This window comes from Providencia rustigianii, assembly GCF_900637755.1.
GTDB lineage: Bacteria > Pseudomonadota > Gammaproteobacteria > Enterobacterales > Enterobacteriaceae > Providencia > Providencia rustigianii.
Window position 1 is genome coordinate 1,441,788 of the sequence record NZ_LR134396.1, and the last position, 56,175, is coordinate 1,497,962.

Consider the following 56,175-nt stretch of genomic DNA (forward strand, 5'->3'; position numbering starts at 1 on the left):
TCAGGCGCATTGCCATATCAACCCCTTTACGCACCAGCGGCTCACCACTTTTACTAATGATGCGATTTAACGAGGTTGATAACTTGGCTTCATTGTGGGTAGAAACCAATTTACCGGTAAATAATAGCCCCCAAGTTGCAGCATTCACAAACATAGAGCTGCTTTGACCAACGTGGGATTGCCAGTTACCCGTACTGATTTTATCGCGAATTAAGGCATCACGCGTGGCTTTGTCAGGGATACGTAATAACGCTTCGGCGAGGCACATCAGCGCCACACCTTCTTGAGATGACAGTGAGAACTCTTGTAATAACCCTTGAACTAAGCCAGAACGCCCAATTCCATTTTTTTGATTGCGTAATTTCTCAGCGATAGAATAAGCCAGCTTATGAGCTGCTTCTGCTTGCTCTGGCGGTAATTCCGCTTGTTGCAATAACATCGGTACCGCTTGAGTTTCAGGGGTGCGATAGGCAGAAGTAATTGCCGAGCGTTTCACTGACTGAGGCAAAATATGCTCTGCGAACTCAAGGAATGGCTGAAAACTGGATTCACTTTGCGAAATTTCATCAGCAGATTGGCTATCTTTTGTATCCAAAACTGTTGATAATTCAGGTATAATTTGGTTGTTATCGAGTTGCTCTAAATAATTATAAATAGCTTGTTTAATAAGCCAATGCGATGTGCGATCAAGACGTTGAGCGGCTGCTTTAATGCGGTCGCGAGTTTCTTCATCAAGTCTCACACCCATAGTTGTTGTGCTACTCATCTTAATTCCTTCCGTTTCACTGATGTTAAATATCAATAGTTACACACCATTATGATGATGTTGCAACTTTGTGCAACATTGTTGGCGTGCTATGTGAAAAATATGTGAAACAACGCTTGTTTTTATGATGGATTAATAGCGAAGAGGAATGGGAGTATATTAATTTCTTTATATATCATTAGGATGTATTTAATCTTTAATGTGTTGGAAGTTAATCAGTTAATTGAATATTTAACTTAAAAGTTTAACATTTGTGATGTGGCTTCTATTTATTGAATAAAAAATAGTTAATTTCTTGTTAAATTTAACTGAGTCTGTCTAGCATGATGTGGCAAGGTTATTTAGTTATTGCAACGCAAACAATCACAATATTACAGGGTGCGCACCACAATTAATTGAATTTGTGCAACTAAGTGCAGCACCTAAGACCAGAAAGTTATCAGAGAAAATTATAAAGATAACTAAAAATTAAGACGTACTATGGAGACGACGGATGACTGTAAGCACTCCGATGATCATTATGTTCATCGTATACATTACCGGCATGTTATTAATTGGCTACTTAGCCTATCGTTCAACGAAAAACTTTGATGATTATATCTTAGGGGGGCGAAGTTTAGGCAGTGTAGTTACCGCATTATCTGCGGGCGCTTCTGACATGAGTGGTTGGCTTTTAATGGGCTTACCGGGCGCAATTTTTCTTTTAGGGATCTCAGAAAGTTGGATTGCGATTGGTTTGTGCTTAGGCGCATATCTTAATTGGTTGATTGTTGCCGGTCGTTTACGGGTACAAACAGAAAAAAATAATAATGCGCTAACATTACCGGATTATTTCACGAGCCGTTTTGAAGATAACAGTAAGATTCTACGCATTATTTCTGCGGTGGTTATTTTAGTTTTCTTCACCATTTATTGTGCTTCAGGTGTGGTCGCTGGCGGATTATTATTTGAAAGCACCTTTAACATTAGCTATGAAAAAGCACTGTGGCTGGGGGCATTAGCCACGATCGCGTATACTTTCCTCGGTGGCTTTCTTGCCGTCAGTTGGACGGATACAGTGCAGGCTTCATTGATGATTTTTGCTCTGATTTTAACTCCCGTTGTCGTGATTCTGTCTATGGGGGGGCTTGATACCTCGATTGCAGTGATTAAAGCTAAAAATCCTGAATATCTCGATATGTTTAAAGGGATGAATTTTGTTGCCATCCTTTCTTTACTTGGATGGGGATTAGGTTATTTTGGGCAGCCACATATTTTAGCTCGCTTTATGGCCGCTGATTCTCACCGTACGATCCGTTCAGCAAGACGTATTAGCATGACATGGATGGCGCTGTGTCTATGTGGAACGATTGCAGTAGGCTTTTTTGGTATCGCTTATTTTGAAAACAACCCTCAGCTCGCGGGTTCTGTTATGAAAAATAACGAGCGAATTTTCATGGAATTAGCGGGTCTTTTATTTAACCCATGGATTGCTGGAATTTTACTTTCTGCGATTTTAGCTGCCGTCATGAGTACGTTGAGTTGTCAGCTACTAGTTTGTGCAAGTGCTTTGACTGAGGACTTATATAAACCATTCTTCCGTAAGTCCGCTAGCCAAAAAGAGTTAGTATGGGTTGGTCGCGGGATGGTGTTATTAGTGGCTGCTGTCGCCATCTATATTGCACAAGATCCAAATAATAAAGTATTAAGTTTGGTGAGTAATGCGTGGGCCGGATTCGGAGCCGCATTTGGTCCTGTCGTTTTAATGTCGGTAACATGGAAGCGAATGACTCGCTGGGGTGCGCTGGCCGGAATGATCGTCGGTGCGGTAACCGTTTTAGTGTGGATGAAATATAAATGGTTTGATTTGTATGAAATTATTCCTGGCTTCATCCTTGCAACAATTGCTATTACGGTCGTAAGCTTGATAACGAAAGCACCGAGTGCAGCCGCACAAGCGCGTTTTGAAGAAGCGGAAGCTGAGTATAAACAGAAGTAATTGACGAAAGTCACAATCTAAAATAAAGAAGGCTGGAAGGACATATTCCCTCCAGCCTTTTTCTTTACATAGTAAGTACAGTATGCGTTATTGAATTTTACGACGCTTTACAATTTGGTATCCAATAAATAGAAGGATAAACCATAGTGGAGTCGCGATTAAAGCTTGTCGAGTGTCATGCTGGAATGCCAGTAAAATCACCATAAACGCAAAAAAGACTAAACTGACCCATGACATCACGATACCTAATGGCATTTTATAATGGGATGATTCATGCTTTTCTGGGCGGTTTTTTCTAAAATTCAAATAGCTAATGAGGATCATGCTCCAGATAAACATAAATAGGATGGCGGATACTGTTGTGACTAAGGTAAACGCATGCATGATATCGGGAATGAAGTAGATAAGTACAATACCGAAACTGAGGCAAATACAGGTAAATATTAACCCTGTTGCAGGCACCGCTTTTTTCGATAATTGACTAAATTGTTTTGGAGCATCCCCTTCTTTAGATAACCCAAATAGCATGCGGCTGGTGGAGAATACGCCACTATTTGCAGATGAAGCAGCAGAAGTTAAAACCACAAAGTTCACAATACTCGCCGCTGCTGGGAGACTGATCAGGACGAACATTTCAACAAAGGGACTCTTATCCGCCAGAATGGTTCTCCATGGTGTCACTGCCATAATGACGATTAATGATAAAACATAGAAGGCGATAATGCGGATTGGAATCGCATTGATTGCTTTTGGTAAGGATTTTTCAGGATCGCGGGTTTCGGCGGCAGCAGTTCCGACCAATTCAATGCCCACGAATGCAAATATGGCAATTTGGAACCCAGCAAAAAAGCCACTAATCCCCATTGGAAACATCCCACCATCATTCCAAATATTACTTAATGACGCAGTATGCCCTGTGGGGGACTGGAAATTCATGGCAATCAATGTACCGCCAACGGCAATTAATGCCACAATAGCGATGATTTTTATCATGGCAAACCAAAACTCTAGTTCACCAAACAATCTGACTGAAACAAGATTCAGTGTCAGCAGGGTGATGACACAGATAAAGGATGTCACCCATTCTGGAAAATTGGGAACCCAGAAACTGACGTACGCGGTTATCGCGATAATATCTGCTATTCCAGTAATTACCCAGCAGAACCAGTAAGTCCAGCCAACAAAAAATCCAGCCCAAGGTCCAATCAAATCGGCCGAGAAATCGCTGAAAGATTTATAGTCAAGGTTGGATAGGAGTAGCTCACCCATTGCTCGCATGACGAAAAACAGCACAAAGCCGATAATCATATAGACAAAGATAATTGACGGCCCTGCTAGGGAAATGGTTTTACCCGAGCCCATAAAAAGGCCTGTTCCGATGGCTCCACCAATCGCAATTAATTGGATATGACGATTACTGAGACTACGTTTTAATTGGTTTCGGTCAGTAGAGGGCCGAGAGGTGTTTGTAGGTGCATTTTCTTCCATACTGTTATTTATCCGATAGTGATTATGATGTTAGCCAATGCTATTTTTTTAAGTTTTTGGCGGTGTTTGCGTGAAATATTGTGACATAAATCTCAATTGGAGTAAGAAAAAATTCACTGACAATCGGGAGTATGATTGTTAATAAAGCGATTGTTCTCTTAAATTTAACATTGATAACTAAAAATTAACCTAAAGAATAAAAATAGCAGAATATTATTGACTGTACCAAATGTGAGGCGTTAAATAATTCTATTCGGGCTGTTAGCTCAGTTGGCAGAGTAGGCGACTCTTAATCGCTCGGTCTGGGGTTCGAACCCCCAACAGCCCACCAAGTTTTTCAATGAATTACGTGTTAGCTGCGTTACTTATGCATGCCAGTTGGGACGTATTTGGGACGCAGCCATTGAAAATGGCATCGATTTGCTTAGTATGTTCGGCGAGGTGATCCGGTGCTAAGTGAGCATATCGCAGAACCATCTCAATACTTTCCCATCCTCCCATTTCTTGAAGAACTGACAGTGAAGTGGTCAACAAAAATTGGTCACAGTCTTAGAGTTTTCCCAATATAATCGCCTAGCTTATCTATTCTCCATAGACTAATGCCGTTTCCTATTTACTGATATACATCGGTTTGACTCACTGGGAATTGAAACCAATCAGGTACACCCTGAAGTCTTGCATATTCACTCATCGTGTATGGACGAACTCCCATAGTCAGCAACTAGGCGGGTGCTTTTATCTTTAGCGTAGTGAGCGACACAGGTTGGCGTGTGAGACACTGATTATGGGTAAATCATAATATGCATCATTCATAGACAGCACGAAACCGAGCATCAATAACTAGTCTATTTTCTCCAAAAATCCACCAAATAAGATAGTGAACTTTCAGTAGCAACGGATAACAAAAAGCATCTGTGACTTTATTTCATGAATACTCAATAAAAGATGCTGAAAATATTGAAAATGACATGATATTCAATATGTTGATATAAATTACTGCACCTCGATAACACTGGATAAAAAAATATATTGACTGTATATTTAACCAGTAGTTTGATGGCAGTTTCAACTAATGAATAGGAAGGTAATTTATGAATTTTTATAATGAAAAAGACTCATATGTAACAGGATCAAAATTTAATTATATTAATACTGATAGTGACCGTACAGTTCGTGATATAGGGCATGGCAATCAAGTGATTATAACAGGTGAGCGTGCTAAAGTTCATTATATGCTCAATGAAGATCCTTATTTCACTGATGAGATGGGACAAAACGGCGGTGGTGCAAACTATATTGCTACGGGGAACGGGAGTCACATTCAGTCATTAAAGGGAACTGTCGCTTATGCATCAGGGGATGAATCAAAAGTTGACTCCATAGGAGTGGGAACTCAAACAACTTCATTCTATCCTGATAATTCAGTGTCTATTTGTTCAGGAAAAAAATCTCGGGCGACGGCGGCTGGAAATAATTCCATTGCAGTAACCACGGGGAAATATTCTACTGCTTCTTGTAGCGTTAACTCTGGAAGTAACGGTGAAAACAGCCGAGTTGCGAGTGTTGGTGATGAATCCAGTGTAGGTAGTCATGATAAACTAGTTCCATCGTCGATTACTGAAACAATATCTGCAGTATTGATGGGGCATAGATCACAAGCAAATGGTGCATTTAAGGACCTCTATGTTTCAGGGAATGAGTCCAGTGTTAATCTGTCTTATATTCATGAGGATGAATCATTCCCTGGAGATATTTTTATTTCTGGAAAATCAGTATCAATTGCGACTATCAGGAACATCTATAATACTAATAAAAAACTTCAATCAACATTGGCAGTCGTTAGTAAGCATCCACTAGAAACCTTTGATGCAGGGAAAAATTCAGTATTAGTCGCAGGTTGGCATGACGGTATTCGCCAACGATACAACGTCTATTATGAAGGTACTGACTTTGAGGCAGGGAAGGTTTACAAGACAGATGAGCAGGGTAAATTAGTTTATCTGAGTGATATGGAAAAGTAATCTATAACAGTAACAGCGATAAATCAGACTAAATAGTGCAGCCTCGCAATAGCGGGGCTTTTTAATGGATATAATTCCGCCATATAAGTGGGCGATTCTATCTTACTGAGGGTATTCTACGAGCTAATCCTGCCAATAATGACTCAGTTGGTGAGCTGGTTTTCAGTAACGGTGACTGCATTAAGCGGTATTAAAACGGGTGATACTGTTCAGATAGTTTTGGCTGGAAGCGAATGTTTGGTGTATTTCGTGTCAAGGTTGCTGCTGATACAAGCGTGACACTAGAAAATGTGGATTTAAAGCTGATGTGGAAATTCCGGTTACCAGCAAAGAAAAGCCGGAGGTTGTGACATTTACTTTCAATCACATGCCAATGAATAAGCTTGAAGAATTACGAGATGATTCGATTGATGATTTCTTTAAAGTGATTATTGCTGATTGGGCTATTGAAGAGCCTTATAACGAAGAAAATCTGAAATTGTTATTTGATAACTACCCGTCAGATGCTGGCGCAATACCCAACGCACAAACATGATAGATCAGGTTTATTTAAACTGATTATATGTATTCAGTCTGAATCTGAATGTAAATTGGAGTTTATATGAGCAGAGTTTCATTATCTAAAAAGTCCCCGAATGCATATAGTAAATTAATTGAGATTAGCAACCATCTTGATGAGCAAGCGGTATCTGTAGGCCTAGAAGAGGGATTTATTCATTTGTTGAAGTTGAGAGTATCTCAAATTAATGGATGTGCTTTCTGCGTGAGACTTCACACTCAAGATGCACAAAAATGCCAAATCAGTATTGATAAAATAGCATTGGTTCCAGTATGGAAGGAGGCTGATTACTTTACAGAGAAAGAAAAAGTAGCGTTCTTGTTAGTGGAGTCGGTAAACATGGTCCATGATGGCCATATATCTAATGATATTTACGAAAACGCTGCAAAATATTGGAGTGAGGATCAGCTAGCACTCATTGAATGGATATCTATCACGATAGGCGCTTTTAATCGTATTGCGATTGCAAGTCGTTATAGTGTAAAGCCATAACAATATAGATACTCCATTATATAAATTCTTCAAGGCTGCGCATTGCGTGGCTTTTTTGTATACGCCGCCACAGAATTTTAATCATCCACTGACTTGATTCATAGGAACCATACACGGCTTTAACTGTCGTCACGGTGACTAATTTTGAGGGATATGCTCCCCTTTATCGTGATTTTATTGGTGCTAATCCGATGTTTATGAGCATACAGCCCCTGACATTATTCTCACAAAAACCTATACAAAAGCCGAGTGCGAAGAGTTATTGGAAAACAACTTAGCAATCGTTGCTAAATTGATTAGCGCTATAAATTGACCACATAGTTGTGACTCAATTTTATTATCTCAATCTAGCCCGTCCTTGGGCTGGATGGCTATTTTTATAGTTTTAGCTAGTTTAAGAAAGAGTTAGATAGCTAGCTTTTTTACGGAGACTTTTGTTGCATAGCCGACTAAGTATAAGGCTTGCTCCAAAGCTTCAATTTTAGAAGCATGATGAATATCGAGCAGCCTCTCAATTTGCTGAGCATTGATATTAAGCTTACGGGCTAAATCTGCACGGCGAGTTTGTGTTTCTAAAATCGCATTATGTAGAGCAATTTTTAAGCAGGAAAGAATCGGTAAATGAACGATAAAAGCATTAGAAGCGGTATTTGCAGGGAGAGGGATAGGGGCTCGTAAAGAAATAAGCTCAGCAATTGCTGCTGTAAGAGTTTCTTCTGCTTCTAATTCAACATCTTCTTGTAAATAAGTTACACCTTGCACATCAGGAAAATCACAAAAATTAATTTCATATACCCCTTCGTCCTCAATAAATTCTACCACTGCTGAATAATCAAACATTTTCCTCTCCCATCGTTAATCTTATTTAAGAGCCATAGTATAAAACATTGTCAATTAATCAAAGATACAAGTGTTAATGAGATGAAAATGGTGCGTCATTATCCTCGGACTGTGCTTTTTTTCTTTTTTTACTAGGTAATTTTGATTAAAAAACAGCGTTTCATAACGAAACGTATCGTCTAGAAAGTATGACAATTGTGAGCCAACTCTCAGTTTTGGCAATAAATTTTATCTGTAGATACAAATAATCAGAGGTTGTTTTTTGTGCTTTTTTGGCATCGTATAATTTTTTAAATGATTCAACTGATAATATGTCTGTATCATAATTACTATAAGTAAATACACTTAATTTTGTATTTTCCATGAAGTGATTTGTTAAAATAAAAGTATATAGTAACATCGAGTTATCATTTAGCTTTGTTACTATTCGTTAAGTAAAGAGATATGCAGGGAATGGTTGGCTAGGTTAAATTACTTACCAACATAAGTGATATTACAAGTTTTTGCTCATGTGTTTACACATATACATGGTAAATAAAAAATTTAGAGTGATTTTTAAACAGTCACCTTCTTCAGTGATTTAAAATCATCTTGAATATGATGTTTATTAATAAGCCATCATGCATAACTAATGCTGTGGCTTGAGTTTTTTGTTTTTAGAATAAAAACGAAAAATGTTTATTACATACCTGAAAAGTTAATTTATATAAAATATATTTGTCATACAAAAATAATAAAGTCGGTGATTAATATAGCAGATAGAGGTAAAAATCTATATTTACAGATATCTAACATTCACTCTATTCGGATAGAGTAAAAGATAAACTTAATTAATTTTTTTAATGTTATTTTTACTGGTTATTATTGGTACAGTTAAATTTATTTAATCAAACGTAATATGTGAATATTAATATGTATGACAAATTTAAGATGTATATTGCTAAGGAAATGATTGAATAATTTTGAATGATAGTGATTAATTTGATTAAAGGTATTGAAAAATAATGTTTAATCTTTCTACCTAACTTACCGATATTGATTGGGTTTTATAAATGTCACTTTTATAGGGTAATAAAAAAGATTGATTTAGATCAATATTATGATTCCTGTGATGTGCTTGGGGTTTATTGCTTATAAATTCCCTATTTTAGAGTAATGGTTTGATTAAAATTCTGCTATTTGACTTAGGTTAAATTGAAATGTTGCAAATATTTCAGATAAGTAGGATTAAGATATAGTCGTAATAAAGAATTGTTAATATATAGATGGATAATTATGCCGATAGGATAAAAAGAAACATAAGTGTCTTGAATAGTTAATTTAGTGGTGCATAATAATTAACGGTTAAAAATGAAATCGGTATATTCTGACTTTTACTGAATCTGCTAATTTTTTGACCACTCGTTATTGTTTGTAGGTATTCAGGAAATATATTTAATTTAGGTTTGAATCTTTGTGTTTATATACTCCAAACTGGGTATTTCAACGGATCTCATGGGATAGTAACGGACTACGCTATCCAGATTTAATTATTCTTAATATTTAAAACATTGGCTAACACAATAGGCTCAAATTGATATTTGTTCTTTCTGCACATAGATGTTAATAATTATTCGAAAGGTATAAAAAAATGAGCTCTACCACTGATTTTCTGAAGCATATATACGATATTAATCTTTCATATTTGCTGTTAGCTCAAAAGCTTATCTCCCAGGAAAAAGCCACTGCGATGTTTCGACTCGGTATCTCTGATTCGATGGCAAACACTTTAGCAGAACTCTCTTTACCTCAATTGGTTAAATTAGCGGAAACAAACCAGTTAATCTGTCAATTTAGATTTGATAGCAGCGATACGATTGAAAAATTAACCCGCGATTCTCGAGTTGATGAACTTCAACAAATTCATACAGGTATCCTTCTTTCGACTCGATTATTGCAAACGCACAATGAGTCCGATTCAGATATAGCGAGAAAAAGATGAGTAGCGTAGCTGAAAAAAGTATCGTCAAGGAAGCTAATGATATTCGTTTAGCCATGGAATTGATTTCCCTCGGCGCCCGTCTTCAAATGTTAGAAAGCGAAACACAAATCAGCCGTGGACGTTTAGTCCGTTTATACAAAGAGTTACGAGGTTGCCCGCCACCAAAAGGGATGCTGCCTTTTTCTACCGATTGGTTCATGACATGGGAACAAAATATTCATTCATCCATGTTTTATAACGCCTACCAATTTCTACTCCAGTCCGGTCAATGTGAAGGGGTAGATGCGATTTTGAAAGCGTATAAACTTTACTTAGAACAATGCATTCCTGAAGAGGGAAAAGAGCCAATTTTAGCACTCACTCGAGCTTGGACTCTGGTTAGATTTGTTGAAAGTGGCATGTTGCAGCGGTCTGGATGTAACTGCTGTAGTGGTTCATTTATCACTTACGTTCATATCCCTGAAAATAGTTTTACGTGCAGCTTGTGCCAACCGCCATCAAGAGCAATAAAAAAACGTAAACTTTCCGAGCATCTCGCCGATATTACGGAGTATCGACAGGATGGCATTACGAAAGCGGTAATGTAATTGGATTGATTTGGTAAACAGGCAAGTAGATTGCCTGTCCTTCCTCATATTCCCTTTGACTGCCATCTGTTAACCAACGGAGTGAAAGGGAATACTGTGTTAATACTCATCGGATATATCATTGTTACAGCTGCAGTTATTGGCGGCTATGTCATGGTCGGTGGTCATCTTGGCGCGCTGTACCAACCAGCTGAATTCGTCATTATTCTAGGGGCTGGGCTCGGCGCATTTGTAGTTGGTAACAGCGGTAAATCCATCGTTGCATTGTGCAAAGTATTACCAAGACTTTTCCGACGTTCAGCCTACAACAAAGCCATGTCCATGGATTTAATGGCTTTGCTATTTCAATTACTGAATAAATCCCGCCAACAAGGGCTGCTTGCCTTAGAAAAAGATATTGAAAATCCACAGGAAAGTGAAATTTTCACGCAATATCCTCGCATACTCAAAGATCCAACAGCCATGATGTTTATTGTGGATTATCTACGCCTTATGGTGACCAGTAACCTGCAAAGTCACGAAATTGAAGCGCTGATGGATGAGGAATTGGAAACCTTTCGTCAAGAAAATGAAGTTCCAGCCACTGGCTTGAATATGGTGGGTGAATCGATGCCTGCATTTGGGATTGTTGCTGCGGTATTAGGTGTTGTCAATGCACTCGGTGCAGCAGATCGTCCTGCGGGTGAATTGGGAGCGTTGATTGCTCATGCAATGGTAGGAACATTTCTTGGCATTTTAGTCGCATACGGATTTATTTTACCGTTAGCGAGTTTGGTTCGTCAGCGCAGCACTGAGCAGCTCAAGCTAATGGAATGTATCAAGGTCACTTTTTTGTCCTCTTTGCAAGGTTATGCCCCGCAAATTGCAGTCGAGTTTGGTCGTAAGGTGCTGTTTAGCGTAGATAGGCCTTCCTTTATCGAACTGGAAGACAAAGTTCGTGAAGTGAAAGTGGGTAACCGAACAACTGAAACTAGTGAGGAATAATTGACCATGGCTGGCAATCATCCTCAAATTATTCGTGTCAAAAAACGTGGTGGTCATCAGCAAGGTAGCCATGGAGGTGCATGGAAAATTGCTTATGCAGATTTTATGACTGCAATGATGGCCTTCTTTCTAGTGATGTGGTTGATTTCTATTTCCAGCCCACAAGAGTTAACTAAGATTGCTGAATATTTTCGTACTCCATTAAGTGTTGCGATTAATCCTGGTTCAAAAAGTGGGGACGCGACAAATCCCATACCTGGTGGCGGTAAAGATCCGATATTTCGTGATGGTGATGTGATGCCTGAGCCAAATAATATCATCTCAGGGGATGCTAATTATCGTTTTGAAAAACTAAAAGAAAACCTTGAGCAAGCCATATTACAAGACCCCCGTTTGAATGAATTAAAGCCTCATTTACTTATCGACATGATCAACGATGGTCTACGTATCCAAATCGTTGATAGTGCCAATAGACCGATGTTCAAAGTGGGTTCCGCGATAGTCGAGCCTTATATGCGCGATATTTTACGTGCCATTGCGCCATTACTGAACGACGTACCAAATCGTATTAGCATTTCGGGACACACGGACGATTTACCTTATGCCAGCGAAGCCTATTACAGCAACTGGGAACTGTCATCAGACCGTGCGAACGCTTCTCGCCGTGAACTGATCATGGGTGGCATGGAAGAGCAAAAGATTTTACGTGTTGTTGGGATGGCGTCATCTATCCACTTGGACAAAGAAAATGGCTTAGCGCCAATAAACCGGCGGATCAGCATCATCGTATTAAATGAAGATGAAACTAATCAAATTTTGCATGAATACGATGGAGCAACACCGATTCATGATGTGCTTAAAAAGCCACAACAAGATGTGCCGATTCAGGCAACTAACGAAGTCGTAACCGTTAAAGTGGGAAAATAAATTCACAAATTAACAATGACTTATATCGATAATTAATCAAAATATTCACTGCTAGAGTTTTTAGCAGTGAGCATTAAGTGAAACTTAAGCGAAATTGGATAAAAAGCATGGATATTACCGAGTTTTATCAAACATTTTTCGATGAAGCTGATGAACTGCTCAGGGATATGGAACAGCATTTACTTGAGCTTGATCCTGTCGACCCAGATAGCGAGCAACTCAATGCCATATTCCGTAGTGCCCACTCGATTAAGGGGGGGGCGGCAACTTTTGGTTTCACGCACCTACAAAATACAACTCACACCTTAGAAAATTTACTCGATAAGGCTCGGCATGATGAGCTAACACTAACACCGGATATTATTGATGTTTTCTTAGATGCTAAGGATGTAATGGCATCACAGTTGGATGCCTATAAAAATGATTCATTACCTGATGATGAAACTTTCCAACATATCTGCGATGTACTAAAAAGTGTGGAGCACGGTGTTGGAGAAGTGAATTTTGATGAGGAGTCTATTGCAGCAATGGAAACGGTTACTGATACCGTTTCAGAATCTGCAATTCAAACCAATACTGCGCTTACGAATGATGAATTTTCTCACTATTTTATCATTACATTGAATTCACTGAAATCAACCGAAGTTGATGTTTTAGCAGATGAATTAGGTCTATTTGGTCGTTTATTCGGTACAGAAAAAAGTGAATCTAGCCTAAAAGCATGGCTGGGGACCAACACGGATATCGATGACATTTGCGGTGTATTGTGTTTCGTCGTGGATGAATCCCAGATTGAGCACTGTGCAACAAATTATGAAGCGTGCCAAGGCTTTATCCTAGGTGGTGGCGAACCAAATAAAGTTGTAGATGTAGAAGCGACTCTTGATGAACTTGCTGCAACGGTAGAAGAATTAGCTGCAATGGTTGAAAAACCGGTAGGGCAGATTGAAGCCACTAAAGTGATTGCTCCGGTGGTAACGCCTGCATCTGCTGTATCGTCCTCTTCTTCAGCAAAAAAAGCTGCCGCTGCGAAGCCAAAAGGCGATTCGAGCAGTATCCGTGTTGCTGTTGAGAAGGTTGACCAACTAATTAATTTAGTGGGTGAACTTGTCATTATTCAATCGATGTTGACCCAACATAGCCAGCAAGTTGATCAAAACGAATATTCAGATTTACTCAGTTCCATCGTGCAACTAGAACGAAATTCTCGCGCGCTACAAGAATCCGTTATGTCCATTCGCATGATGCCGATGGATTATGTGTTTAGCCGTTTCCCTAGAATGGTTCGTGATATTGCCTCAAAACTGGGCAAGAAAATAGAGCTTAAGGTGGAAGGTAGCTCGACAGAGTTAGATAAGAGCTTGATTGAACGTATCGTTGATCCATTGAACCACCTTGTACGTAACAGCCTCGACCATGGAATTGAAAAACCAGAAGTTCGTCTTGCTAATGGTAAATCTGAAGCGGGTACGTTAACGCTTTCTGCTGCACATCAGAGTGGCAATATCTGTATTGAAGTTCGTGATGATGGGGCAGGATTGAACCGTGAACGAATTCTTGCCAAAGCCCGCTCTCAAGGCATGAATATTCATGATGCGATGACCAATGACGAAGTCGCGATGCTGATTATGGCGCCAGGATTTTCGACAGCCGAAGTGATTACGGATGTATCTGGTCGTGGCGTGGGTATGGACGTAGTGAAACGTAATATTCAAGACATGGGTGGACGAATTCAAATTGGTTTTACCGAAGGAAAAGGCACCATTATTCGTATTTTACTGCCACTAACATTGGCTATTCTGGATGGAATGTCAGTGAAAGTTGCAGATGACGTTTTCATTGTGCCGCTTAGTGCGATTATTAGTACGCTACAACCTCGCCCTGAAGATATTTATCGTCTCGCGGGAGAAGAAAAAATGCTTTTAGTTCGAGGTGAATATTTACCACTCGTCGAACTCCACCAAGTCTTTTCTATCGAAAATGCCGAACCTAATTTAGCAAATAGCATTGCGTTAATTATTCAAAATGCGGGGCATCGTTTTGCTTTATTAGTCGATAAGTTAGTTGGTCAGCAGCAAGTCGTGGTGAAAAATATTGCCAGTAATTACCGCAAAGTTCCGGGTATTTCCGCCGCAACCATCATGGGCGATGGCTCAGTCTCCCTAATTTTAGATGTTGCAGAATTACAACGAATGAACAACCACATTTTGATTAATAAGAAACAGCCTGTTTCTCAACCCGTAATGCACTAAATAGAGGCTAAACACCATGTCTATGTTAGATGATGATTTAAACAAGCTCGAAGAAGAAAAAAATGGCGAAGGCTACCTCGTTTTTACGCTTGGTGAAGAAGAGTACGGAATTGAAATTTTAAAAGTACAGGAAATTCGTGGTTACGAGCAAGTAACGCGTATTGCGAACACGCCTCATTTTATTAAAGGCGTTACTAATCTGCGTGGAGTGATAATTCCTATTATCGATCTGCGGATTAAATTTTCCCATGAAAATGTGGTGTACAACGATAATACGGTCGTCATTGTGGTTAACCTGAAAGACCGCGTTGTCGGGATTGTGGTTGATGGCGTATCGGATGTGTTGGTGCTGAATGAAGATCAAATCGCCCCACCACCAGATTTTGCTGTCACGTTATCTACTCAGTATTTAACTGGGCTGGGTACGATGGGTGAAAGGATGTTAATTCTCGTCGATATTGAAAAATTATTGACCAGTGAAGAAATGGCACTAATCGACCATATTGCGGAGTGATCATCCGCTGATCACCTCGTTTCTGCTGTCAATTTGCTCAAAAATGCCAGAGGCACTCACTAAAGTTTTTGAGCAGATGACCGATATCCAAATTACAACAACATTATGTTAGTAAAACGCCATGTACAGTCGAATTAAAATCGTTTCAGGACTTTTGTCCGTTATTTTTCTTTTTATTTTATTGCAGCTGGTTTCAAGTGGTTTGATGTTTACCAAACTAGGCGATAACAGCGACAGCATTAATTATTTGAATTCTCTTCAACGCCAAAGACAAGTTCTTACTGAAAGTTGGGTTAATTTATTACAGGCTCGCTCTGATTTAAACCGCTCGATCAATGCTTATTTGTTGGAAGAACTCAACATTAAGGATGATGCATCAGCTGGTGACTTAATCAAATCGGCACATGATAAATTTACAGCCGCTGATGACGCTTACGGTCGATACAGAAAGATGATGGAAAATACCTCCATTGATAAAGACCAGTTTGATAGATTGCTCAAGTCTTATGAAGACTATCGTGTGGCATTAACAAAACTCGCTGAATATGCGGAAAAAGGTGACTTAAACGGTTTCTATGCTCATAGAACATCGGGACTACAAGCTAAATTTGAAGAGCAATTCAGTGCTTATTTTGCTGATATTGCAGCTGATTTCCAAGCTGAAATTGATAATGCAGAAGGAAACTACCGTGAATCTTTATATATGCTGGTGGTTTTATCAATCTTGTTAGCACTGATTGGTTTCTTCAGTTATCGCTATGTGCATAAAGGAATTACTGAGCCATTAAATACACTGATTGAGCGCATCAAAGTATTTGCAGCAGGGGACTTAACACCCAAAATTGATACCTCAGCACACAATGAAATTGGTGAGCTAGCCGGTGGTGTTCAGCATATGCAACAAGAGCTGATCAATACGGTGCGTGGTGTTCTAGATGGTAGTGAAACTATCTATCAAGGAACCACAGAAATTGCAGCCGGTAATAATGATTTGTCATCGCGTACTGAACAGCAGGTAGCTTGTTTAGAAGAAACTTCAGCGAGCATGAGCGAGTTAACGGCGACCGTTAAACAGAATACTGAATATGCTCATCAAGCGAGTGAGTTCGCGAGCCAAGCCTCAGTGATTGCAAAAGAAGGCGGCAAAGTCGTCTCTAATGTGGTTCACACCATGCGCAATATTGCGGATAGCTCCCAAAAAATCTCTGACATTACTGCGGTTATCGATAGCATCGCATTCCAAACCAACATCTTAGCGCTTAATGCTGCCGTAGAAGCTGCACGTGCTGGTGAACATGGTCGCGGATTTGCTGTTGTTGCTGACGAAGTTCGTAACCTAGCTCAACGCAGTGCGGATGCAGCGAAAGAGATCAAAACGCTGATCGAAGACTCTGTTTCTAGAACGGATGTTGGGGCTCGTCAAGCAGAAGATGCTGGCGAAACTATGACCAAAATTGTTGATTCTGTCACTCGTGTTACCGACATCATGACGCACATCGCTACAGCGTCGGATGAGCAAAGCAAAGGGATTTCTCAAGTCAGCATCGCAGTGGCTGAGATGGATAAAGTGACTCAACAAAATGCCTCACTTGTCGAGCAATCGGCAGTGGCTGCTAACGTACTGGAAGAGCAAGTCGCTAAGCTCTCTCAATTAATTTCCATTTTCCGTTTACCTGCACTGGATCATGGCAAAGTACGCAATGCTCAACCTGCACCAAGAACAGTCTCTAATATTGTTAAAACACCGGATTTATCTAAGATTTCTTCGAAAAATCATAAAGATGATGATAATTGGGAAACCTTCTAAAGAGTAAATCCAATCTAGCGCTGTGGGAGTTTATCCCGCAGCGTTTTTATATGTTTAAGCTCGATAATTAAAAAGAGCCAATTATTTGGCTGTCATAAGTAGGGGATTAAATATGTTAGGAAAAAATATCAAAATTTCAGTGAGCTTATACTTACTCCTAATCCTATTTTGTGGCATGCAGTTAGCCTCAAGTGGGATTTCTGTAGGTATCGTCAATAGTGAACTGAAATCCTTAGAAAACATTGATTTGGGATCTAAAAAGCGTGCATTACTTGAAGAGACCAGCAAGCACTTAATGCAGGCACGCAATAGCCTGACACAAATTGCTTTATTACTGAAAGAAGGCGGCCACAACGATTTAATCGAAGAAACCCGCAAGATTTTTGATGATTACTTAGTCGAAGCAAATAACGATTACGCCGAATTTAAAGCCCAACCTGTGTTGAGTGAAAAAGAAAATCTCTCTGCATTAGAAGAGAAATTTAACTCTTTTATTGTCACGTTAAATGCCTTGAATACTCACCTTGATAACAATGATGTCGCGGCGTATATCGCATTACCCGCTCAAAAAAACCAAGATGAATTAATTAAGGTTATTAACAGTTATCTTTCTGTTTTAAATGATGAAAGCAATACTTCCATTGCAGATGCAAGATTCTATAACCAATTTGCATGGACCTCATTCTTCAGCGTCGTTGTCATTATCTTTTTGGTCATTGGTGTTGTGCACCTGTGGCTCAAACGCAAAGTTATTTCCCCGTTAAACAGCATGAGTGAACATTTCATGCAGGTTGCGGAAGGAAAACTGAATCAGAATATTCAAATTTCATTCCGTGATGAAATTGGCGATGTCTTCGAAAAATTGAAATTGATGCAGCATTCACTGGCAAAAACAGTGACATCTATTCGAGTGAATACAGACCAAATGTCTACCGGTATTCGCGAGATTGCTCTAGGCAATAATAACTTATCCTCAAGAACTGAACAGCAAGCTGCATCATTAGAAGAAACGGCAGCGAGTATGGAAGAGTTGACCGCGACGGTAAAACAAAATGCGGATAATGCGCGTCAAGCGAGTGAATTAGCCGTGACTGCATCAAGAACCGCAACCAAAGGTGGCGAAATTACGGAAGAGGTCATTGACACAATGACTTCGATTTCTAATAGCTCACAAAAAATCAGCGCCATTATTAGTGTTATTGATGGTATTGCATTCCAAACCAATATTTTAGCACTGAATGCGGCGGTTGAAGCGGCACGAGCGGGTGAACAAGGTCGTGGATTCTCTGTGGTAGCGGGTGAAGTTCGCGCATTAGCACAACGTAGCGCTGAAGCAGCAAAAGAGATCAAAGCGCTGATCGATGAATCAGTTGGACGTGTTAGCCAAGGTTCTGTATTGGTCAATGAAGCTGGGCAAACCATGAACGAATTAGTAGCAGCAGTAAATCAAGTTACTGAATTAATGGGAAATATTGCCTCTGCTTCCAATGAGCAGAGTCGTGGTATCGAGCAAGTAGCCGTTGCTGTAAGTCAAATGGACTCAGTGACCCAACAAAACGCCGCACTTGTTGAGCAATCAACCAGTGCAACAGCCGCCTTAGAAGATCAGGCGAATAACTTGGTTGAAACCGTGGCATTTTTTGAATTACCTGAGCAATCAGGACGAATGAGACGCTGATTAGGATCTCTTCCTAGCTCGTTACATGTTCGACAATTTGGCAGCCATATTACTGGCTGCCTCACCGGTTTTTATTGAATAGGACGACAAGTACGATGCTTTTAGTACCACAAATAGAACCTTTGACTGACGATGAATTTGGTCGAGTTTGTCGATTTATTCATAAAAAGTCTGGGATCGTCCTTACGATGAATAAAAAAAACATGGTCTATAACCGACTGTTAAAGCGGTTAAGAGACTCTAATATCGACAATTTTTCTGACTACTTACGGATGCTAGAACGCGAGCCAATGAATCCAGAATGGCAAGCATTTGTTAACGCATTAACGACGAATTTAACGGCATTTTTCCGAGAGCCTCATCACTTTGAAACTTTGACTGATTTCCTGAGAAGCCGACGTAATACCAACATCAATATTTGGTGTGCGGCATCTTCTACGGGGGAAGAACCTTACTCAATCGCGATGACAGTGAGCGATGTTTTGGGTTCTAGTGCAGCAACCGCAAAGGTGATGGCAAGCGATATCGATACGGAAGTTTTAGAAAAAGCGAAACAAGGGATTTATCGAGTCGAAGAGTTGAAAAACCTCAGCGCATTACAGCGCCAACGTTATTTCATGAAAGGGGTGGGGGAATATGAAGGCTTTGCCCGAGTAAAACCCGCGCTGAGCAATATGATTGAATTTCGTCACTTAAATTTAAGTGACAGTGATTGGCAAATACAGCATCGATTTGATGCAATCTTTTGCCGTAACGTCATGATTTATTTTGATAAAGAAATGCAGATAAAACTACTAGAGCGCTTTGCGCCATTATTAAAGCCAGACGGCTTATTGTTTATCGGTCACTCTGAAAATATTTCTCAACTATCCAAACAGTTTGTGATCAACGGACAAACCGTCTATAGCTTGCAATCAGTGAGGAGAGAATAATGAAAAAAATCAAAGTATTGTGTGTTGATGACTCCGCGCTGATGCGCCAATTGATGCGTGAAATCATTAATAGCCACCACGATATGGAAGTCGTCGATACGGCACCAGATCCCTATGTAGCTCGGGATCTGATTAAACAGCTAGAACCTGACGTTGTGACCCTTGATGTTGAAATGCCAAGAATGGATGGTATTGATTTTTTAGAAAAATTAATGCGATTACACCCAATTCCGGTTGTTATGGTGTCGACGTTAACATCCAAAGGCTCTGAGGTGACATTAAAAGCATTGGAGCTGGGCGCGGTGGACTTTGTGACTAAGCCACAGATTGGTATCCGCGAAACCATGATGAGCTATCGCGAGTTAATAGGTGAAAAAATCCGCGCCGCTGCGATGTCTAAAATGTCACAACGCAGCCGTTTTGCTCGTACAGAGAAAAAAGTGCCGGAGCCTGTGACATTAGCTAAACCACTTTCGCCATATGCGTGCAATAGCCGAGTGATAGCGGTAGGGGCATCGACAGGGGGGACGGAAGCTATTCGTCAATTCTTAGAGATGCTACCAAGAGAGTGTCCTCCGGTAGTGATCACTCAGCATATGCCTGCGGGTTTTACGCGCTCTTTTGCCGAGCGGCTTAACAAGCTGTGCTCATTAACGGTTAAAGAAGCTGAGCACAACGAATTGCTGCAAAAAGGCTGCGCTTATATTGCCCCCGGAGATTCTCATATGCTCATTACGGATAAAGGCAAAGGCTACCAAATTATTTTAGAACAAAGTGAACCCGTGAACCGTCATCGCCCTTCGGTGGATGTGATGTTCGATTCTGTGGCGAAACATGTCGGTCGTAAATGTATTGGGGTGTTATTGACCGGAATGGGCATGGATGGCGCGAAAGGTTTACTGAATTTGCACCAACAGGGCGCAATAACCTATGCCCAGAATGAAAGCAGTTGTGTGGTATTTGGCATGCCTCGTGCAGCGATCGAAATGAATGCTGCTGATGAGGTACTCGATATCCTTAAAATTGCCCCGAGTTTGTTAACAAAACTTTCGTCTGTCACCATTTAGTGATGGCAGTTATTCATCATTGTATTTTTTGAAGGAGTGGTTATGGCCGCTAAAGATCTCAGTTTTCTGGTTGTTGATGATTTCTCCACGATGCGCAGAATCGTTCGCAACTTATTAAAAGAACTTGGTTTTAATAAAATCGATGAAGCCGAGGATGGGGTTGATGCACTGGAAAAAATCCGTGCTGGAAATATCGATTTTGTGGTTGCTGACTGGAATATGCCCAATATGGATGGCTTGGAATTGCTGAAAACTATCCGTGGAGATGAAGCACTTAAACATATTCCTGTACTGATGGTGACGGCTGAAGCGAAGAAAGAAAACATCATTGCGGCAGCTCAAGCTGGTGCTAGCGGTTATGTTGTGAAACCGTTTACGGCGGCAATTCTTGAAGAAAAATTGAACAAAGTGTTTGAAAAAATGGGGCTGCAATAATCGCGCTTGCTAAAGGAGACAGTGATGATTGAACAAGTAACAATGAACGGCAGCCGCACAGGTACTGGAAATGAAGATTTAAAACAGGTCATTACACGTATTGGTACTTTGATGCGAACACTGAGAGAGAGCATGCGTGAGCTTGGTCTTGAAAAAAGTGTTCAACAAGCCGTGGCCAGTATTCCAGATGGTAAAGATCGTTTACGTTATATCGCTCAAATGACGGCACAAGCGGCAGAAAAAACCCTGAATGGCATCGATGTCATTAAGCCGCTACAAGTGAACATGAACAAAAATGCGATAGCGCTGCAACAACAGTGGCAAGCGGTTACATCAAATGAAGTTCCTGCCGAGCTACGTGAATCGACTCAAGATTTTTTGGGAACCGTGATTCAAGATAGTGAAGTGACTAAAGCGGAACTTATGGAAATCATGATGGCTCAAGACTTCCAAGATTTAACGGGTCAAGTCGTCAAAAAAATGATGGAAGTCGTTGAAGAAGCGGAAAAACAACTGCTAGCTTTATTAATGGAAAATACACCGCCAGAAATGCGTGCAAAAACCCAAAGTGAAAGTCTGCTAAATGGACCGCAGATTAATAAAGAGGGTGTGAATGTGATGGCATCGCAGTCACAGGTGGATGATCTTTTAGATGAACTAGGTTTTTAATTTTCTCTTTCTGCCATATTTTGAGTCATAGCATTGTTGGTTGCTCTTAGCTATGACTCAAACCACTTTGATTTATCTGTCAGAAAAACGTATTAAATGGCACTTGTTCACATTTAAACTGAGATTTTGCTTAAAGTGAATCTTGCTAAGATTATTTTTTCTTATTGAGCATCGACTTTAAATCAGCGAACGGATTATAGGTCGCTTCACCAACATCTTTTTGTGCATCTTCCCCAGCCACAACCGTTGTTCCGTATTGATCCGCCTCAGTATATTTTGAGTGTTCATGGTCATGACAAAATAGACACAATAACTCCCAGTTACTGCCATCCTCTGGGTTATTGGTATGGTCGTGATCAATATGGTGAACTGTTAATTCGCGTAGATTTGAATAAACAAACTCCCGTGTACAGCGTCCACATACCCACGGATAGATTTTTAGTGCTTTCTCACGGTAGCCACTTTCCAACCGAGTGTAGTTTTTTGGGATCAGAGCCATAATAAATAGTACCTGTTATCAATAGATGGTTTTGCATTTCTGCTATCAATATACCGCATTTTACATCATGGGTATTATAGGAAATAAATTTTTAAATTATCTCTTTTTTGCAGGTTTCATATCTTATTGCGAAACGCTTCCCAAAGTTGATGTCATATTACTCAATTGCCCAAAAACCCCTGCGAAGTGCATCTAATTTCCACCATTGAATTTTTTACACTCTGTCATGCTATAGCGACTATACGTATAGGCTGAATTTTTGGAAGCGATGTGTCCGACGAAAGTGATGTAGAAAAAACAGAAGAACCCACGCCCCATAAAAAACAAAAAGCCAAAGATGATGGGCAAATCGTTCGATCAAAAGAACTGAGCTCCCTGATGATGATGTTAGCTGGGGTCAGTTTACTGTGGCTAAGTGGTGGGCACCTTGCCGCACAATTACGTCAAATCATGCGCCAAGGGTTTATTTTTGATGGTCACTACCTACAGAACACAAAGCTGATGCTCAATTATTTAGGCTCGGTAGTGAGTGAAGCACTATTTGCATTATTACCCGTGATTGGTGGGTTGGCGCTAGTTGGAATTTCAGCATCCTCATTGGTGGGAGGACTGCTATTCAACAGTAAGCTGATTAAATTTGATCCTAAAAAATTAGATCCGATTAAAGGATTGAAACGAATTTTTTCAATGAATGCCTTATCCGAGCTATTTAAGGCGATCTTGAAATCTTTATTTGTGGGGCTGGGGACATGGATTTTTCTTTGGCAAAGTTGGCCATCATTACTGCATTTGGTGATGGAGCCCCCTGTCACGGCATTAGGAAATGCGCTAGAAAAAGTCATTTTTGCCGGTTACTTGATTGTTTTTATGTTGATTCCGATGGTGGCATTTGATGTGTTTTACCAATTTCGTTCGCATTTAAAAAAATTACGAATGAGCCGCCAAGAAATTAAAGATGAATTCAAGCAGCAAGAGGGTGACCCGCATATTAAAGCCAAAATTCGGCAACAACAGCGTGCGATTGCTCGCAACCGAATGATGGCGGATGTTCCCAGTGCAGATGTTATCGTCACTAACCCAACACACTATGCGGTAGCACTCAAATATGATGATAAAAAAATGGGGGCTCCAAAGGTATTGGCAAAAGGGGCGGGAGTTATCGCTCAACGCATAAAAGAAATTGGCGAAGAGAATCGAATTTTACAACTTGAAGCTCCTCCGTTAGCGCGTGCGTTATATCGACACGCTGAGATTGGACAAAGTATTCCTGTTGCGCTGTATGCAGCAGTAGCAGAAGTTTTAGCATGGGTTTACCAATTACGCCGTTGGCGTCGAGAAGGTGGCCTGAAACCCAAAAAACCGAAAAATTTACCAGTGCCACCGACGCTGGATTTTGCTGGAGATGACAATCGCGATGGCTAATTTGGCTACACTTTTAAAATTGCCGAAGAACTTACAGGGAACGCAGTGGCAAATTCTCGCTGGACCCGTACTGATTTTGCTGATCTTGTCGATGATGGTTTTACCATTACCGGCATTTTTGCCCGACCTGCTGTTTACCTTTAATATTGCGCTCTCCATCATGGTGTTGTTAGTGGCGATGTTCACTAAACGGACATTGGATTTTGCGGCTTTCCCAACGATTTTATTATTTGCCACATTACTGCGTTTATCGCTCAATATCGCCTCTACTCGAATTATTTTATTAGATGGTCACACCGGACCTGATGCCGCAGGACGGGTAGTTGAAGCTTTTGGTCATTTCTTGGTTGGCGGTAATTTTGCCATTGGTATTGTGGTATTTATTATTCTCGTCTTGATTAACTTTATGGTAATTACCAAAGGTGCGGGGCGTATTGCTGAAGTGGGCGCTCGTTTTGTCCTTGATGGTATGCCTGGTAAGCAAATGGCAATCGATGCGGACTTAAACGCAGGAATTATTAATGATGATGAAGCCAAAAAACGCCGCTCAGAAGTAACTCAAGAAGCAGATTTTTACGGTTCGATGGATGGTGCGAGTAAGTTTGTCCGTGGTGATGCTGTCGCCGGTATTATGATCATGGTCATCAACGTGATTGGTGGTTTAATCATTGGTGTTGCTCAACACAATATGACCTTAGGTGACGCCACCAGTACATATACCCTATTAACTATTGGTGACGGACTTGTCGCTCAGATCCCAGCATTGATTATCTCTACCGCAGCAGGGGTAATTGTTACCCGTGTTGCAACCGATGAAGATGTCGGTGAGCAGATGGTCACTCAACTATTTAATAATCCTAGAGTTATGTGGCTAAGTGCGGGAGTTTTAGGGCTTATTGGTCTGATTCCTGGCATGCCAAATTTCGTGTTTCTCTTATTTACTGCGGCGCTAGCTGCATTAGGTTGGTATCTCGTTCGTAAATCCCAAAGCCCAGAGAAAGTTTCTGATGACGGCCAAGCACAACACTTTCAAGAAGCTAATAAAGTAGTGGAAGCGACTTGGGAGGATGTTCAATTAGAGGACTTATTAGCGATGGAAGTGGGTTATCGCTTAATTCCACTCGTCGATAATGACCAGCAAGGGGAATTATTAGGGCGTTTACGTGGATTACGGAAAAAGTTTGCTCAAGAAGTCGGGTACTTACCACCTGTGGTGCATATTTGCGATAACTTAGAATTGTCGCCATGTGAGTATCGTATTCTTATTAAAGGCGCAGAGGTCGGGCGCGGCGAAGCACAACCTGGTCGTAGCCTAGCGATTGATCCGGGAAATGCCGCTGGTTCATTGCAAGGGGATGTGACGAAAGAGCCAGCGTTCGGCTTACCTGCGGTTTGGATTGATGATGATTTACGTGAACAAGCACAAATCCAAGGCTATACGGTTGTTTCTGCCAGTACCGCAGTAGCAACACACTTCAATCAAATTTTACTGCAATACTCAAGTACATTGTTTGGGCGTCAAGAAGCCCAAATGTTGTATGACCGAGTGAAAAAAGAGATGCCAAAACTGGCGGATGACCTGATCCCAGATACTATATCTTTGACAATTTTACATCGCGTTCTACAAAACTTATTAATGGAAGATGTCGTGATCCGCGATATGCGTACCATCATTGAAACCTTAGCTGAAATGTCAGGGGAAAATGGTGAGCAAAAAGATACCGACTATCTGACCTCTCAGGTACGGATCGCGCTTGGACGGGCAATTACCCAACAGTGGTTTGGTAATGCAGAAGAAATCCAAGTCATTGGTCTCGATGCTAAGTTAGAACAAATTCTATTACAAGCGGCTAAAAATGGTGGCGGTTTAGAACCAAATCTGGCGCAATTTATTCAATCTCAAGCGGAAGAAGCGATTTCTCATCAAGAAGCCATGGGGGCACCAACGGTATTATTGGTGAATCACAGTTTACGATTGATATTGTCTCGTTTCTTGCGTCGTAGCTTGCCACAGTTGGTCGTGATGTCGAATTTAGAGATGACGGATCATCGTAAGATTAGAATGACGTCGATGATTAGCGGGTCATAAACAACCGATTAATTTATTGTTTAATACAGACAGGTAGCAGGCGATTTAATAGGGTTTTCTTGATGAAATCTTGTTTTTCGCCTGTTTTTTATTGATGCCAACTGTAGTAAGGATTACTATGGTTTAATTGGTGGGCTAAGGATGGCAATTTATAAAACTAAGATTTTTAAGAGTAAGCTAAAAAAGCTAGAACTGGATGAAATTGACGTATTGTTAGCAGCTAAGCAGGTTTTATCCGGCTGTTATGAAGCGGATTTGGGTGGCGGTGTGATTAAAAAGCGTCTGGCTATTCAAGGCGTTGGGAAAAGAGCTGGAATACGAACGATTATTTTTTATAAACAAGGTTCTCATCTATTTTTTGCTGATGGTTGGTCCAAATCACGATTAGCCTCAAAAGGAAGAAAAGAAATTGAGGATGATGATCTTGAATCCTATAAAGATATTGCTCGAATATTACTAAATTCTGATCCAATGAAAATTGCACATATGCTTAAAACTGGCTATTTAATTGAGGTGAAAAATGTCTAATACGATGAAAGAGTTACTTGAATTTGCTCAAGGATTGGAAAAGATTGGAGTGACTGATGATATTGCCTCTCGACGGATTGAAGCAAGAATTAAGGCGAGAGAGTTAAAGGAGAAATTTAGTGCTCTTAAGCCAATGACGGGTGAGGATATTAAACGTATTCGCGAAGAGAATAATATTTCTCAATCATCTTTAGCGCTCATATTAAATATGACAAAAGAAAGTGTGTCTAAGTGGGAACGTGATGAAATCAAACCTAACGGCGCAGCGTTGAGATTACTAAATCTAATCGAGCAAAAGACTCTGATTATTTAACCAGATAGAGATAGATAACAGGGAGAGAGTCAGGAATCTAAATCGAGATTTTCTTTCCTAATGCAGGGCGTTTCAACTCTAAACCATCGGCACCATATGTGGATTGATTATTGTGTTTTTTCACAAAATTAAGGCGCTGTGAGTTCAGTTCAATATGCAGTTGTAGCATTTGGTGATTACGATAATTTAGCTCTTTTAATGAAGTGGTCAGGGCTTTAATCGATTCCCAAATATTACTCAGTACAAGGTTGTCATCGTAAGGCGCTGCAATCTGCGCTTGCTCTTCTAACTGCAAACGGTGATTTTCGCCGTGACTAATAGCGGCGACCAAAAAGCGTTTTTGCTCAGTCGTTTCCTGAAAAGGCGACGGTGGAACGCGATGATAACCTAATAATAACTCTTCATTTTTCATCACAATTTCCAGTGATTGCAAATGACCCAATTGTTGTTCTAGTAATAGCAATAATTCGTCGTTCATAGTAATTCAATTTATTTCATGGAAAGCATACATTCATGGGCGTCACGCAAAATGCCATCAGCAATTTTACCTGCATCCATCGTTAAAGTGCCGTCTTTGATAGCTTGCTTGATCTTCTCGACTTTTGCAGTATCAATATCGGTTGCTTGAGGCTGGAGTAATTTCTTTTGTAATTCGCTGGGTGCGAAAGAACTTTCTTTAACTGCTTCATTAGCTGAAATTTTTTTATCGCGCATCGGGGCTGTCGCATCTTGTGGATCGCGAGTCGTAACCTGAGTCAGCGCAGAAATTGCAGATGTTTGCTCAATAGCCATAGTGTTTTTTCCTGTTCCCGATATTTTTCATATAGTCAGTTATCGGCAGATATTAATGAACCTTTAATATTCCGTTATATTTCAAGTTGCCGCTATGCCACTTTTTTTTATTTTTACTATGTCGGACGAATTGTAAAAATTATACCTGCAATTCCCATGAAAAACAGAAAATTATCATCCGCTAAGTTAATGATTATATTTCGCTTTCAATTAATTCAATGCAACCTGAACACTGCCATTTTCTTGAGCCTCACCATTCACAACTTGCCCATTAATTAACCGGACTCGAATATTCTCGCCGATGACAGCGTTGTTAATCGCTCTTCCTTCGTATTTCACCGAAAAATTATTTCCAGTCGCGAACACATGTACGGTTTGACCTGATTTGATTGCCCAAGGACGTCTTACCATTGAGTTGGTTAATGTTTGTCCCGCAGTGATATTACGTAGAGCAATGGTTCCACGTAATGCTATTTTTTCTGTTGCTGCCCCAGACGGTAATTGATGAATTAACCCTTTTTTTGTGCCGATATCTACAAATTCAATTGTCTCACCACGATTGATATTACGGGTTGCCACATAATATTGACCGGTCACATTGACGACTAATTGAATATATTGTTTTTTTTTGTCGCACTGTACAGGTAAGGAGACATTGCCCATATTTCTACCCCCGCTTGGTGGGCTAATTTGGGGCTTATCACATTTTGGCCATTTATCTATCGGCGTTTTTATTTCAATAGAGACAGTATTTTGTTTACCGTGAACATGGCGAAAATACTGGTCAATATCTTGGGGTAGTGAAGCTTGAACAGATAAAGGAATTAGATTTAATAGACTGATATATAAAATATATTTAACTAAATAAACACGTCTCATTACACCATCTCCTTTTCGGTATCTCACTTTTATTCCGCTGAAGTTTACCGACATCCTCAATAATGAATGAGGCAAATAGGTCAATAATTTTGCCTTTATCTCGCCATTAGATTTTTTATCTGCCAGCTAATATGAGCATCGAATTTTTGTATTGATGAAATCTGCAACCAAAAAATTCCTAATTTACTCATTAAAAAGTTAGGAATTGACTGAAATCCATTGAGGGTAACCATGATTGATAAATTAGATGCCACTTTTGCTTTTCAACAGCGGGCTTTGTCCATAAGAGAAGCAAGACAGACCGTTTTGGCATCTAACATCGCCAACGCGGATACCCCAGGCTATCAGGCTCGTGACATTGATTTTAATCGTCAATTGCAGCAAGCGATGGATAAAGGAGTTGTTAAAGGTAAGGGAATTTCACTGGCAGTGACGGCGAAAGGGCACATTGAAGGGCATGATATGCAGCCTGCGGCAATGGATCTGAAATACCGAGTACCTTACCAAACATCAATGGACGGAAATACCGTTGATATGGATATAGAACGTAGTCAATTTGCTGACAACACGTTGAAATATCAAGCCGATCTTACATTTATTAATAGCCAAGTCAAAAGTATGTTGGCCGTTCTACAGCAAGGGTAATTGTCATGGCTCTATTGAGTATTTTTGATATCTCCGCTTCCGCATTAACTGCGCAATCTCAACGCCTGAACGTGAGTGCCAGTAACATGGCAAACGCGGAAAGTGTGGCGGGTCCCGATGGACAACCTTACCGTGCAAAACAGGTCGTTTTCCAAATGGCTCCACAAGGTCGTCATCAAGTGGGGGGCGTGCGAGTCAGTGAACTGATTGAAGATCCTTCTCCACCGCGCATGGAGTATAAACCGGGACATCCTCTTGCTGATGAAAAAGGTTATGTCCAGATGCCGAATGTCGACACGGTTGGTGAGATGATCAACACCATATCGGCATCACGTAGCTATCAAGCTAACTTAGAAGTGATGAATACCGCTAAAACATTGCTACAGAAAACCTTAACGCTAGGTCAGTAACGGAGACGCGAAATGGGGATTTCTGCCTCAATGAATGATTCTTTGGATAACTCTGTTGCAGGCCCAGCGGCTGCGGCAAGTAATGTACCAAAGAAAAGTCAAAGTGATGATATGCGTGACACATTTCTAACCATGATTGTGACGCAAATGCAAAACCAAGACCCAACAAAACCGATGGATAATGCCGATTTGACGGGGCAATTAGCGCAAATAGCCACCCTCGAGAGCATGAATAAGTTGAGCGATAGCGTGAGTGGCATTTCTCAGCAAATTGGTTCTGGACAATCATTACAGGCGACGCAATTAGTTGGAAAAGGGGTTCTGATCCCGCGTAATGAAATCATTTTAGCGCCACTGAAAAAAGAGAGTAACGGTGAAAATAGTACCGTGACCAAACCAGCAAATCCATTGCCAGATGAGGTGATCAGCGCTAACAGCCCATCGAATTTTGGTCTCAGTAATCTAGGGGCTAATGAAGGTGATGAGGGCTCTGAAGAGCCACAAACTGATTATATTTCATCGCCATTTGGTTTCTTCTTACCGAAGTTAGCCGATACCGTTGAAATTACCATTCGTGACAAAAACCGCACAGTTATCCGCACCATTAGCTATGACTCAGAAGTTAAACCCGATATTTACGATATGGCATGGGATGGGCGTGATAACAACGGCAATTTGGTTGCTGACCCGAAAGGTAAATATTTCTTTGATGTGAAAGCCGTCAGGATGGGGTCTGAAATTGAGGTCACCAAACTCGGCTATACCCGTGTCAATGGTGTAACACCCGGCTCAGATGCACCGTTATTGGATGTCGGCATAGGGCAAAGTGTGCCACTAAGCAGCATCTTCAAAGTGTATCCCGCATCTTAATTTTATTCCCCAAATATTTATGGAGAAAATATGTCTTTTTCACAAGCAGTTAGCGGCTTAAATGCAGCATCAGCGGGGCTAGATTCAATTGGTAACAATATTGCCAACTCCGCAACCAATGGTTTTAAAGGGGCAACGACATCGTTCGCTGATATGTTTGCTGGCTCAGGTGTTGGGTTAGGGGTTAACGTTGCTGCGGTTACCCAAAACTTTAAAGATGGCCCTATTACTCGAACTGATAGAGCGACCGATGTAGCGATTTCGGGCAACGGTTTTTTCCGTGTTGAAGACCAAAATGGCGATGTTTTTTATAGCCGTGATGGGCAATTTCAGCGCGATAAAAGCGGTAATTTAGTGAATAACCAAGGCATGGTTGTGACGGGTTATCCCGCTAGCGTTGATGCTAAAGGCAATGTGTCAATTCAAAGTGGTGGCGTACCTGCGGGCATGAATATCCCAACGGATATGATGGATGCAAAAAAATCTGAACTAGCCAAGTTAACCATTAACCTAAATTCAGAAGATAAAAAGAAAGACAAAGCGTTCGATTTAACAAAACCGGACGATATTGCGACCTATAACTTTAGTACCACCATGACTTCCTATGATAGCCAAGGGAATACTCATGAAATTTCAGTCTATTTTGTTAAGAATGATGACAATAAATGGACGGCATACGCTAAAGATGCCAGTGAAACAGACGCTAAAAAATTAGGTGATTTAGAGTTTGATGGCAATGGTAAGTTGAAAGATGCTGAAAATGCTATTTTTGATTTTGCTTACAATGGGTTAAATGGCGCGGATGGCGGCACGTTGAAAGTTGATCTTGGTAAAACCCGTCAACAAAAAGTCAGTGAATCTTCAGTCAGTGCCATCGATGTTAATGGCTATCCCGCGGGTGAATACACCACCTTCAAGATCGAAGATAACGGTCTGGTTGTGGCTAACTATTCTAACCAACAAAAACGTGTTGTTGGTCAAATCGCCTTATCTGCATTTGCTAACCCAAATGGTTTAGTTTCCCAAGGGGGTAACGTCTGGGCATCTTCAAATGCGTCGGGTAACCCGATGGATGGCGTACCGGGTGTGGGTCAGTTCGGTAAATTAACCAGCGGTGCATTAGAGTCCTCAAACGTGGATATGAGCCAAGAGCTGATTAGCATGATCGTGATGCAGCGTAACTATCAATCCAACGCACAAACCATCAAGACTCAAGACCAAATGCTACAAACATTGGTTAACTTACGTTAAGGGTAGAGGTTGTCCATGGATCATGTCATTTATACCGCAATGGGCGGGGCGCGTCATGCGCTTGAAAATCAAGGGATTGTTTCTAATAACATTGCCAACGTTTCCACGGCGGGTTTTAAAGCCCAACTTTCTGCGATGCGTGCAGTGCCTATTCATGGGGATAGCGAGCAGACTCGGACGATGGTAGTGGCTTCAACGCCCGGTGCGGATATGAGCCAAGGACCACTGAACTACACAGGAAAAGCCACGGATGTGGCATTGAATGATAAACACTTTTTGGCGGTCGCATTAGCAGATGGCTCAGAGGCGTATACCCGTAACGGTAACATTCAAGTATCCCCTGATGGTGAATTAATGATTGGTGGGAATCTTCTGCAAGGTGATGGTGGTCCTATTGATGTTCCACCGAATGCCGATCTGACTATTGGGGCTGATGGAACGATTACGGCGCTATTAGCCACAGACCCACCGACGATGCTAGGGCAGATTGGTCGATTAAAAGTCGTTGAAGCACAGCCGAATGAGCTGATTCGTGGTGAAGATGGATTATTCCATTTATCGGCGCAGGCACAAGCGGCAAACGGTAATGGCTTGCAACAAAGTGACCGAGCCATTGTGACGTCAGGTGTTATTGAAGGCAGTAATGTCAATGCAGCTGAAGCCATGGTGTCAATGATTGCGAATGCTCGGCATTTTGAAATGCAAATGAAAGTGATCCATAGCGCGGATGAAAATGCACAGCGTGCTAATCAACTACTCACTGTCAGCTAATTGTTAGTAAGGAATTACTATGATCCGTTCTTTATGGATTGCAAAAACAGGGCTTGATGCCCAACAAACAAACCTTGACGTCATTTCCAACAACTTGGCAAACGTCAGCACTAACGGTTTTAAACGTCAACGTGCGGTTTTTGAAGATTTACTTTACCAAAACATCCGCCAGCCGGGTGCGATGAGTTCAGATCAAACTTCATTACCTTCAGGTTTACAAATGGGTACGGGTGCGCGTCCAGTAGCAACAATGCGTATCCACAGCCAAGGTAATTTAAACAAAACAGGTACCACAACCGATATCGCCATCAAGGGACAAGGCTTTCTGCATGTTCAGATGCCAGATGGTACTGATGCCTATACTCGCGATGGTGCATTACAGCCTAACCAAGATGGTCAATTGGTAACTTCAAGTGGCTATCAAGTCGTTCCTGCGATTATGATCCCTGAAAATGCGAACAGCCTAAGTATTGCGCGTGATGGTACCGTTTCTGTCACGGTATACGGTGATAACCAGCCTCAGCAAATTGGTCAAATTACCTTAACCACGTTTATCAATGATGCGGGTTTAGAAAGTATGGGTGAAAACCTGTACATGGAAACCGCAAGCTCAGGGGCGCCAAATGAAAGTGCTCCAGGGACTAACGGGGCGGGTTTGCTGTATCAAGGCATGTTAGAGACTTCAAACGTGAACGTGGCAGAAGAATTGGTGAATATGATCCAAACTCAACGCGCTTACGAAATTAACAGTAAAGCGGTCTCGGCATCGGATCAAATGCTCCAGCGTCTGACCCAACTGTAAGTGAGGATGGCAGTTCGCGTCATTAGCGAGTGAACTGCCCCTAGTAATGACAAAAGGTATTTCGCAGCAAAAGAGTCGCATGATGATTGAAAACGGCATTGTTCCTAAACAGCGTAAAACGGTTTTACAGATTTCGAGAGTGGTATGCTTGGCCGCCATCGTTATTATCAGCGGTTGCGCCCATATTAAACCTCGTCCTCTCGTGGATTCTCAAACCACGGCTACGCCCACTGCACCGACTGCACCTGCACCAAATGGCGCGATTTTTCAGAGTGCACAGCCTGCCTATTATGGTTACCAACCGCTATTTGAAGATAGACGACCTCGTAACGTTGGGGATATTTTGACTATCAATCTGCAAGAGAATGTGAGCGCGAGCAAAAATTCATCAGCGAATGCAAATCGTAGCGGAAAAACAGGTTTCCTCGCGGCGATCCTTCCTGGGTTTATGCAGGGTTGGTTAGGCGGCAGCAATACCGAGATTGATGTGAAAGGTAACAGCGACTTTACCGGTAAAGGTGGCGCAAACGCGAATAATACTTTTAAAGGCACTATCACGGTGACGGTTGACCAATTATTAGCCAATGGCAATTTACATGTTGTTGGTGAAAAACGTATCGCGATTAATCAGGGAACCGAATCTATTCGTTTTTCTGGGGTTGTTAATCCACGAACTATTGGTGCAGACAATAACGTGAGTTCAACTCAAGTGGCTGATGCGCGTATTGAATATGTTGGTGATGGCTACATCAACGAATCCCAAACAATGGGGTGGTTACAACGCTTTTTCTTAAATGTTTCCCCTTACTAAATGAACATTCGCCATCAAGTAGCCGAGAAGAATCCATGAAAAATAAAGTGTTCGTTCTATTTTCACTATGTTGCCTGTTAGGGAGCCTATTTGTTGCTCCCGCTTATAGTGAGCGCGTTAAAGATCTCACCACTGTCCAAGGGGTAAGAGATAACCCATTAATTGGTTATGGTCTAGTGGTAGGGCTGGATGGTACAGGGGACCAAACTATGCAAACCCCATTCACCACTCAAAGCTTGAACAATATGCTTTCCCAAATGGGGATCACGGTTCCTCCGGGCACCAATATGCAGCTAAAAAACGTCGCGGCGGTAATGGTTACCGCTAAAATGCCGCCGTTTGGTCGTTCAGGGCAGTCGGTAGATATCGTAGTTTCTTCCATGGGTAACGCCAAAAGTTTACGTGGCGGAACGCTATTAATGACCCCATTAAAAGGGGTGGATGGGCAAATCTATGCCATGGCTCAGGGTAACGTTTTGGTTGGTGGTGCAGGAGCCAGTGCTGGCGGTAGTAGCATTAAAGTCAACCAACTCAATGGTGGGCGAATTACTGATGGAGCAACGATTGAGCGTGAGTTACCCAGCAGTTTTGGACAAAGTGGCGCGATCAATTTACAGCTGAATGAAGACAGCTTTGCTTTAGCGCAAGATATTACCGATGCAATTAACCGGATGGGGGGAATGGGAACGGCCAGAGCGCTAGATTCGCGGACGGTTCAACTATTAGTGCCTGCAAATAACAGTGAGCAAGTGCGTTTTCTTTCGCGAGTTCAAGAGCTCAATGTTCGTACACCAATGACGGAAGCGAAAGTGATCCTGAATTCACGGACCGGCTCTGTGGTGATTAATCGTAGTGTGACACTCGAAAGTTGTGCCGTTGCTCACGGCAGTTTGGCGGTAACAGTCGAAAGACAAACTCAAGTGAATCAGCCGGATACCCCATTTGCGGGTGGACAGACCGTTATCACGCGTAATACCAATGTGGGTATGCGAGAACAAGGTGGCGCACTGCAAAAAGTCAATGCGAGCGTACAGCTAAACCAAGTTATCCAAGCTCTCAATACACTAGGCGCAACACCAACAGATTTAATGTCCATTTTGCAAGCCATGGAAAGTGCAGGTTGCTTACGTGCGAAATTGGAGATCATCTAATGAGCGATATGCAGTTATTACAAGGAGCTGCGTATGATGTCCAGTCGTTAACGGGCTTAAAAGGTGAGTTAAATAAATCGCCTGAACAGGGGCTGCGTCAAGTGACGCAGCAACTCGAAGCGACTTTTGTGCAAATGATGTTAAAAAGCATGCGTTCAGCATTACCGCAAGACGGCATGCTTTCTAATGATCAAACTCGCTTGATGACCAGCATGTATGACCAGCAAATTGCCCAAGACCTTTCCCAGAAAGGACTCGGTTTTGGCGAAATGATGTATCAGCAATTGACTCGTGACCAATCCTCTAATTTGCCGACCCAAAGTGCATTTATGCCATTGAATGAGCAGGAGCTTCAATCATTACCGCCGTTCGCCATGGAACAGATGATGCGCCGTTTTGCACCAATGGGTGATGCTCTGGCAGCACCATTCCAGAAAATTAAATCGTTATCACTCAATAGCAGCAATTTTATTAATCGCTTATTGGAACCCGCTAAGAATGCCAGTGAAAAAAGTGGCATTTCTCACTTTTTAATCCTCGCTCAAGCCGCATTAGAAAGCGGTTGGGGAAAACGTGAAATTTTAACGGCGGAAGGCAAAAGCAGTCACAACTTGTTTGGTATTAAAGCGGGTAAGAGCTGGAAAGGCCCGGTCACTAATATCATGACCACGGAGGTCATCAATGGCGAAAGTATCAAAATGCGCGATGATTTCCGTGTTTATGGCTCCTATGAAGAAGCTATTTCAGACTATATCGGGTTATTAACTCAAAATCCTCGTTATAAAGAGGTTAAACATGCGCCAACCCCTGAAATTGCAGCTCGTCGATTGCACCAAGCAGGTTATGCAACTGACCCTGGTTACTCTGACAAATTAATTACCTTGATTAGTCAAATACGTGGCTCGGATTCAACTGTCAATAATGCCACTGTGAAAGCTATTCAGGCTTATAACATCGACTTAAAAGATATCTTCTAAAAAGTCTTAATAAATCAAAGTTTGCGCTAAATATTTACGCCAACTTTCCGATAACTGAATAAGTGAAAATTTTGAGTGACTAGCGCTGAGATTGAGTCAGCCAATCAAAGCGCTCAGTCCCAAGAATAGGAAAAGCTTATGCTGAACAATGTAATGAATAACGCGCTAAGTGGTGTGAATGCTGCGCAGGGTGGGTTAAGTGTTATTTCTAATAACTTAGCTAACGCTGGTGTAGGTTACTATCACCGCCAAAGTGCTGTGTTCGGGGAGAATCCCGGTACGATGACACCTAATGGTTATTTTGGTAACGGCACTTATTTCAGCCATGTTCGCCGTGAGTTTGATGAATTCGTCAATGCGCAATACAGCCAATCACGGGCTCGTAGTGGCGATTACGAAGCTTACGTGAAAAACTGTAATAAAGTCGATGACTTGCTGACTAATGATGTTGAAGACCTATCGAGTAGTATCGGAAGCTTCTTCACTGCACTGGATACTGCAAGCAGTGATGCTAGCGACAAAACCTTGATTGATGTTTTCTTAGGTCAATCAAATGCGCTGGTATCTCAATTCAAAGAAGCAGATAGACGATTACAAGAAATGGAACGCGATATTAATCACCAAATCGAAAATAAGGTGAAAGATATCAATATCTATGCGGATAAAATCGCTGGATTAAACCAACAAATCGCCCGTATCCGTTCAGTGAGTGGCTCAGAGCCTAATGACTTGCTGGATGTGCGTGACCGCCTTGTCAATGAAGTTAACTCAGTGATTGGCGTGAAAGTTATTGAGCAAAACGGCAACTACAATGTGACGTTTGCTAACGGATTACCGCTGGTGACAGGTGAAAAAGCGAATCGCCTTGAAGCCGTTCCTTCTTCTAAAGATGACAGCCGCTTTAGCATTGGGTTTGTGGGATCAAACGGTCAAGTCCGTGAAATTCCTGATGAAGCGTTTAAAGGCGGAGAGCTGAGCGGTGTACTGCGCTCTCGCCAAGAAGTTATCGACCCTGCCTATCAAAAAATCAATAAATTGGCCTTAGTTTTTGCAACGAAATTTAATGAAATTCATAGCAAAGGTTTTGATTCCAATGGGAATACTGGAAAAGATTTTTTTGCTTTAGGTAAAGGTACCGTTGTTAGTAACACCCATAACACAGGCAAAACGGACTTTGACTTAAGCTACAGCGATGTTTCTAAAGTCACCGGTAATAACTATGAAATGCGTTATGACGGAACCAACTGGAATGTCACCCGTTTACCTGACGGGGTGAAAATTACTGTTGATCCATCATCCACCGCAGACACGTTGAAATTCGAAGGCTTAGAGCTCAAGATGACGACAAATACCCCCGCTGCGGGTGATACCTTTGTGGTCAAGCCGATGAACGGCGTAATCAACAATATGGAAACGTTGGTGACGGAAGCCTCTGGATTTGCAGGTGCTGGAAGTAAAGATGGTGGCCCAGGCGATAACGAAAACATCAAAGAATTGGTTAAATTACAAGATCAAAAAGTAGTGGATGGCGGTTCTACGTTCTCCGATTTCTATGCCACGTTAATTAATGATGTCGGTAGTCGTACTAAACAGGCGCAAATTGATTCTGAAACCCAGAATAAAATGACAGAAAGTTTCTACCGCCAAGAGCAAGAAATTTCTGGTGTTAACATGAATGAAGAAAGCATTCAGATGCAAAAAATTCAACAATTTTTTAATGCCAATGCACAGGTATTGAAAACGGTGGACGATCTGTTTAATGCGTTGATGCGTGCGTTCTAATTCATTGAACTCACAGGGTTTCAGAATAATTTAATAAGGATTTAAGCGATGCGTTTAAGTACCAATATGATTTTCCATCAACGCTTACAAGATATGAACGGTGCGCAATCTCGATGGATGGATGCGGGCAGCCAATTAGCGTCAGGTAAGCGTGTTAACAAGCCATCGGATGACCCGCAAGCATCATCCCAAGCTGTGCGAATTAACCAATCTGAAAGTCGTAACCAGCAATATGTCACAAGCCGTGGTTTTGCAAAAACGGGTATGACACTACAAATGAGCATTTTGAGTCAGATGACGGAAGTCACCACTCAAATTGATACTACGATTATCCAAGCTTCTAACCAAGGTGCGTTGAGTGATAAAGACCGCACTTCATTGGCGGAACAATTAACAGGTTTGAAAGAGCAGTTAGTTGGGCTGGGTAATACCACGGATGGTAACGGACGTTATATTTTTGCAGGGTTTAAATCTGACAAAGCCCCTTTTGAAATCGATACGAATGGTGAGGTTTTGTATAAAGGTGGTGACAAGCCAATCATGCAAAATGTTGCTAGTGACCGTGAGATGACCACCTATTTTACGGGGGCTCAGGTATTTGAAACTGATGGCGCAGGTATGGTCAATGTTTTCAAAGCGCTAAACGTGGGAATTAAAGCGTTATCTATTCCTCAACAGGATGCACCGCAATCAGATTTAGATGCTGCTCAAGCGGGAATGGATGAAGCTAACCGTGGTATTAAAGCGGCGTTGGATCAAATTTCCAATATTGAAGCCAAGCAAGGCTTGCAGTTACAGGAAATTGATAAATTAGATTTTCTAGCCAATACCCGCACTATCCAGAATGAAGCTCGCAAAAGTGAGCTGCTAGAGACTAACTGGACGGGAACCACCACGGATTATTATAAAGAGAAAGCCATGTTCCAAGCTTCTCAAGATATTTTCAAAGATCTTAACAGCATGTCATTATTTGGCGGACGTTAATTGATTTTTACCGCACCTTATGAGCAGTGGTATGTAAACTAGGGTGCGGGTTTCTCGCTTATTTTTTCTATTTTCTGCGTTGTTGATTTTGCTTTCCTATTTGATTGTTATGGCTTGTTTATCCCTGATATTTTAAATCGCCCATCGCCCATCGCCCATCGCCCATCGTTGTATAGGCCGCTTAAATTTTTATTTAATAAATATCGTCACGGGGAGTTTAAATCGCTCTGCCAGCTTTTTCATATGCTCAAGAGATAAGTTGCGTTCACCGTTTAAAATGCGGCTAACGTAAGAGCGAGAGCCTATTTCATTAGCAAAATCAGTGGTATTTAGATTGTACTGATCCATCAATGTACGTAACACCGCAACAGCGTCATCACACTGCTTTAATTTGCGATTAAAATCTGCAAATTCGGGGGCATTGTCTTCATAGTGATCAATTTTTTCACATAAAATTTCGACCAGCGGATTATCAGGATCGTATTCCACCAGATACTCGACTAATTTAATGGCATCTTCATAGTCGCGGCGAGAGTGATTTTTGCCGAGAATAGGAATGAGATGAATTAAATGATTAGCAGTTTGAATGGCTTCACTAAAAATCATATTTTATGTTCTCCGATAATAATTCATTAGCTTATTATATTCAGCGTGTGTAGATATATGTTTTATGAAAATTTTACTTTTTTTAAAATCAGCAAAAAATAAAATCCTTAAAGCATTACCACCGATATCAATAACCCACCACTTTTCGCGGTACTTCATTCTATCTAAGCTTGGGAAAATATTTTTTAGCTCATCAGGGGATGAGTACGATCCTTGTTTTAGTGTTTTATAAACATCTAATAATACTTTGGCATGCTTAGGATTTCTTTCCGATGCATGGACAAAGGGTTCCCTTGAGATTACGTGCATTATGCCCCTCTTGTTTCCTAATTGTCAACGTGTGTTTTTTCTGATTAATATTACTATGTGGGTAACGGTAATTATTTTTCTTAGACTATTAATAATGAGTTTTTAGAAGGGGACAACTCGGTAGAATATATATTTCTTAGGTTTACGAGGCTCTTCGCAATTTAATGTAAGATTTAAGATGAAGTGTTCAATAGATTTAATATTAAATTTATATGTTGATTAAAATAATATACTGGAACAATTAATGGGAAAGGGTCATACATTATGAAATTAAGATTAAGTGATCTTAATCGTCAGAATGACAGAATTACCAAACCCACTTAAACCCACAAATTAAACATCAGCGACAATTGCTCAAACGCTTGATGGATCAAGCGTTCGGTATAGCGAGGAAGAATGGAAATAATCAGTCCCAACATGCTAATACCGATGGTGAGTGTGAGCGGGAATCCCACCACAAAAACCGATAATTGCGGCGTCATACGGTTAAGAATACCGAGGGCAAGGTTGAGAATCAAAAACAGTGTAATAAATGGCAGAGCGAGCATTAAGCCATTAATAAAAATGGTATTAGCGAATTGCAAAAATATCCAAAAGCCATCTCGGTTGAGCGGTGTAGTTTGAATAGGGATGAGTTCAAATGAGTTGGTTAAAATGTAAATTAGCCACAAATGCCCATCGAAAGATAGAAACAATAGTAGGGTAATCAAGTTAAATATACGCCCTAAAATTGGCATATTCGGGCCACCGGTCGGGTCAAAGAACGTAGCGAATGATAATCCCATCTGTAAACCAATCACTTCCCCAGCATGACGCACCGCAGCAAATGCCATCTGCATCGTTAACCCCATCGCAGTGCCAATCACCACTTGCTGCACAATAACCCACAAACCCATAGCTGAAAATAGTGGGATATTCACCACGGGAAGCTGCGGTGAAATAATCAGAACGATAAAAAAGGCGAGGGCAATACGAGCCTTGGTGATAGATTGCTTTTCATTGAAAAACGGCGCTGTACCGAATAACGCTAACAGGCGTATAAACGGATAAAAACCTTGGCTCAGCCATAGCGTTAAGGTTTCACTGGTGATGGTTAACATTGCTAGCCAATAATAAACGGCAGGTTACTGAATAACTGGCGCATATAGTCGGTAAGTAAGTTAAGCATCCATGGACCAGCAATAATAATCGTGGAGATAACGGATAAAATTTTAGGAATAAAGGACAGCGTCATCTCATTGACTTGGGTTGCAGCTTGCAACAGGCTAATAATCAAACCCGCGGCCAGTGCGGCCAGTAATAAAGGTGCTGCCAACATTAAAGCGATTTTCATCGCTTCTGTACCCATCGCCATTACCGATTCAGATGTCATAATCGTTCCTAATTAAAAAAGCTTTGAGACAGAGAGCCTAGCAATAATTGCCAACCATCAACCAAGACAAATAACATTAACTTGAAGGGTAATGAAACCGTAGCTGGGGGTACCATCATCATTCCCAGCGCCATCAGAACACTGGCAACCACTAAGTCAATGATCAAGAACGGAATAAAGATAGTAAAACCAATTTGGAACGCGGTTTTCAGTTCACTAGTAATAAACGCAGGAACTAAAATACGCATTGGTACATCTTTGGCTTCTTGAATTTCACCAACTTTGGCGATACGTGCAAAGAGCGCAAGATCCGATTCCCGAGTTTGCCCTAGCATAAACGTACGCAGTGGCGCGGTGCCTTTTTCTAATGCCGTTTCTAGGCTAATTTTATCTTCACTAAAAGGTTGATAAGCTTCACGATAAACTTGGTCTGCAACGGGAGACATAACGAAAAAAGTGAGAAATAGCGCTAATCCCAATAGAACTTGGTTTGGTGGTGCTGAAGGGGTTCCAAGGGCATTACGTAACAAACCGAGCACGATGATAATCCGCGTAAAGCTGGTCATCATGAGGAGCATGGCGGGGATAAAGCCAAGTAAGGTCAAAAACAGTAAAGTTTGGACCGGTAATGACCAAGATTGCCCACCATCAGTCAGAGAATGGCTGATCACCGCAGGCAGTGCCGCTGAAGCTGATTGAGGTAGAGCAAGTAACAGAGCGCTGATAGCGGCAACGGATTTTAAAGGTAACATGGGCGCTTCCGGTTACTGTTTTTCTAAGGCCGCTTGGTTGGCGGCATCTTGTTTTTTCTTGAATATCGACTGAAACGTTAACGGTTCTTGGGTAAAATTCAGTGGGTTTTCTTGTGGTGCGGGATACTGGTGTAATAAGTTCACCGACTGTGCAGTTACCCCTAAAACCAAGTACTCGCTGTTTACTTCAACCACAACAATTCGTTCTTTTCCCCCAATCGTACAGCGACCTTTTACATTTACCAGCTGTTGCTTTGTGAATGTATTACGCCCAAATCCAAACTTTTTAACCAGCCACGCACCGACTAAGATCAGCAAAATAATGGCGCTTAGCGCCCCTGAAATTTGCGCCAAACTATCATTGTTATTGATGGCAGGAGCAGAAGCGTTGTCATGGGACACAGTGCTTGCCAAAAACGGTTTTTGGGTTGGCACCGTGTCAATGACTGTGGGTTGAACTTGGTTTTCTATCGCTGTCACATTGGTCATTTTAGCGACTCAAACGGCGCATACGTTCAGATGGCGTGATAATGTCAGTAATACGAATACCGTAATTATCAGATACGACCACGACTTCACCTTGTGCAATTAAATAGCCGTTGATCAGAATATCGAGAGGTTCACCGGCTAAGCCATCTAACGAAACCACGGAACCTTGAGATAGGCTGAGTAATTTTTTAATGGTCATTTTGGTGCGTCCCAGTTCCACTGATAGGCGAACAGGGATATCCATAATTAAGTCAACGTCAGAAAATTGATTTAATGGATTCTGTCCGTCAACATTTTCAAAATTCTGCATACCAGCAGAGGCGGATTCCGCTTGTTTTTGTTGTTCCAGCGCCTCAGCCCACAAGTCTTCATCGTTGTGGTTGGTTGATGCATCAAGAGAATTTTTCGCCTCACTCATTGGTACTTTCCTCATCTAGAGTGTTTAAAACAGGGTTAATCAAATGTTCTACACGCAGCGCATATTGACCGTTTTGGGTGCCGTATTGACTGGTTAATACCGGAACACCGTCAACATTGACGATCAGTCTGTCTGGCTTATCAATAGGGAGTACATCCCCTTTTTGTAGTTGCAGCAAGCTAGAGATGCGCAGCGGGATCTCAACCAGATTAGCAACCAGTTCTAATTCTGAACGTTTTACTTGAGTGACTAAGTTAGTGACCCAAGCTTCGTTTTCTTGATGTCCTTGCTCCGTCGGTGGGTTGATTAAACGTTCACGCAACGGCTCAATCATGGCGATTGGAATACAGATACTGAATTCACCAACGGTATTACCGATTTCCACCAAAAATGGGGTAGTTACCACGATATCGTTGGGAGATGTGGTGATATTGGTGAACTTCACCTGAATTTCGGAACGCACATACTCCACTTCAACATCAGCAATTGGACGCCAAGCATCGCGATAGGCGTTAAGTGCGAGTTTCAGCATACGATTGATAATACGTTGTTCGGTATTGGTGAATTCTTTGCCTTCAGAGCGAACAGGAAAGCGTCCATCTCCCCCAAAAAGGTTATCCACGGCGATATACACCAGCGCGGGTTCAAAAGTGAACAGCGCTGTACCACGCAAAGGTGGCATATGGATCAAATTGAGGTTAGTTGGAACCGGTAAGTTACGCGCAAATTCATGATAAGGTTCAACTTTAATTGCACCAACCGTAATATCTGGACTACGGCGTAACATATTAAATAACCCCATCCGGAACTGACGGGCAAAACGCTCATTAATGATTTCCAAGGACTGCATACGTTCCCGAAAAACCCGGCGTTGGGTATTCGGGTTGTATGGGCGAACATTATCTTTGCCTTGGTTTTCAGGTAGCGGCTGATCGGTTGATGGCGCATCATCATTAAGCAGCGCATCAATTTCAGCCTGAGATAAAATATTATCGCTCATGGGTATTACCGCAGAATAAAAGTAGTAAATAACACGTCAGAAATATCCTGATCGGTATCCCCCGGGATCAGGGTAGGGGTTAATGTCCCTTTAATATCCTTCATCAGTTGCAGCTTACCTTCGTGGGTGCCCATATTTTTAGATTGCTGTTCGGACAGCAATAACAAGAGGCGACTGCGAACTTCTGGCAAATATTCGTGAAGCTGTTTGCGAGATTTTTCATTCGCAAGGCGTAATGTGACGTGGATGTAGAGCACGCGATCGGGTGCATTATTTAATCCTGGAAGATTAACGGTAAATGGCTCTAATTCCATAAAAATAGGTTGAGGCATATTTGGACGTTTTTCGTCTCCATCTACAGATTGTGCCTGTTGCTGTGTCGTCCACCAGCTATAACCGCCAAAACCCGCACCGGCTAAGGCTATGAGGGCAAATAGTAAAATTAACCCTTTATTCGAACGTTTAGATTCATTGCGTGAAGACGACATGTGGCTGAATTCCTGTTTTAGATGCCAAACCCATACGGGTTTTATACTTTATGATCTCTAGCATTATCCCTAGATTGGGATGATTTAAAGGAGTGAAAAACGAAGCAAAAAGGCGGTAACTCGACGCTTTAGAACTAAAATTACCGCCATTCGCATATTTATTATGCAAAGGCCTTACAGAAAGACATTATGCAAAGGTATTAATGCCACCTTGTCGAGTCGGTAACTTGGTGTGGCTTGTACTTGCATTTGCCTCACTAATCCCCACGACTCCGACGGATGGATGCGTCGAATGTAGCTGGCCATCTCGCTGGTTGGGTTGTTGTTCTGCACCGGATTGACTGCTGGTATTCTCTTGCCCAACAGAACCTTGAGCTAAATGAATCCCACTTTCTTGCAGTGCGTTACGCAGAATTGGCATCATGCTTTCCATTGCAGCCCGTACATGGCTATGTGGAGATACAAAATGCATTACGGCTTGGTTATCCTCAATACGCAAATGCACATTCAGGGAACCAAGCTCTTCGGGATGTAAACGAATTTGTGCTTGGGAAACCCCTTGGCGAGAGAAAAATAACATGTGCTGGCTAAGCTGCTGCTGCCATGCTTCGCTACCTAATGGGCTTGGGAGATGCATTGTTGGCGTGGCCAGCGGTGCTGAAATGGTCGCGGCCTGCGCAGTGGCTTGAGTTGGCATAATACCTGCGACATGTGGTGTAGCAGAGTTTGCCGACGTCGTGAATGCCCCTGTTTCAGCTTGAAGTGCAAAAGCGCCTTTGGCATTATTTTGCAAATTTTGGCTGTTTTCTGTATTGGTATTGACCCACTGGGAAATGGAATCTGTATTCAACGATTTTTTACTTAGTGGCATAAAGTCCTGAGCAAAATCTTTCGTGGGGATCACTCGTTGATTATCGAGCGCAAATAACGATTGATCACGACGTTCGCCGACCTCTTTTTTCGTCATTAGACCCAGAGTTGGGTCTTGCTCTTCCCCTGCTAATTGTAGTTGGGAGCCTACGAGCGCTTTTTCATCAAATGGGGCTGCATTTCGTGCCACATCACTGAGCTGCTGCAATGACTGAGTAAATGGCGTAGTCGATGGTTTTTCTGGTGCCGCTTGAGGATTGGCTGCGGTTTGAATCCGCTCATTAGTGATTTGTTTTAGCTGGTCGACTAACGCTTTTTCATCGGTGAGTTTACCGGTTAATAATTCAGGCTGTAATGGTGTTTGGGCACTATCACCGCGTAAATCACGGCTAAAATTCAGTTGTGCTAGTGCCTGTTCTGCTTTTTCGTTACCAATAACGGGCTTATCAGGCGTCGGTTCAGTAATTTCAGCCTGTTTCTGTTCACTGATTTGTTGATTCAGCGTAGCTTCATCAGTTGCAGTTTTCAGAGGCGCGTCATTTTCTGTGCTCTTTGCTGGTGGCTGTTGGTTCTCAAGAATCGCTTGAAAAGGCACCGCGGGTGCTTGAGTTTCATCAATCTGATTATCACGTTGCGGCTCATTGGCCGTTTTGGTGCTATTTGTCGGGGTTACTGGCAACAGATTAGCATTGACGTCCATTTATTGGGATCTCCGTAAAGTCGCGCGTTGAGCAAATTCGTCCATCTGTTTTTGTTCTAAGCGATTTTGACGTTGGTTTTGAGTATGTTCGGCGCGTTGAATTAAGGTATCGAACGCATTGACGCGTTGCTGTTTTTCTTGCCAATGACGGTTAGCGTCATCGACACGTTGTTTCCACATACTGAGCTGTTGTTGTTGCTGCTCAATAGTGAGTTCTAGGGTGACAAGAAATTGTTGATAATTCTGCCATTTATCCGAGTCCATACCACTGTGCAGTGTTTGGTTTAACTTTTGCCGATATTCGGATTGATAGTTTTCCAACATATTTAACTGCTCTGACATTTGAGTGTGCGTTTGGCGCACCTGAGCAAGGACTTTAGCCGCCTCTTCAGAAGCGTCTTCCGCTAAACTCAATAATGTCGTTAATGCATGGCTATTGGACATCGCACCCCTCGTTATTCATTTGGAACAACATGATCCAGTTGCTCACAAGCTGTTTGATAATCACAACGTTCATCAATATCTTGTTGTAAGAATTTCGACATGCGTGGGTAATACTGAATGGCAGTATCCAACATAGGATCGCTGCCCATGGCGTAGGCGCCGACATTGATTAGGTCGCGGTTACGCTGGTAACTGGATGTTAACTGCTTAAATCGTTGAATTTTGCGATAGTGTTCTTTAGCGATCAGGTCAGTCATTGCTCGGCTAATTGAGGCTTCAATATCAATCGCAGGGTAGTGACCGGATTCAGCAAGAGAGCGAGACAGAACAATGTGCCCATCCAAAATAGCGCGAGCAGAATCCGCGATGGGGTCTTGCTGATCATCCCCTTCAGTCAATACGGTATAAAATGCGGTAATTGACCCTCCGTTTTTTCCGTTACCTGCACGTTCAACAAGCGCGGGTAATTTCGCAAAAACGGAAGGCGGATAACCTTTGGTTGCTGGTGGCTCACCCACGGCAAGTGCGATCTCACGCTGTGCCATACTGTAGCGAGTGAGAGAATCCATAATCAGCAGGACACTTTTCCCTTGGTCTCGAAAATATTCGGCGATACGGGTAGCGTAAGAGGCACCTTGCATCCGTAGTAAGGGAGAAACATCGGCGGGTGCGGCGACCACGACGGCGCGTCTCAAGCCGTCAGCGCCCAAGATATTCTCAATAAAGTCTTTAACTTCGCGTCCACGCTCACCGATTAACCCAACCACAATAATGTCAGCTTGGGTAAAGCGCGCCATCATGCCGAGTAAGACACTTTTTCCGACGCCTGAACCTGCAAATAATCCCATGCGTTGACCGCGACCAACGGTTAATAGTGAGTTGATGGCGCGTACACCGACATCAAGCACACTATGAATAGGTGTCCGTTCTAATGGGTTAATTGGTGGGGTAATCAATGGTGCTCGAGCTTTGGTTTCCAAGGGACCCTTTCCATCGAGGGGGGTTCCTTGAGCATCCAATACGCGACCCAGTAATTCATTACCGATAGGTAGTAGGCGACTGGTTTGCCCATCATCCCCAGTAGATTGAGCATAAACGCGAGCGCCTGGCGAAATTCCTTCAAGGTCTGATAGCGGCATCAGTAACATTCGAGCGCCGTTAAAGCCGACAACTTCACAGACAACCTCATCGCTGCCGCCATTAATGTTGCGCTCGATATAGCATGTGGCGCCTAAAGGCATTTTGATGCCTTCGGCTTCCATGACTAATCCGGTGATTTTGGTCAAACGCCCGTAACGGCGTACCATGGGAACCCCTTTCATGCGTGACTCTAAGTCATCAAGGGACGCCATCCAGCGACCGAGTCTGGCGGTCATGACAAACTCTCCGGTGCATACAGACGGCACAACTCTTGCCAACGGGTGGCCACCGTCATATCAATTTCCCCGTCTTCTGCCACGACGCGACATCCGCCGATATGTAGCGTCGGATCGGCGACTAAACGCCAGCCGTTCAGATCCAGCAGTGAACCTAAATGTTGCTCAATTAACGCCACGTGGTTAGGGTTAACATGCAATTCAGGTTGGCTGGCAAAAATCGGCTTCTGCTGAAGTAAACGACTGATTTCTTCCAGCAGTGCAGTACCATCACATACCGTAGATTGCCCCAATACTTGCTTCGCCGCAGAAAGGGCTATTTGCAGTAATTTAGTGGTGACCACGGTATCAAAAGTATCGAGGGAATAATGAAACTCAGACAATAATTTCTGCCATGTTTCAATAGCGGGTTGTTGCAGGGAAAGGGCTTGATCATGACCTTGCTGCTCCCCTGCACGTAGCCCTTCCGTAAAACCGGCTTGATATCCGTCTTTTTGTCCTTTATCGAAACCTTGCTGGAATCCGGTTTTTTGGGCATCTTCTTTGATGTTATCCAGCAAATTGATCTGCTCAAGTACCTCTTTAGGCTCTAAACAAGGCACTTTGGGGGCAGTTGGCTCAGGGACATCACTTAATGATGGGATGGCTGAAGAATTTAAATCCCACTGATTAAGTTCCCGTAGCTGCCACGGTTGCCATTGCAGATGTTTTTTAGACGAATTAGACATAGACGTCGTCTCCACCACCGATGGCGATTTCGCCTTTCTCGATTAAGCGGCGAACAACCATCAGAATGGCCTTCTGCTCGGTTTCCACTTGTGACATACGTACTGGTGCGCGGGATTCCAAATCGTCGCGGACGATTTCTGCTGCACGGGCAGCCATGTTGTTGAGGAAATGGTCGCGCAGTGCTTGATTGCTGCCTTTGAGGGCAATAACCAACGAGTCGGTCGATACGTCTTGCAGGATGCGTTGAATGCTGCGGTTGTCCACCTCGATAAGATTTTCGAACAGGAACATTTCGTCGATAATTTTCTGTGCAAGTTCACCGTCGTAATCACGCATTGCATCGATAACGCTTTCTTCTTGCTGATTTTTCATCAAGTTGATAATTTCTGCCGCGGTTCTTACGCCACCCATTTTGCTGCGCTTGAGGTTCTGACCGTCCAGAAGATTGTTCAGCACTTCAGTCAATTCCGCTAATGCGGCTGGCTGAACACCGCCAAAGGTGGCAATACGTAGCATAATATCGTTACGTTGACGCTCTTCGAACAGTTCTAAGACATCAGCAGCTAAGTTGCGTTTTAAGTGAACCAAAATGGTGGCGATAATTTGTGGATGCTCATCACGGATAATATCGGCAACAGTTTGTGGTTCCATATAGTTGAGGCTTTCGATGCCCGAGGTTGTCTCTTGCTTCTCGAAAATGTCTTCTAATAGGCTGGCTGCTCGCTCTTCACCAAGCGCTTTCACCAAGACAGAACGCAGATAATCATTGGTATTGATGTTGAGAGCGGCAAACTGAATTGCCGATTCTTCAAACTCAGTCAACACTTCAGCAAGCTCATTATTGGAGATTTGGCGCATGTTGGACACGGCCATACTCAGCTGCTGGACTTCTTTTGGGTTCAGGTGCTTGAACACTTCCGCAGCCTGATCTTCGCCGAGAGTCATTAACATGACGGCGCTTTTCTCTGTTCCACTTAAACTCATTGGGATTTTCCTAACCACTGACGGATAACCATTGCCACGACTTGCGGATCTTTCTCTGCCATTTCACGGATACGCTGACTTTGAATTTCAGCACTTACACGTTGACGAGTCAGACGGCGACGGGTTTTTTCGTCCATATCTTCATTAATTTCTTCTTCAACGACGAACGGCGTTGTCGATTGTGTAGCGATAAAGGTTTCAGCATCGGCTTGGGCTTGCTGCGCTTTACGATATTTCACCCATTGAGGTTTGATACCAAAGCGCCACATGAACCACGCAATAATAGCGATAAGAATAATTTTGCCGTAATCCAATGCTTGGCTAACAAATTGAGGACTGTTCAGTAATGACGTTTCTTCAATTGCTGGGGCATCGCTAGTAAATAATGAGTTAGTGATATTGAGGGAGTCGCCACGTTGTGTGGAATAGCCCATTGCTTCACGGGTTAATGCATCAATTTGCTTGATCATTTCAGGTGGTAATGGCTTCATTTCTACGCCTTTCTCACCCTCCTGAGCTTGGTAGTTAACGATAACGGCAACAGAAAGTCGGTCTACCACACCAATTTGACGCTGGGTATGACTGATTTTGCGATCAACTTCGTAATTGGTCGTCTCATCCCGTTGTGAGTTCAGGGTACCATTACGCGTTGTTGTCGTGTTTTGGTTGTTTTTCCCAGTATTATCTTTATTTTCAGCCTCGATTGGTGCGCTAGGTGCACTGACTGGCTGGTTGGATAATGCTCCCGGTACGCCCCCAGGACCTCCATTGCTGTTTTGCATGCTTTCGCTGTTTTGGCGAGAGCGGATTGCGGCAGCATCCGGTGTTTGGTTCGGTTTATATTCTTCGGAAGTTTGTTCTACTTTCGAAAAGTCCATCTGAGCGGTGACCTGAGCATGGATATTTGCACGCCCAACCAGTGGAGAAAGAATGTCTTCAATACGTTCTTTAAGATGGGTTTCCATCTCTTTGGTCATTTTTATCTGTGCGCTATTGGCCGACTGCTGGCTATTATCATTGTTAGTCAGTAAACGACCTGTTTGGTCAACGATAATGACGTTTGCTGCCGTTAAGCCAGTGACGCTGCTCGATACCATATGCACGATGGCACTAATTTGACCTTCATCGAGAACTCTTCCCGGTAATAACCCCACAGTAACGGAGGCCGTTGGAAGTTTTTGCTCACGAACAAACAGTGTTGGTTTGGGAATGGCCAAATGCACTCGAGCACTTTGAACAGGGCTGAGTGATTCGATAGTTCGCGATAATTCGCCTTCTAATGCGCGCTGGTAGTTAATTTGCTCGCTAAATTGGCTGATCCCGAATTGCTCCTTATCTAGCAACTCAAATCCGGTATTTCCCCCTTTAGGTAAACCCGATTGCGCCAGTTTTAAGCGTAATTCATGAACCTTATCCGCAGGGACGAGGATGGCGCTGCCATTATCTGCAATTTGATAAGGGACGTTCATCTGAGTCAGCTGACCCACGATATCACCACCATCTTTTGCGCTAAGGTTACTCAGCAGGACTCGATAGTCAGGGCTGCGAAACCAAAGAAGTAGGGCGACAATAATGGCTATCGCAGCAGCACCGGCAATAATTAACGGTATTTTGGGGTTGGCTTTGATACTTTCGATCATAGAGGCAAAACCTTTTTTGGCCTCCCCCGTATCTTTAGATGCGGTACTCATAAATATTCCCTGCTAAGCAAACTAAACGGATGAATGTACGTTTGGTGAAACAATCTGATTTCCCTCTTCGTAACCTCATTTTTTCACGCTGCTATTATTTAATGCCTTTGGGGAATCTAATGACGGAATCAGCCTATAATTTTGGTGTTATTTATCGGCTTCAAGTAAAAAACAGTGTGGTAGGGTAGGCAAACTAAAAATAGTGACAGCAAATTTTTGCTCAACCAATACACGAGAATAAGATGACTATTCAAGCCATTGAAGGGGTTGTATCCCAATTAAATGTGGTTGCGACTCAAGCGACAAACCATGCCAAGCCTGTTATCGAGCCTGTGGGTTTTGCTGATCATTTAGTCGCTTCCGTTAATCAAATCAATGAAGTCCGTACTAAATCAACCCAAAATGTGCAAGATTTCACTATGGGTAAGCCAGATTTATCATTGAATGATGTGATGGTCGACATGCAGAAAGCCAGTTTAAGTCTGCAAATGGGAATTCAGGTAAGAAATAAATTAGTAGCGGCTTATCAAGAGATCATGTCAATGCCGGTGTGATTGGTTTATCTGTTTGAATGTTATGAGTTAATTGCCTTATTACTGTTTCCTTGGGGCAGTGGTGGGGCATTTCTATTCAAAATTGAAATTTGGCTATCATCATTTTCAGTCATCCATGCGCCATATACATCATGAACCATTTTTGATGATGCGTGTCCCATTTGCGTTGCAATGAATGCAGGGTTAGCTCCTGCCGATAACATCCAGCATGCGTATGTATGTCTTGTTTGATATGCCTTTCTATGCCTTATTCCAGATCTTCTCACTAGATAGTTCCATATTTGACCAAAGCCACCCGGAGAGTAGAATTTCGTTTTCAACCCATTCGCTGCAACGATGTTTGGCTGAAAAATAAAAGTGCATGTATCTTCTCTTGATTTGCCAAACTCTCTTGTCGATACGTTAATAAGCTCCGGTTGAGTCATTTTTGTTAAGAGCATTTGAGATTTTAAACATTCGATAACAGGGTCAAGCATATAAATAACTCTATCTGTTCCTGCTTGTGTTTTTGGAAAGGTAAATTCTCCGACAATTGATAGATTCCTTCTTACTGTTAGCGTTTTTTCGGTGAAGTCTATATCCTCCCATGCAAGTGAGCAAAGTTCACCAGGTCTCAATCCAGTGTACACGGATGTAATTAACATATTTCTGGACTGCTCATTGTTAGCAGCACTAAGAAGTCTAGGAAACTCATTTTGAGTTATTGGGTCTGGTTTTGGTCTATCTTTTTTCAATGGCTTTATTGATGAGAATATATTCGAGCTTATATATCCATTATCAAAAGCAAAATTAAAAATATGTCGAAGCAATCCAATATAGTTATTTACTGTTGGGACTGTTCTACCAATTTTGTTTGTTTTATGCCCTCTATCCAAAGTTGGCGATGTTAATAAATTATTTCGTATTAATAAAATATCCTCAGTTTTAAATGTTGATACGTTTCTTTTTGTATTAATAAAATTAGATACTGCATTTAAAATAGTGATGTACTTTTTTAATGTGCTTGACGATATTTCAACGCTTTTAATTCCTATCCATTTGTTAGCCAATTCACCATAGGTTATCACTCTATCGCCAGAGCTATATGTGCTGATATTTTTTGATTCAGGAAACTCAACCGCGTAATCAAAAGTGCCAGTTTTTATTTTGTAGCAGATAGCTGTCCTTAGCTCACCTGCCAGCTTCCTGTTTTTTGGTGTATCAGGTATCCCAAGAGTTTCCCTTACTCTCTTTCCTTTGTATGTAAATGATATACGAAGGCTTTTACCATGCACTTCAACACCTGTTGGGTATTTTATTTTCATAATGCACCTATTGAGGTTGTGAATTTCTTTGCTTCTCGATCCAGTTTACGATCGCCTCATGATTGTACATGCATTCTGAATTTTCTTTAGGGCTTCCGTCCGGTGAAATGTGGAGATATTCTCTACCGGCAGCCCAAGACTTTTTCCTTGCAGATTTAATTGTCCCTGAGCGCATGCCAGTAATCATCATAAGTACATCTTCAGTAACCCACTTACTTGGGGTTAGAAGAACAACATTATCCATTATTAATCTCCTTATCTATGCTATTGACGTACCAAGTTAGCCACATGATTGGTGGAAACTTTTTGTGTTCTTTGGTGAGTGTTAATTGAAACTTCGGAAGGTAATCTTTGAGTATTGCTGTGCTTTGTTTATCGCTGAGTTTTTTGAGTTGCTTTAATTTGTCACGGCATTCACGGGCTATCTTTCGGCGCCCGTTCTCAAGCGTTACATCATCCATTCTTCCGCTTATATTGCTCATCATCATCTCCGCAATCTTTGCTGCAATATGCGCTATTTGGTGCAGCTGGCATTTCTTCGCACCAGATGCACATTCCGTTTATTGATTTAATTACTGGCTGGCGATTTGATAATGCGGCTTGAATGTGTAATTGTTCTAGTTCGTTTGCTGAGTCGATAGTATCCATAATTCACCTAAGCTATTTTCCATTCATTTAATATTTGATTGCCGATATTCATTAATTCATCTCTATCGACAGTGTTAATTATCTTTCGTGGTTTAATATACGGACGCCATATTAAAAGCATTGAGCCTTTATTATTTCCATTTTTAGCTTTATCAGTTTCTGCTTTAATAAAGCTAATTCTTCCTCCTGTAATTAATCTCACTTCATCAACTGTTTCTAATGCAGAATTAAACCAACCTACGGATGTGTCATTAGGAATTAACATAACCACAGGCTGTAATTGTTTCTTACATTGCTCAGCGGCTTTATTAATCCAAGGCTGAATTTCACTGTACGGGGGATTCACCCAAATAGCGCCATAACTTTCCCAATCGCAATTTAGTGAGTTGTCTTTTTCGGTGAGATAATGAGTGCAAAGGTGGTTATTTTTATCGGCGGCGGCATCTAAATAGAAACCGAATTCAGCGTCCAATGCTGTAAATAAAGGTAGTGGAGTTTGCCATCTATCACGCAATTCCTTTGGTGTATGGCTACCTCCGTAATCAGTCTTCATCCTTGCTATCACTTATATTAAATGGCAATCCGTCGGCTTCCATTGGCTTTATACTAGTAAATTCACATGGAAGAACTAAGCCACCGAACTCTTGAGCAAACATCAATGCTTGCTTTGCTTGCAGTAAAACATATTGTTTTGGTAATGCTATTTGATACGTAACACCATCAATTAATACTAGCGTCGTCATTGCTTGAACTTGTTTCATATATCACCCATTTCTATTCGTGATAATTTATTTATAATCCTATCTCTCCTATATTTAGGAAGTTTAGGCTCATTCTTTTTATTACCATGCCTACCGCTGAAATAGTAGTTAACGATTATTCTGCAATGCTCGTTGTAGTCTGACTCTACTAGCTCATCTAGCGTTGATAGTTTTCTCACTGAACACCTCCCCACAAACTATCTCAACATCCCGCACCTGCATTATCTGCATAGCACGGCTCTCGCATTCTTGCTGTGTGTATATTTGCTCTGTAACAGGCACTGGAGAACTCTGTATTAGCATGAGTAATACATATCCGATTATTCGCATGAATTGTTACTCTGAATTTTAGGTATAAAAAACCCTGCTAGTGCAGGGCTATTTTTTTAATTTGTGATTCAATATAATCTATAGTGAATTTAATTTTAACTCCATCCTTGAAAATCTGGTCTATATCAAATTTCCCTTGATTATCACCTATTTGATTAATCATTTCATTTATAATTGAATTATATTCATTTAATGCGTAAATTATATGATTTATTATTCTGCTTACACTAAAATCATCTTCAGCTAATTTTTCGTAATAAAACTTTAAATCTGAAATATTAATCTCACCAAAGTTGGAATGGTTGTTTTTGTGGTCTCTTATAAATATTTTTCTATTTTTGCATTTGCAAGTTATGGAATAATTGCTATCTAATGATGACAGCAATTCACCTAGAATAGCGATTTCATCCCCTATTACGTCCAAATCATCTACAAGGTTTTTCTTTATTGATTTTACCTTTTTTTTTGATTTTCTTTCTTGTAGGTAGTAAATAATAATAGCAACCAATATCCCCATAGAAGATAGCACTGTGGCACCAAAAGCAATCCAGTCAACCAAATCTCTTTCGTTCATAACCCCTCCTTATTTAAAGCAGGAATCATACTCACATCCATGTGACTAATCCACTATGAAAAGACTGAATCAATACATATGTGTCTTCACTTTCATTGCATCCATGCGAGTTAATTTATTCCTTGTCCCAATCTGGATACAGCTTTACCAGTTCACGAATTAATTGTTTCGCATATTGGTTTGGGATGTTTATATAATCAAAGTTAGGGTTTTCTGTGTTTTCTCCGATTTCTAGAACATCACTAAATCTTCCCATTCTTATTTCTTTTGCTTCGCCTTCAAATTCGATATCAATATGGCTATTTAATTTCATATCTATCTCCTGTTTGCATCCTTGCAAATATATCCTTTGGTTAAATCACATAAATAGCGTGGCGTGGGTAGGGGAGCCCGATAGGAGCGAACGGAATATCGTCTGAGAAATCCATCGGTGGCTCATTCTGCGGTGCTTGCTGGCGTGGCGGCTGAGGTTGTCGCGCTGGTTGCTGGCTTCCTGCCTGATTGCTGTTACCATTGCCACCCAACATCTGCATAGAGCCGCCGATATTTACCACCACTTCCGTTGTGTATCGGTCTTGACCGCTTTGGTCTTGCCATTTACGCGTTTGCAAAGAACCTTCGATATAGACTTGTGATCCTTTTTTCAGATATTCACCTGCAACTTCAGCTAACTTGCCGAAAATTATCACTTTATGCCACTCTGTTTTTTCGCGCATTTCACCCGATTGTTTATCACGCCACGATTCCGATGTAGCTAGTGTGAGATTTGCTACTGCGCCACCGTTAGGCATGTACCGAATTTCAGGATCATTACCTAAGTGAC

General features: G+C 41.8%; 65 protein-coding genes, 1 tRNA gene and 1 pseudogene (2 of these 67 running past the window's edge). 33 read left to right on the top strand and 34 right to left on the bottom strand.

The window, feature by feature from the left end:
* On the bottom strand, positions 1–766 hold the start of the coding sequence (gene putA / locus EL244_RS06425) for a trifunctional transcriptional regulator/proline dehydrogenase/L-glutamate gamma-semialdehyde dehydrogenase (RefSeq protein WP_126459569.1). Its footprint begins 3,218 nt before the window's first position; 766 of the gene's 3,984 nt are visible here — the first part of the coding sequence; its start codon is at positions 764–766; its stop codon lies off the left edge, out of view.
* A gap of 493 nt (positions 767–1,259) precedes the next feature.
* Between putA and putP the strand changes: the two genes are divergently transcribed.
* Positions 1,260–2,744: a sodium/proline symporter PutP gene (gene putP, locus EL244_RS06430; protein WP_006813494.1), complete on the top strand. Its 1,485-nt coding sequence runs from the start codon at positions 1,260–1,262 to the stop codon at positions 2,742–2,744.
* An 87-nt stretch (positions 2,745–2,831) separates the two neighbouring features.
* Here putP and cycA read toward each other — a convergent pair whose 3' ends face one another.
* Positions 2,832–4,232, bottom strand: a complete 1,401-nt coding sequence (gene cycA / locus EL244_RS06435; RefSeq protein WP_126459572.1) for a D-serine/D-alanine/glycine transporter — start codon at positions 4,230–4,232, stop codon at positions 2,832–2,834.
* 255 nt (positions 4,233–4,487) lie between these two features.
* Between cycA and EL244_RS06440 the strand changes: the two genes are divergently transcribed.
* Positions 4,488–4,563: transfer RNA gene (locus EL244_RS06440), tRNA-Lys, on the top strand.
* 14 nt (positions 4,564–4,577) lie between these two features.
* On the opposite strand, the pseudogene EL244_RS06445 reads toward EL244_RS06440, so the two are convergent.
* Together EL244_RS06445 and EL244_RS18375 are read right to left on the bottom strand one after the other, a co-directional pair.
* A pseudogene (locus EL244_RS06445) lies at positions 4,578–4,751 on the bottom strand (integrase); the annotation flags it as partial.
* Positions 4,752–4,845: 94 nt separating this feature from the next.
* Positions 4,846–4,944: a DNA cytosine methyltransferase gene (locus EL244_RS18375; RefSeq protein WP_197721687.1), complete on the bottom strand. Its 99-nt coding sequence runs from the start codon at positions 4,942–4,944 to the stop codon at positions 4,846–4,848.
* Between the two features lie 379 nt (positions 4,945–5,323).
* Here EL244_RS18375 and EL244_RS06455 point away from each other — a divergent pair, with 379 nt between their 5' ends.
* From EL244_RS06455 to EL244_RS06465, 3 genes are all read left to right on the top strand, one after another.
* Complete coding sequence (locus EL244_RS06455) at positions 5,324–6,253, top strand: YdhT family protein (RefSeq protein WP_126459575.1); 930 nt, start codon at positions 5,324–5,326, stop codon at positions 6,251–6,253.
* A gap of 307 nt (positions 6,254–6,560) precedes the next feature.
* A complete protein-coding gene (locus tag EL244_RS06460) occupies positions 6,561–6,788 on the top strand; it encodes a phage tail assembly chaperone (RefSeq protein ID WP_126459578.1) in 228 nt (75 codons plus the stop codon).
* Between the two features lie 66 nt (positions 6,789–6,854).
* A complete protein-coding gene (locus EL244_RS06465) occupies positions 6,855–7,304 on the top strand; it encodes a carboxymuconolactone decarboxylase family protein (RefSeq protein WP_126459581.1) in 450 nt (149 codons plus the stop codon).
* 405 nt (positions 7,305–7,709) lie between these two features.
* Here EL244_RS06465 and EL244_RS06470 read toward each other — a convergent pair whose 3' ends face one another.
* Positions 7,710–8,144 (bottom strand): type II toxin-antitoxin system HicB family antitoxin, encoded by a 435-nt coding sequence (locus EL244_RS06470; protein ID WP_126459584.1) that lies wholly within the window; start codon positions 8,142–8,144, stop codon positions 7,710–7,712.
* Between the two features lie 1,630 nt (positions 8,145–9,774).
* Here EL244_RS06470 and flhD point away from each other — a divergent pair.
* From flhD to EL244_RS06530, 12 genes are all read left to right on the top strand, one after another.
* Complete coding sequence (gene flhD, locus EL244_RS06475) at positions 9,775–10,125, top strand: flagellar transcriptional regulator FlhD (protein WP_006813451.1); 351 nt, start codon at positions 9,775–9,777, stop codon at positions 10,123–10,125.
* Positions 10,122–10,712 (top strand): flagellar transcriptional regulator FlhC, encoded by a 591-nt coding sequence (gene flhC, locus EL244_RS06480; RefSeq protein WP_126459587.1) that lies wholly within the window; start codon positions 10,122–10,124, stop codon positions 10,710–10,712. The genes flhD and flhC overlap by 4 nt, the downstream gene beginning before the upstream one ends.
* A 96-nt stretch (positions 10,713–10,808) precedes the next feature.
* Complete coding sequence (motA, locus tag EL244_RS06485) at positions 10,809–11,696, top strand: flagellar motor stator protein MotA (RefSeq protein WP_039854245.1); 888 nt, start codon at positions 10,809–10,811, stop codon at positions 11,694–11,696.
* A gap of 6 nt (positions 11,697–11,702) precedes the next feature.
* Positions 11,703–12,623, top strand: coding sequence for a flagellar motor protein MotB (motB, locus tag EL244_RS06490; RefSeq protein ID WP_006813448.1), 921 nt, complete (start codon positions 11,703–11,705; stop codon positions 12,621–12,623).
* A gap of 107 nt (positions 12,624–12,730) precedes the next feature.
* Entirely contained in the window at positions 12,731–14,875 is a 2,145-nt protein-coding gene (gene cheA, locus EL244_RS06495) for a chemotaxis protein CheA (RefSeq protein WP_126459590.1), read from the top strand.
* 16 nt (positions 14,876–14,891) lie between these two features.
* Positions 14,892–15,389: a chemotaxis protein CheW gene (gene cheW, locus EL244_RS06500; RefSeq protein ID WP_039854244.1), complete on the top strand. Its 498-nt coding sequence runs from the start codon at positions 14,892–14,894 to the stop codon at positions 15,387–15,389.
* Between the two features lie 121 nt (positions 15,390–15,510).
* Positions 15,511–17,196: a methyl-accepting chemotaxis protein gene (locus EL244_RS06505; protein WP_126459593.1), complete on the top strand. Its 1,686-nt coding sequence runs from the start codon at positions 15,511–15,513 to the stop codon at positions 17,194–17,196.
* A 112-nt stretch (positions 17,197–17,308) separates the two neighbouring features.
* Entirely contained in the window at positions 17,309–18,874 is a 1,566-nt protein-coding gene (locus tag EL244_RS06510; RefSeq protein ID WP_126459596.1) for a methyl-accepting chemotaxis protein, read from the top strand.
* Between the two features lie 95 nt (positions 18,875–18,969).
* Positions 18,970–19,806 carry a chemotaxis protein-glutamate O-methyltransferase gene (locus tag EL244_RS06515; RefSeq protein WP_006813442.1) on the top strand — a complete coding sequence of 279 codons (837 nt, stop codon included), beginning with the start codon at positions 18,970–18,972 and terminating at the stop codon, positions 19,804–19,806.
* On the top strand, positions 19,806–20,873 hold the full coding sequence (locus tag EL244_RS06520; protein ID WP_006813441.1) for a protein-glutamate methylesterase/protein-glutamine glutaminase: 1,068 nt from the start codon (positions 19,806–19,808) through the stop codon (positions 20,871–20,873). Before EL244_RS06515 ends, EL244_RS06520 begins: the two co-directional genes overlap by 1 nt.
* Before the next feature lie 42 nt (positions 20,874–20,915).
* Complete coding sequence (gene cheY / locus EL244_RS06525; RefSeq protein ID WP_006813440.1) at positions 20,916–21,308, top strand: chemotaxis response regulator CheY; 393 nt, start codon at positions 20,916–20,918, stop codon at positions 21,306–21,308.
* 24 nt (positions 21,309–21,332) lie between these two features.
* Positions 21,333–21,977 carry a protein phosphatase CheZ gene (locus tag EL244_RS06530; protein WP_126459599.1) on the top strand — a complete coding sequence of 215 codons (645 nt, stop codon included), beginning with the start codon at positions 21,333–21,335 and terminating at the stop codon, positions 21,975–21,977.
* A gap of 151 nt (positions 21,978–22,128) precedes the next feature.
* Here the strand turns inward: EL244_RS06530 and yajD are convergent, their stop codons facing one another.
* Complete coding sequence (gene yajD / locus EL244_RS06535) at positions 22,129–22,476, bottom strand: HNH nuclease YajD (protein WP_006813437.1); 348 nt, start codon at positions 22,474–22,476, stop codon at positions 22,129–22,131.
* 270 nt (positions 22,477–22,746) lie between these two features.
* Here yajD and flhB point away from each other — a divergent pair, with 270 nt between their 5' ends.
* The 4 genes from flhB to EL244_RS06555 all read left to right on the top strand — a co-directional run bounded on the left by flhB (position 22,747) and on the right by EL244_RS06555 (position 26,828).
* Positions 22,747–23,898 carry a flagellar biosynthesis protein FlhB gene (gene flhB, locus EL244_RS06540; RefSeq protein ID WP_006813436.1) on the top strand — a complete coding sequence of 384 codons (1,152 nt, stop codon included), beginning with the start codon at positions 22,747–22,749 and terminating at the stop codon, positions 23,896–23,898.
* Positions 23,891–25,987, top strand: coding sequence for a flagellar biosynthesis protein FlhA (gene flhA, locus EL244_RS06545; RefSeq protein ID WP_126459602.1), 2,097 nt, complete (start codon positions 23,891–23,893; stop codon positions 25,985–25,987). The genes flhB and flhA overlap by 8 nt, the downstream gene beginning before the upstream one ends.
* Positions 25,988–26,128: 141 nt before the next feature.
* Positions 26,129–26,515: a type II toxin-antitoxin system RelE/ParE family toxin gene (locus tag EL244_RS06550; protein WP_126459605.1), complete on the top strand. Its 387-nt coding sequence runs from the start codon at positions 26,129–26,131 to the stop codon at positions 26,513–26,515.
* Positions 26,508–26,828 carry a helix-turn-helix domain-containing protein gene (locus tag EL244_RS06555; protein WP_006813433.1) on the top strand — a complete coding sequence of 107 codons (321 nt, stop codon included), beginning with the start codon at positions 26,508–26,510 and terminating at the stop codon, positions 26,826–26,828. The genes EL244_RS06550 and EL244_RS06555 overlap by 8 nt, the downstream gene beginning before the upstream one ends.
* Positions 26,829–26,865: 37 nt before the next feature.
* Here EL244_RS06555 and EL244_RS06560 read toward each other — a convergent pair whose 3' ends face one another.
* The 3 genes from EL244_RS06560 to flgA form a co-directional block, all read right to left on the bottom strand.
* Positions 26,866–27,306 (bottom strand): flagella synthesis protein FlgN, encoded by a 441-nt coding sequence (locus EL244_RS06560; protein WP_126459608.1) that lies wholly within the window; start codon positions 27,304–27,306, stop codon positions 26,866–26,868.
* A gap of 11 nt (positions 27,307–27,317) precedes the next feature.
* Positions 27,318–27,620, bottom strand: coding sequence for a flagellar biosynthesis anti-sigma factor FlgM (gene flgM, locus EL244_RS06565; protein WP_006813431.1), 303 nt, complete (start codon positions 27,618–27,620; stop codon positions 27,318–27,320).
* 210 nt (positions 27,621–27,830) lie between these two features.
* Complete coding sequence (flgA, locus tag EL244_RS06570; RefSeq protein WP_006813429.1) at positions 27,831–28,499, bottom strand: flagellar basal body P-ring formation chaperone FlgA; 669 nt, start codon at positions 28,497–28,499, stop codon at positions 27,831–27,833.
* A 231-nt stretch (positions 28,500–28,730) separates the two neighbouring features.
* Here flgA and flgB point away from each other — a divergent pair, with 231 nt between their 5' ends.
* The 11 genes from flgB to flgL all read left to right on the top strand — a co-directional run bounded on the left by flgB (position 28,731) and on the right by flgL (position 38,953).
* Positions 28,731–29,144 (top strand): flagellar basal body rod protein FlgB, encoded by a 414-nt coding sequence (gene flgB / locus EL244_RS06575; RefSeq protein ID WP_006813427.1) that lies wholly within the window; start codon positions 28,731–28,733, stop codon positions 29,142–29,144.
* A gap of 5 nt (positions 29,145–29,149) precedes the next feature.
* Entirely contained in the window at positions 29,150–29,554 is a 405-nt protein-coding gene (flgC, locus tag EL244_RS06580) for a flagellar basal body rod protein FlgC (RefSeq protein ID WP_006813426.1), read from the top strand.
* A gap of 12 nt (positions 29,555–29,566) precedes the next feature.
* A complete protein-coding gene (locus EL244_RS06585) occupies positions 29,567–30,424 on the top strand; it encodes a flagellar hook assembly protein FlgD (RefSeq protein ID WP_115164158.1) in 858 nt (285 codons plus the stop codon).
* A 30-nt stretch (positions 30,425–30,454) separates the two neighbouring features.
* Positions 30,455–31,675, top strand: coding sequence for a flagellar hook protein FlgE (gene flgE, locus EL244_RS06590; protein ID WP_126459611.1), 1,221 nt, complete (start codon positions 30,455–30,457; stop codon positions 31,673–31,675).
* Positions 31,676–31,690: 15 nt separating this feature from the next.
* On the top strand, positions 31,691–32,446 hold the full coding sequence (locus EL244_RS06595) for a flagellar basal body rod protein FlgF (RefSeq protein WP_126459614.1): 756 nt from the start codon (positions 31,691–31,693) through the stop codon (positions 32,444–32,446).
* Between the two features lie 19 nt (positions 32,447–32,465).
* The gene (gene flgG, locus EL244_RS06600; protein ID WP_112836539.1) at positions 32,466–33,248 is read left to right on the top strand and encodes a flagellar basal-body rod protein FlgG; all 783 of its coding nucleotides are present in this window, start codon (positions 32,466–32,468) and stop codon (positions 33,246–33,248) included.
* 46 nt (positions 33,249–33,294) lie between these two features.
* Complete coding sequence (locus EL244_RS06605; RefSeq protein WP_006813421.1) at positions 33,295–34,059, top strand: flagellar basal body L-ring protein FlgH; 765 nt, start codon at positions 33,295–33,297, stop codon at positions 34,057–34,059.
* 35 nt (positions 34,060–34,094) lie between these two features.
* Positions 34,095–35,210, top strand: a complete 1,116-nt coding sequence (locus EL244_RS06610) for a flagellar basal body P-ring protein FlgI (protein ID WP_154600545.1) — start codon at positions 34,095–34,097, stop codon at positions 35,208–35,210.
* A complete protein-coding gene (flgJ, locus tag EL244_RS06615) occupies positions 35,210–36,187 on the top strand; it encodes a flagellar assembly peptidoglycan hydrolase FlgJ (protein WP_006813419.1) in 978 nt (325 codons plus the stop codon). Before EL244_RS06610 ends, flgJ begins: the two co-directional genes overlap by 1 nt.
* Positions 36,188–36,325: 138 nt before the next feature.
* Positions 36,326–37,969, top strand: a complete 1,644-nt coding sequence (gene flgK / locus EL244_RS06620) for a flagellar hook-associated protein FlgK (protein ID WP_006813418.1) — start codon at positions 36,326–36,328, stop codon at positions 37,967–37,969.
* Between the two features lie 48 nt (positions 37,970–38,017).
* Positions 38,018–38,953, top strand: a complete 936-nt coding sequence (gene flgL / locus EL244_RS06625; RefSeq protein ID WP_039854240.1) for a flagellar hook-associated protein FlgL — start codon at positions 38,018–38,020, stop codon at positions 38,951–38,953.
* 189 nt (positions 38,954–39,142) lie between these two features.
* Here the strand turns inward: flgL and EL244_RS06630 are convergent, their stop codons facing one another.
* From EL244_RS06630 to fliF, 15 genes are all read right to left on the bottom strand, one after another.
* The gene (locus EL244_RS06630; RefSeq protein ID WP_006813416.1) at positions 39,143–39,559 is read right to left on the bottom strand and encodes a helix-turn-helix domain-containing protein; all 417 of its coding nucleotides are present in this window, start codon (positions 39,557–39,559) and stop codon (positions 39,143–39,145) included.
* A gap of 3 nt (positions 39,560–39,562) precedes the next feature.
* Positions 39,563–39,868, bottom strand: coding sequence for a type II toxin-antitoxin system HigB family toxin (locus EL244_RS06635; RefSeq protein WP_126459617.1), 306 nt, complete (start codon positions 39,866–39,868; stop codon positions 39,563–39,565).
* 320 nt (positions 39,869–40,188) lie between these two features.
* Positions 40,189–40,968, bottom strand: a complete 780-nt coding sequence (fliR, locus tag EL244_RS06640; protein ID WP_006813414.1) for a flagellar biosynthetic protein FliR — start codon at positions 40,966–40,968, stop codon at positions 40,189–40,191.
* Positions 40,969–40,970: 2 nt separating this feature from the next.
* A complete protein-coding gene (fliQ, locus tag EL244_RS06645) occupies positions 40,971–41,240 on the bottom strand; it encodes a flagellar biosynthesis protein FliQ (RefSeq protein WP_126459620.1) in 270 nt (89 codons plus the stop codon).
* Between the two features lie 8 nt (positions 41,241–41,248).
* Positions 41,249–41,992 carry a flagellar type III secretion system pore protein FliP gene (gene fliP / locus EL244_RS06650; protein WP_006813412.1) on the bottom strand — a complete coding sequence of 248 codons (744 nt, stop codon included), beginning with the start codon at positions 41,990–41,992 and terminating at the stop codon, positions 41,249–41,251.
* Between the two features lie 12 nt (positions 41,993–42,004).
* On the bottom strand, positions 42,005–42,481 hold the full coding sequence (fliO, locus tag EL244_RS06655) for a flagellar biosynthetic protein FliO (RefSeq protein WP_126459623.1): 477 nt from the start codon (positions 42,479–42,481) through the stop codon (positions 42,005–42,007).
* A 1-nt stretch (position 42,482) separates the two neighbouring features.
* Complete coding sequence (gene fliN, locus EL244_RS06660) at positions 42,483–42,899, bottom strand: flagellar motor switch protein FliN (protein WP_006813410.1); 417 nt, start codon at positions 42,897–42,899, stop codon at positions 42,483–42,485.
* Complete coding sequence (gene fliM / locus EL244_RS06665) at positions 42,892–43,899, bottom strand: flagellar motor switch protein FliM (protein WP_006813409.1); 1,008 nt, start codon at positions 43,897–43,899, stop codon at positions 42,892–42,894. Before fliM ends, fliN begins: the two co-directional genes overlap by 8 nt.
* Positions 43,900–43,904: 5 nt before the next feature.
* On the bottom strand, positions 43,905–44,387 hold the full coding sequence (gene fliL / locus EL244_RS06670; protein WP_006813408.1) for a flagellar basal body-associated protein FliL: 483 nt from the start codon (positions 44,385–44,387) through the stop codon (positions 43,905–43,907).
* Between the two features lie 187 nt (positions 44,388–44,574).
* Complete coding sequence (locus EL244_RS06675; RefSeq protein ID WP_126459626.1) at positions 44,575–45,957, bottom strand: flagellar hook-length control protein FliK; 1,383 nt, start codon at positions 45,955–45,957, stop codon at positions 44,575–44,577.
* Positions 45,958–46,401, bottom strand: a complete 444-nt coding sequence (gene fliJ / locus EL244_RS06680; protein WP_006813406.1) for a flagellar export protein FliJ — start codon at positions 46,399–46,401, stop codon at positions 45,958–45,960.
* A gap of 11 nt (positions 46,402–46,412) precedes the next feature.
* The gene (gene fliI, locus EL244_RS06685; protein WP_006813405.1) at positions 46,413–47,777 is read right to left on the bottom strand and encodes a flagellar protein export ATPase FliI; all 1,365 of its coding nucleotides are present in this window, start codon (positions 47,775–47,777) and stop codon (positions 46,413–46,415) included.
* A complete protein-coding gene (gene fliH, locus EL244_RS06690; RefSeq protein ID WP_126459629.1) occupies positions 47,774–48,505 on the bottom strand; it encodes a flagellar assembly protein FliH in 732 nt (243 codons plus the stop codon). Before fliH ends, fliI begins: the two co-directional genes overlap by 4 nt.
* Positions 48,498–49,490: a flagellar motor switch protein FliG gene (fliG, locus tag EL244_RS06695; RefSeq protein ID WP_006813403.1), complete on the bottom strand. Its 993-nt coding sequence runs from the start codon at positions 49,488–49,490 to the stop codon at positions 48,498–48,500. Before fliG ends, fliH begins: the two co-directional genes overlap by 8 nt.
* Entirely contained in the window at positions 49,487–51,181 is a 1,695-nt protein-coding gene (fliF, locus tag EL244_RS06700) for a flagellar basal-body MS-ring/collar protein FliF (RefSeq protein WP_006813402.1), read from the bottom strand. Before fliF ends, fliG begins: the two co-directional genes overlap by 4 nt.
* Positions 51,182–51,423: 242 nt before the next feature.
* On the opposite strand from fliF, the gene fliE reads away from it, so the two are divergent.
* A complete protein-coding gene (gene fliE / locus EL244_RS06705; protein WP_112836547.1) occupies positions 51,424–51,735 on the top strand; it encodes a flagellar hook-basal body complex protein FliE in 312 nt (103 codons plus the stop codon).
* A 20-nt stretch (positions 51,736–51,755) separates the two neighbouring features.
* On the opposite strand, the gene EL244_RS06710 is transcribed toward fliE, so the two are convergent.
* From EL244_RS06710 to EL244_RS06750, 10 genes are all read right to left on the bottom strand, one after another.
* Positions 51,756–53,039: a site-specific integrase gene (locus EL244_RS06710; RefSeq protein ID WP_126459632.1), complete on the bottom strand. Its 1,284-nt coding sequence runs from the start codon at positions 53,037–53,039 to the stop codon at positions 51,756–51,758.
* Positions 53,040–53,046: 7 nt separating this feature from the next.
* The gene (xisR, locus tag EL244_RS06715) at positions 53,047–53,283 is read right to left on the bottom strand and encodes an excisionase family protein (protein ID WP_126459636.1); all 237 of its coding nucleotides are present in this window, start codon (positions 53,281–53,283) and stop codon (positions 53,047–53,049) included.
* Complete coding sequence (locus tag EL244_RS18285) at positions 53,276–53,521, bottom strand: hypothetical protein (RefSeq protein WP_154631208.1); 246 nt, start codon at positions 53,519–53,521, stop codon at positions 53,276–53,278. Before EL244_RS18285 ends, xisR begins: the two co-directional genes overlap by 8 nt.
* Positions 53,493–53,687: a hypothetical protein gene (locus EL244_RS06725; RefSeq protein WP_126459642.1), complete on the bottom strand. Its 195-nt coding sequence runs from the start codon at positions 53,685–53,687 to the stop codon at positions 53,493–53,495. The genes EL244_RS18285 and EL244_RS06725 overlap by 29 nt, the downstream gene beginning before the upstream one ends.
* 7 nt (positions 53,688–53,694) lie before the next feature.
* Entirely contained in the window at positions 53,695–54,240 is a 546-nt protein-coding gene (locus EL244_RS06730) for a phage N-6-adenine-methyltransferase (RefSeq protein ID WP_126459645.1), read from the bottom strand.
* Positions 54,230–54,448, bottom strand: coding sequence for a hypothetical protein (locus EL244_RS06735; protein ID WP_126459648.1), 219 nt, complete (start codon positions 54,446–54,448; stop codon positions 54,230–54,232). Before EL244_RS06735 ends, EL244_RS06730 begins: the two co-directional genes overlap by 11 nt.
* Entirely contained in the window at positions 54,445–54,642 is a 198-nt protein-coding gene (locus EL244_RS18380; protein WP_419179612.1) for a DUF7301 family protein, read from the bottom strand. The genes EL244_RS06735 and EL244_RS18380 overlap by 4 nt, the downstream gene beginning before the upstream one ends.
* 173 nt (positions 54,643–54,815) lie before the next feature.
* Complete coding sequence (locus tag EL244_RS06740) at positions 54,816–55,352, bottom strand: hypothetical protein (RefSeq protein ID WP_126459651.1); 537 nt, start codon at positions 55,350–55,352, stop codon at positions 54,816–54,818.
* Positions 55,353–55,467: 115 nt separating this feature from the next.
* The gene (locus tag EL244_RS06745) at positions 55,468–55,665 is read right to left on the bottom strand and encodes a hypothetical protein (RefSeq protein WP_126459654.1); all 198 of its coding nucleotides are present in this window, start codon (positions 55,663–55,665) and stop codon (positions 55,468–55,470) included.
* Between the two features lie 40 nt (positions 55,666–55,705).
* On the bottom strand, positions 55,706–56,175 hold the 3' portion of the coding sequence (locus EL244_RS06750; RefSeq protein WP_126459657.1) for a single-stranded DNA-binding protein. It continues 37 nt past the right edge of the window; 470 of the gene's 507 nt are visible here — the last part of the coding sequence; its start codon lies beyond the right edge, outside the window; the stop codon is at positions 55,706–55,708.

Coding starts and splice junctions, on each gene's coding strand:
- cheW (WP_039854244.1), top strand. CDS start 14,892: ATGTCTATGTTAGATGATGATTTAAACAAGCTCGAAGAAGAAAAAAAT.
- EL244_RS18375 (WP_197721687.1), bottom strand. CDS start 4,944: ATGGGAGTTCGTCCATACACGATGAGTGAATATGCAAGACTTCAGGGT.
- cheY (WP_006813440.1), top strand. CDS start 20,916: ATGGCCGCTAAAGATCTCAGTTTTCTGGTTGTTGATGATTTCTCCACG.
- fliF (WP_006813402.1), bottom strand. CDS start 51,181: ATGAGTACCGCATCTAAAGATACGGGGGAGGCCAAAAAAGGTTTTGCC.
- fliI (WP_006813405.1), bottom strand. CDS start 47,777: ATGACCGCCAGACTCGGTCGCTGGATGGCGTCCCTTGATGACTTAGAG.
- flgM (WP_006813431.1), bottom strand. CDS start 27,620: ATGGCTATTGAGCAAACATCTGCAATTTCTGCGCTGACTCAGGTTACG.
- EL244_RS06745 (WP_126459654.1), bottom strand. CDS start 55,665: ATGAAATTAAATAGCCATATTGATATCGAATTTGAAGGCGAAGCAAAA.
- EL244_RS06610 (WP_154600545.1), top strand. CDS start 34,095: ATGAAAAATAAAGTGTTCGTTCTATTTTCACTATGTTGCCTGTTAGGG.
- fliQ (WP_126459620.1), bottom strand. CDS start 41,240: ATGACATCTGAATCGGTAATGGCGATGGGTACAGAAGCGATGAAAATC.
- EL244_RS06520 (WP_006813441.1), top strand. CDS start 19,806: ATGAAAAAAATCAAAGTATTGTGTGTTGATGACTCCGCGCTGATGCGC.
- motB (WP_006813448.1), top strand. CDS start 11,703: ATGGCTGGCAATCATCCTCAAATTATTCGTGTCAAAAAACGTGGTGGT.
- fliE (WP_112836547.1), top strand. CDS start 51,424: ATGACTATTCAAGCCATTGAAGGGGTTGTATCCCAATTAAATGTGGTT.
- flhC (WP_126459587.1), top strand. CDS start 10,122: ATGAGTAGCGTAGCTGAAAAAAGTATCGTCAAGGAAGCTAATGATATT.
- EL244_RS06515 (WP_006813442.1), top strand. CDS start 18,970: ATGCTTTTAGTACCACAAATAGAACCTTTGACTGACGATGAATTTGGT.
- EL244_RS06605 (WP_006813421.1), top strand. CDS start 33,295: ATGACAAAAGGTATTTCGCAGCAAAAGAGTCGCATGATGATTGAAAAC.
- flgA (WP_006813429.1), bottom strand. CDS start 28,499: ATGAGACGTGTTTATTTAGTTAAATATATTTTATATATCAGTCTATTA.
- fliO (WP_126459623.1), bottom strand. CDS start 42,481: ATGACCAATGTGACAGCGATAGAAAACCAAGTTCAACCCACAGTCATT.
- fliR (WP_006813414.1), bottom strand. CDS start 40,968: ATGTTAACCATCACCAGTGAAACCTTAACGCTATGGCTGAGCCAAGGT.
- EL244_RS06555 (WP_006813433.1), top strand. CDS start 26,508: ATGTCTAATACGATGAAAGAGTTACTTGAATTTGCTCAAGGATTGGAA.
- EL244_RS06595 (WP_126459614.1), top strand. CDS start 31,691: ATGGATCATGTCATTTATACCGCAATGGGCGGGGCGCGTCATGCGCTT.
- flgL (WP_039854240.1), top strand. CDS start 38,018: ATGCGTTTAAGTACCAATATGATTTTCCATCAACGCTTACAAGATATG.
- EL244_RS06735 (WP_126459648.1), bottom strand. CDS start 54,448: ATGAAACAAGTTCAAGCAATGACGACGCTAGTATTAATTGATGGTGTT.
- EL244_RS06725 (WP_126459642.1), bottom strand. CDS start 53,687: ATGGATACTATCGACTCAGCAAACGAACTAGAACAATTACACATTCAA.
- EL244_RS06465 (WP_126459581.1), top strand. CDS start 6,855: ATGAGCAGAGTTTCATTATCTAAAAAGTCCCCGAATGCATATAGTAAA.
- flgJ (WP_006813419.1), top strand. CDS start 35,210: ATGAGCGATATGCAGTTATTACAAGGAGCTGCGTATGATGTCCAGTCG.
- EL244_RS06675 (WP_126459626.1), bottom strand. CDS start 45,957: ATGGACGTCAATGCTAATCTGTTGCCAGTAACCCCGACAAATAGCACC.
- EL244_RS06505 (WP_126459593.1), top strand. CDS start 15,511: ATGTACAGTCGAATTAAAATCGTTTCAGGACTTTTGTCCGTTATTTTT.
- EL244_RS18285 (WP_154631208.1), bottom strand. CDS start 53,521: ATGAGCAATATAAGCGGAAGAATGGATGATGTAACGCTTGAGAACGGG.
- fliH (WP_126459629.1), bottom strand. CDS start 48,505: ATGTCTAATTCGTCTAAAAAACATCTGCAATGGCAACCGTGGCAGCTA.
- flgB (WP_006813427.1), top strand. CDS start 28,731: ATGATTGATAAATTAGATGCCACTTTTGCTTTTCAACAGCGGGCTTTG.
- flhD (WP_006813451.1), top strand. CDS start 9,775: ATGAGCTCTACCACTGATTTTCTGAAGCATATATACGATATTAATCTT.
- EL244_RS06510 (WP_126459596.1), top strand. CDS start 17,309: ATGTTAGGAAAAAATATCAAAATTTCAGTGAGCTTATACTTACTCCTA.
- EL244_RS06630 (WP_006813416.1), bottom strand. CDS start 39,559: ATGATTTTTAGTGAAGCCATTCAAACTGCTAATCATTTAATTCATCTC.
- EL244_RS06585 (WP_115164158.1), top strand. CDS start 29,567: ATGGGGATTTCTGCCTCAATGAATGATTCTTTGGATAACTCTGTTGCA.
- EL244_RS06560 (WP_126459608.1), bottom strand. CDS start 27,306: ATGAACGACGAATTATTGCTATTACTAGAACAACAATTGGGTCATTTG.
- putP (WP_006813494.1), top strand. CDS start 1,260: ATGACTGTAAGCACTCCGATGATCATTATGTTCATCGTATACATTACC.
- EL244_RS06710 (WP_126459632.1), bottom strand. CDS start 53,039: ATGAAAATAAAATACCCAACAGGTGTTGAAGTGCATGGTAAAAGCCTT.
- EL244_RS06550 (WP_126459605.1), top strand. CDS start 26,129: ATGGCAATTTATAAAACTAAGATTTTTAAGAGTAAGCTAAAAAAGCTA.
- EL244_RS06635 (WP_126459617.1), bottom strand. CDS start 39,868: ATGCACGTAATCTCAAGGGAACCCTTTGTCCATGCATCGGAAAGAAAT.
- yajD (WP_006813437.1), bottom strand. CDS start 22,476: ATGGCTCTGATCCCAAAAAACTACACTCGGTTGGAAAGTGGCTACCGT.
- fliN (WP_006813410.1), bottom strand. CDS start 42,899: ATGAGTGAGGCGAAAAATTCTCTTGATGCATCAACCAACCACAACGAT.
- fliP (WP_006813412.1), bottom strand. CDS start 41,992: ATGTTACCTTTAAAATCCGTTGCCGCTATCAGCGCTCTGTTACTTGCT.
- EL244_RS06455 (WP_126459575.1), top strand. CDS start 5,324: ATGAATTTTTATAATGAAAAAGACTCATATGTAACAGGATCAAAATTT.
- flgK (WP_006813418.1), top strand. CDS start 36,326: ATGCTGAACAATGTAATGAATAACGCGCTAAGTGGTGTGAATGCTGCG.
- flgC (WP_006813426.1), top strand. CDS start 29,150: ATGGCTCTATTGAGTATTTTTGATATCTCCGCTTCCGCATTAACTGCG.
- fliG (WP_006813403.1), bottom strand. CDS start 49,490: ATGAGTTTAAGTGGAACAGAGAAAAGCGCCGTCATGTTAATGACTCTC.
- xisR (WP_126459636.1), bottom strand. CDS start 53,283: ATGGATAATGTTGTTCTTCTAACCCCAAGTAAGTGGGTTACTGAAGAT.
- cycA (WP_126459572.1), bottom strand. CDS start 4,232: ATGGAAGAAAATGCACCTACAAACACCTCTCGGCCCTCTACTGACCGA.
- fliM (WP_006813409.1), bottom strand. CDS start 43,899: ATGAGCGATAATATTTTATCTCAGGCTGAAATTGATGCGCTGCTTAAT.
- flhA (WP_126459602.1), top strand. CDS start 23,891: ATGGCTAATTTGGCTACACTTTTAAAATTGCCGAAGAACTTACAGGGA.
- EL244_RS06740 (WP_126459651.1), bottom strand. CDS start 55,352: ATGAACGAAAGAGATTTGGTTGACTGGATTGCTTTTGGTGCCACAGTG.
- EL244_RS06730 (WP_126459645.1), bottom strand. CDS start 54,240: ATGAAGACTGATTACGGAGGTAGCCATACACCAAAGGAATTGCGTGAT.
- flgE (WP_126459611.1), top strand. CDS start 30,455: ATGTCTTTTTCACAAGCAGTTAGCGGCTTAAATGCAGCATCAGCGGGG.
- fliL (WP_006813408.1), bottom strand. CDS start 44,387: ATGTCGTCTTCACGCAATGAATCTAAACGTTCGAATAAAGGGTTAATT.
- EL244_RS06530 (WP_126459599.1), top strand. CDS start 21,333: ATGATTGAACAAGTAACAATGAACGGCAGCCGCACAGGTACTGGAAAT.
- cheA (WP_126459590.1), top strand. CDS start 12,731: ATGGATATTACCGAGTTTTATCAAACATTTTTCGATGAAGCTGATGAA.
- flgG (WP_112836539.1), top strand. CDS start 32,466: ATGATCCGTTCTTTATGGATTGCAAAAACAGGGCTTGATGCCCAACAA.
- EL244_RS06470 (WP_126459584.1), bottom strand. CDS start 8,144: ATGTTTGATTATTCAGCAGTGGTAGAATTTATTGAGGACGAAGGGGTA.
- fliJ (WP_006813406.1), bottom strand. CDS start 46,401: ATGTCCAATAGCCATGCATTAACGACATTATTGAGTTTAGCGGAAGAC.